Source organism: Citricoccus alkalitolerans (assembly GCF_039528175.1).
GTDB lineage: Bacteria > Actinomycetota > Actinomycetes > Actinomycetales > Micrococcaceae > Citricoccus > Citricoccus alkalitolerans.
Window position 1 is genome coordinate 1284862 of sequence record NZ_BAAALH010000002.1, and the last position, 56409, is coordinate 1341270.

The following is a 56409-nucleotide window of genomic DNA, read 5'->3' on the forward strand; positions in this document are numbered from 1 at the left end:
CCATGGTCACGATTCTACCGGCCGAATCATCGACCGTGACGGACCTCGGGTACGGGCATTCCTGCGGCTAGGGTGGTCCCATGACAACCTGGGAATACCTCATCACGCCGCTGCCCCTCCACACGCCCAAGCAGGTGCTGGACATGCATGGTTCCGAGGGGTGGGAATTAGTCTCCATCGTCACCGGTCCCGAGGGTGGATCCGTGGCCTACCTGAAGCGGCCGAAGCAGTGAACGGGCCGGCTTCCACCGACGCCGTCGCCGCCGGGATCGTCGAGGCACGCCTGGCCGAACTCGGCCTGACCCTTCCGCCGGTGGCGGCCCCCGTGGCCGCCTATGTCCCGGCTGTCATCGAGGGGAACCTGGTGCACACCTCCGGCCAGTTGCCGTTCCAGGGCGGCCAGTTGCCGGCCACCGGCAAGGTCGGCGCCGAGGTGGAGCTGGAGGAAGCCGCCGAGCTGGCGGCTGTCTGCGCGGTCAATGCCCTCGCGGCCGTCAAATCCGTCATCGGGGACCTCGACCGCATCGAACAGGTCGTCAAGGTCGTCGGCTTCGTCTCCTCCGATCCGTCCTTCACGGCCCAGCCCCAGGTCGTCAATGGCGCCTCGGAGCTGCTGGGCCGCGTCTTCGGCGACGCCGGCATCCACGCCCGCTCCGCCGTCGGGGTGGCCGTGCTGCCGCTGGACTCGCCGGTCGAGGTCGAGATGACCGTCCGGTTCCGCTGAGGGCGCCTGCCCCGCGCCGCACCATGGCCTCCTCACCCGCCTCTGCACGGACGACCGCTCCGCGGACCGGGCTGGCCGTCGGCCACGGCCCGGTCCGCCGCCCCGAGCGCGCCCTGGTGCCCCGGCTCTTCGAGTTGCCGGAGGACCAGTACGTGGCCGCTCGCAGCTGGTGGGTGCACGGAGAGCGGCGGCCGCGGGCCGCGCGTCGTGCCTCCTCCGTGGCCGTGGTCCGAGACGGGCTGAACGGGGTGGAGACCCTGCTGCGCTACCGGCCCGGGCCCACTCCGCTGGGATCGGTGGCGTTCCCGGGAGGCTCCCTCGATTCCGCTGACGAGGACGACTGCCCGTGGTTCGGCCCGGCTCCGGCCCAGTGGTCCCGGGTGCTCGGGGTGGACGACCACCGCCTGGCCCGCCGGCACCTGGCCGGGGCGATCCGTGAGCTGTTCGAGGAGACCGGGATCCTGTTGGCCGGGCCGGACGCGCACGCCGTGGTCACGAATCCCGGTGGTGGCGAGTGGATGCAGGCCCGCGTGGCCCTCGACCGTCAGGAGCTCTCCCTCCCTGACCTGGTGAATCGCCGCGGTTTCGGCTTGCGCACCGACTTGCTGCGCGCCGTCGGGCGGTGGCACAGTCCGTATTTCTCCCACCGCCGCTTCGATACCCAGTACTTCGCGGTGGCCGTTCCGCACGGCCAGGACACCTCCCTGATGGAGGGCAAGGGCGTCTGGTCGGCGTGGGTGCCGGCCCGGTGGGTGGTGGCCGGGCGGAACAGCACCGTGCTGGGAGATGCGATCGGCCAGCAGGAGACCGTGGGCCGGACGCTGGGACGCCTGACGGTGCCGGCGGTGGAGCTGCTGCTCGAGCGGATGGCCGCGGCGGGATCCACGGTGGAGTTCCTCATGGACCTCACCATCCGCGGCGGCGTGCCAGAGTTCACGCCGGAGCTGCACGGCAGCCCGGTGGGCGGAGCAGTATCGGATGCGCCGGGGAAAGTAGCCGACGGCGGTGGGTTCAGCCTATCCGTCGACCTGCCGGGCGGCCGGTGGGCCCGCGCCTGACCCTTGGTGGACGCTCGCTGCAGGACCGCTGGAGAACTGCTGGAGTTCTCCGGGCATCAGTTCTCCGGGCTTCAGAAACGACTCGAGGGGCCGCAATGGCGGCCCCTCGAGGTCAGTGGCTCAGCAGAGCTTCAACCGCAGTTCGATTCCGGTTGGGGTGACTAGCGCGAGCGCTGGCGCAGGCGCTGCAGGTCCAGGACCACGACCGCACGGTTCTCCAGACGGATCCATCCGCGCTGGACGAACTCGGCCAAGGCCTTGTTGACGGTCTCGCGGGAGGCGCCAACCAGCTGGGCCAGCTCTTCCTGGGTGAGATCGTGGGCCACGAGCAGGCCGTCGTTGGCCGGACGGCCGAAACGGTCCGCCAGGTCCAGCAGGGCCTTGGCCACACGGCCGGGCACATCGGAGAAGACCAGGTCAGCCAGGGACTCGTTGGTCTTGGACAGGCGCTGGGCCAGGGCCCGCAGCAACTGCATGGAGACCTCAGGGGTGGACTGGATGACCTTCCGCAGATTGTCGTGGCGCAATCCGGCCAGGCGGGCAGCGGACACGGCCGTTGCGGTAGCGGTGCGCGGGGCGGGGTTGAACAGCGCCATCTCGCCGAAGACCTCCCCCGGTCCGAGGATGGCCAGCAGGTTCTCCCGGCCGTCCGGGGCGGTGCGGCCCAGCTTGATCTTGCCGGACATGATGACATACAGCTGATCGCCCTGGTCACCCTCATGGAATGCAGAGGCGCCGCGAGAGAGCTCTACCTCGGTCAGCTCGGAGGTCAGTGCAGAAAAGACCTCGTCATCCAAGTTGGTGAACAGCGGGGCCTTGCGCAGTACCTCGAGATCCATGTGTCCTTCGTCCTCACTGTCGACTGGCATGCCGGACATCTACGACATGCGGGGAGTGTGTGTGATCCATTCTGCCCCATCTGCGGCAATGGTAACGGTAAAGTGGGAGGCTACGCGTATACGGGGGCGGACGCAGGAAGAGAGACTCCTTGTTCTTGGGACTGACCGTGCTGGATTGGGTCCTGATCGTCGTCCTGTTCGTGTTCCTGATGGCCGGCTACCGCCGCGGCTTCCTGGTGACCCTCGGGACCATGGTCGGACTGGTGGCCGGGGCCCTCGCCGCGTTCTTCTCCATCCCGCTGGTCTCCACCTGGATCACCGAACCCGGCTGGCGCATCCTCGCCATCGTGGCCGCTGCGCTGGTCCTGGTGTTGCTCGGCCAGGGGATCGGTGCCGCCCTGGGGCGCGCCATCCGCCTCCGCATGGCGCTGCCGGGACTGCGGACGGTGGACCGGCTCGGCGGTGCCGTGGCCAACACCGCGGTGGCCGCTGCGCTGATCTCCCTCGTGGCCTTCTCCGCGTCCTCCATGGGCCTGGCGCCGGTCACCTCGGCGATCTCCGAATCCCGGGTCATCACCACGATCAACGACGCGGCACCCGAGTCGGCCAAGTCATTGGTCGCCCGCGTGCGTGCCGCCGTCGCCGGGACAGACGTGGTGCCGGTGCTGCCCAAACCCGTGACCACTCAGACCCCGGCGGCCGCGGCATCCACCCCCGCACCAGGACAGGCGCTGCAGGAGGCGCGTGCCTCGGTGGTGCGCGTCTCCGGAACCGCCCTGGTGTGCGGGCAGAACCAGACCGGATCCGGCTTCGCGGTGGCCCCCGACCGGGTGATCACCAACGCACACGTGGTGTCCGGCCTGACCGAGCCCGCGGTCGAGTCCGCGGACGGTCGCGTGCACGCCGGGCGCGTGGTGCACTTCGACGCGGCACGGGACGTGGCCGTCATCGCCGTGGACGGGGCTGACCTGCCGCCCCTGGACGTGGGTGCCGAGCTGGCGGACCAGGAAGCGGGCTACATCATGGGCTATCCCTCGGGCGGGCCCTTCCAGATGGACCCGGCACTGGTGCAGGCCCGCGGTGAGGTGACCGTCAACAACGTCTACGGCGCCGAACCCGGCCTGCTGGACATCTACCAGCTGGAGGCCGATGTCCAGTTGGGAAGCTCCGGGGGTCCGCTGCTGACCGTGGACGGTGACGTGGCGGGAATCGTCTTCGCCCGCGCCACCGGGGACATCAAGGTGGGGTACGCCATCACCGGCGAAGAGGCCGAGCACGCGCTGACGGGGTCCGAGGAGATGGTGGACACGGTGTCCGCCGGCCAGTGCATCCAGGGGAACTGAGCGGGACTACGCCCGGGAACCTTCGGCTGACTAGTGTCAACCGGGGTCCACATCGTGCAAGAACCGCCCGACTGGTCTAACGTGGTCGCCATCACATTTTCGCACCGCACCGCCGACCCCCCGCCGTATCACCCTCAGAACGGCACCGGGCCGAGTGGGTTGGGTTACTGACCGGGAGGACCTCCGTGTCAACGCAGACCGCACTACCTCAGGGTGGCAAGGCGAGCCGCGAGCAATTCGCGACCCGCTGGGCCTTCATCTTCGCCGCCATCGGCTCCGCCGTGGGCCTGGGCAACATCTGGCGCTTCCCCTATGTCGCCTATGAGAACGGCGGCGGCGCCTTCATCGTCCCGTATCTGATCGCGCTGCTGACCGCAGGCATCCCGCTGCTGTTCTTCGATTACGCGATCGGCCACCGCTTCAAGGGCTCTCCGCCCCTGGCCTTCAAGCGGCTGAGCAAGTGGACGGAGTCCATCGGCTGGTGGCAGGTGCTGATCTGCTTCGTGATCGGCGTCTACTACGCGGCCATCATCGCCTACGCCGCGATGTACACGTGGTTCTCCTTCGGGGAACGCTGGGGGGAGGACCCGGAGGTCTTCTTCTTCGGCGAGTATCTGCAGGTGCCGGAGGGAGTGGCGCCCACCCTCGAGTTCGTCCCCGCGGTCTTCTGGCCGATGCTCGCGGTCTGGTTGATCCTGCTCGTGGTCCTCGGCGCCGGTGTCAAGAAGGGCATCGCGATGGCCTCGCTCATCGGCATCCCCGTGCTGGCCACCATGTTCATCATCCTGGTGATCGTGGCCCTGTTCCTCCCCGGTGCCCCTGAGGGCCTGAACGCGCTGTTCACCCCAAACTGGTCCGTGCTCACCGATCCGCAGGTGTGGATCGCCGCCTATGGCCAGATCTTCTTCTCCCTGTCCGTGGGCTTCGGCATCATGATCACCTATTCCTCGTACCTCAAGCGCCGCACCAACCTGACCGGTTCCGGGCTGATGGTCGGGTTCTCGAACTCGAGCTTCGAGGTGCTGGCCGGCATCGGCGTGTTCTCCGCTCTCGGGTTCATGGCCCAGGCCAACGGTGTGGCCGTCGCGGATGTGGTCACCAATGGCATCGGACTGGCGTTCATCGCCTTCCCGACGATCATCTCCCAGGCGCCCGCCGGGGCGCTGATCGGGGTGCTGTTCTTCGGTTCCCTGGTGTTCGCCGGTTTCACCTCGCTGATCTCCATCCTCGAAGTGGTGGTCTCCGCGGTCAAGGACAAGCTGGGCTGGAGCCGTGTGACCACGGTGACCGTCGTGGTGGGCGTTGCCGGGATCATCTCGCTGCTGCTGTTCAGCACGACGTCCGGTATCAACGTCCTGGACGTGACCGACGCCTTCGCCAACAGCTTCGGCATCGTCGGTGCGGCCCTGGTGGCGGTCGTGACGGTCTCGTGGGTGCTCCGCCGGCTGGACCGCATGGTCAGCCATCTCAACGCCGTCTCCTCGTTCCGCGTGGGCTGGATCTACAAGGCTCTCGTGGCCGTGGTCCTGCCGATCGTGCTGGCCTACATCTGGATCTCCGATGTGGTGCTCAAGGCCACCGAGGGCTACGGGGACCTCCCAGCCTGGTTCGTGGGCACCTTCGGCTGGGGCATGTCGATCGCGCTGGTCGTGGTGGCCGTCCTGTTGTCTCTGCTGCCCTGGTCCCAGAAGTCGGCCCTGCACAGCGAGCTGAATGACAACCTCGGCCCTGAGTCCGTCATCGGGGACGAGGGGCTGGTGGGGGCCACCACCGGAGACCGGACAGTGCGAGGAGGCCACGGCGGCCAGAGCGGCCAAGGCCGTCATGCCGACGCCCCCTCCCGCCCCCAGCATGCGGGCAGCGCTGAGCGACCGCACAGCCCGACCCATCCCGAGCACCCCGAGAAGGGAGTCTGACATGGACCCGATTGCCATCGTGTTCCTGATCATCGCCATCGTGGTGGTGTGGGGCGGCATGGCCGCTTCGCTCATCCACCTGTTGAAGAACCCGGACCATCTCTCCGGTGACGAGCCTGCGGTCGACCGGAGCTAGTCCGCGCAGCCACGTCCCGCTGTGTGGCTGTCTGCAGGACAGGACGGCTGGACACAGCAATGGTGCCGAGCCACCAGTGATGAACACTGTGGCCCGGCACCATTGCTGTGTCCGGAGCTGTTCCCTGCTGTTGCTTCTACTTCCGCAGTGACTCCGCGATCTGCTGCATGATCGTGGGATCGGACAGGGTGGACGCATCGCCCGGATCGCGGCCCTCGGCCACGTCCTTGAGCAGGCGGCGCATGATCTTGCCGGAGCGGGTCTTGGGCAGCTCCGGCACCACCAGGATGTGCTTGGGCTTCGCGATGGCCCCGATCTCGGAGGCCACGTGGGCCCGCAGGTCGGCCTCGGTCTGGACCGGATCGACCGCTCCGTCCGCCTGAGATTCCTCGGTGAGGATCACGAATGCCACCACCGCTTGGCCGGTCGTGGCATCGGTGGCGCCGACCACGGCTGACTCCGCCACGATCGGGTGGGACACCAGGGCAGACTCGATCTCCGAGGTGGAGAGGCGGTGGCCGGAGATGTTCATGACGTCATCCACACGGCCGGTGACCCAGACGTCCCCGTCCTCGTCCCGGCGGGCGCCGTCCCCGGCGAAGTACATGCCCTCGAACCGGGACCAGTAGGTCTCCTTGAAGCGCTCGGGGTCGCCCCAGATGCCGCGCAGCATGGCCGGCCACGGATCCCGGATCACCAGGAACCCGGCACCGGCGCCCTCGAAGGACCGGCCGGTCTCGTCCACCACGTCCACGGTGATCCCCGGGACGGGGGTCTGCGCCGAGCCGGGCTTGGTGGCCGTGACCCCGGGCAGGGGTGAGATCATGTGGGCGCCGGTCTCGGTCTGCCACCAGGTGTCCACGATCGGGGCCGGGTGTTCCTTGCGGGCACCCGGGGTGACGGAGCCGTCGTCGTCCTTCGTCCCCGCGCCGGCGTTGCCGCCGATAACGTCCCGGTACCACATCCAGGCCTCGGGGTTGATGGCCTCCCCGACGGATCCGAGCACGCGGATCGAGGACAGGTCGAAGGTGTCCGGCACCTGCCGGCCCCACTTCATGCACGTGCGGATCGCGGTGGGGGCGGTGTACATGATGCTGATGCCGTACTTGGCCACGATCTCCCACCAGCGGCCGTTGTGCGGGAAGTCGGGGGTGCCCTCGTAGATCACCTGGGTGGCACCGTTGATGAGGGGCGCGTAGGCGACGTAGGAGTGCCCGGTGACCCAGCCGACGTCGGCGGTGCACCAATACACGTCCGTCTCGGGATGGAGATCGAAGGTGTCCCGGTGGGTGACGGCGGTCTGCACCAGGTATCCGCCCGTGGTGTGCAGGATGCCCTTCGGCTTGCCGGTGGTGCCGGAGGTGTAGAGGATGTACAGCGGGTGCTCGGAGTCGTGCCAGACCAGCTCGTGCTCGTCTGACTGCTCGCCCAGCGCGTCGTGCCACCACAGGTCCCGGTCTGCCGTCCACTCCACGTCCTGCTCGTTGCGCCGGACCACGAGGACATGGGCCACGGAATGGCCGGGCTCGGCCAGCGCGGCATCCACCGCCGGCTTGAGCATGGAGGGCTTGCCGCGCCGCCAGGAGCCGTCCGCGGTGACCACGAGCTTGGCCTCGGCATCGTCGATGCGCGAGCGCAGGGCATCGGCGGAGAAGCCACCGAAGACCACGGAATGGACCGCACCGATCCGGGCGCAGGCCAGCATGGTGATGACGGTCTCGGTGATCATCGGCATGTACACGGCCACGCGGTCGCCCTTGGTGACGCCGAGCGACTCGAAGGCATTGGCGGCCCGCCGGACCTCGGCAGCGAGTTCGGCGTAGGTCCAGGAGCGCGAGTCGCCGGGCTCGCCCTCGAAGTGGATGGCCACGCGGTCGCCCAGCCCGGCCTCCACATGGCGGTCCAGGGCGTTGTAGGCGGCATTGGTGGTGCCGCCGACGAACCACTTCGCGAACGGGGCGTCCGACCAGTCGAGCACCTCGGTGAAGTCCTGGTCCCAGTCCAGTACCTCACGTGCTTGGTGGGCCCAGTAGCCCAGCCGGTCCGCGGCGGCCTCCTCATAGCGCGCCGCCCCGGCCACGGCCTGCGCGGCGAACTCCGCCGAGGGCGGGAAGCTCCGGTGCTCGTGGGAGAGGGTGTCCATGGTGCCGCCGCCGTCGGCGGTTGCGGAGGCCGATTCGTTGGACGCTGTTGTGCTCATGCGTACTCCTTTGTGGCGCGGTCGATGAGGACCACCGTAAGAGCCTGGGGTGTAAGCAGGGTCACAGGTGGCTTCGTCTTCAGCCTAACGCCACAGTCGAGGGTGTGAAGCCGCGCACGTCAACTTGGGGGGACAGCGCCGGGTGCGACTGGTTGAATGGTGCGGAGACCATCCATCGGGGAACCGGCGAGCATCGTCCGGTCTGGATCAATCGCTGGGGAGTCGCCCGCTCCGGGTGGCACAGGAGGAACGACATGACCATCGCACCGGATTCAACCGCTACCGCACAGGCCGGTGGTCCCGGCTCTGGGCTGAGGCTGTCCAGCTGGGATGTCGGCTTCCTCGCCTCGGTCCTCGCGGTCCTCGCCGGGTCCATCGTCCCCCTGGCCACCTCGCGGTGGGGCCTGAACCTGTGGGGCAGCACCAACCTGTTCTTCCTCGGCATCGGCGTCCTGATGCCCCTCGTCGCGGCCGGCTTCATCCTGGCCCGCGCAGCCTCCGCGGGGACGTCCACCGGCGACGCCGGCCCTCGCCTCGGCTCGCTCAGCACCGAACAGTTCGCGCACGTCACGGCCTGGCTGGCGCTCTCCTACTTCTTCATCACCTTCGTCACCACCCTGGACCCCGTCCTGCTCATCGGCTTGGCCGGAGCCTTCGGGCTGGTGGCCACCTCACCGATGCGCTCCCTCATCGCCCCGCTCTTCGCCGGATCATCCGGAGCCGCCCGACCCACGGCATCCAGTGGCCCCGCGCGGGAGGCCCATGAGGAGCACCGGTCCTCGCCGGAGCCCACTGCGTCCCCTGAGTCCAGCTCGGGCGGCCCTTCACGGTCCGTGGCCGAGATCGAGGACGAGCTCGGGATGACCCGCGTTCGCCCGCGGCCCACGGCCGAGGCTGAGGCCTCGGCGACCGCCGCGTTCGGAGCACCGGCGGTCGACTCGGGAACCGCGGACCCGTCCCCTGGACCCGGTGGAGCGGACGAGGCGACGGCGACCTCTGCGCCATCAGGGCCGTCGGAACCGTTCCAGCCGTCTCCCTCGTCACCGGGGCCGGAAGTTCGGCACACGGCACCGATCGATCCGTTGGAATCCGGACCGGCAGCTCCGCGGGGCACGGAACCAGCCGAGTATGAGGCGTTCTGGTTCGCCGTGGGAACGCGACGGACGGCCATGAACCCTGAGGACGGCAGCCCGGCCTTCGGACTCGAACCCGGCGGCTGGATCCTGGCCCTCGAGGACCGTGGCCATGAGTTCCTCGTACAGAACACGGACGGCCGCACCGGCGTGCTGGAGGACCTCACGGACATCGAGCGCGCGTGACGGCCAAGCACTCCGCTCCGGCCGGCGTCGCCAGCGCCGGGGAAAGCACCCTCGCCCTGAAACGCCGCGCCCGGAAGATCAACCGCGTGCTGGCCGAGGCCTATCCCTATGCGGTCGCCGAGCTCGATTTCACCAACGCCTTCGAGCTGCTCGTGGCCACGGTGCTCTCGGCGCAGACCACGGATGTGCGGGTCAACGCGACCACTCCCGGGCTGTTTGCTCGTTTCCCGGACGCCGAGGCCATGTCCCACGCCGACGAGCGCGAGCTGCAGGACATCGTGCGGCCCCTGGGTTTCTATCGGAACAAGGCCACCGCCATCCAGGGCCTCTCCCGGGCCCTGGTCGAACGCCACGGCGGCGAGGTTCCCGGCACGGTGGACGAACTCGTGAGACTGCCCGGGGTCGGGCGCAAGACGGCTTTCGTGGTCCTGGGCAATGCCTTCGGGATTCCCGGGCTCACGGTGGACACCCACTTCGGGCGCCTGGCCCGGCGGCTCGGATTCACGGTGCAGGAGGACCCGGTCAAGGTCGAGTACGAGGTCGCCGAACTCTTCGAGCCGCGCGACTGGACCATGCTCTCCCATCGTCTGGTGTTCCACGGTCGCCGCGTCTGCCACGCCAAGCGTCCCGCCTGCGGGGCCTGCCCCGTCGCCCGCTGGTGCCCCTCCTTCGGGATCGGGGAGACGAATCCGGACGCGGCGGCGTCGTTGCTGAAGTACGAGCTGGCGCCGGGCCGGGAGGAGTTGCTGGCCAAGATGCTTGCCGGCGCCACCCGCGCCGAGCTGCGGGCCGAGGGCTACGGCCTGGGGGCATGATGCAGATCGACGGGGCGCTCGCGGACCTGCGGTCCCTCGTGGAGCGCTACGGGACCTTGGACCCGGGCCTGGCGGCGAGGCGGCCGTCTGCCCCGGACTCATCCCGGATTCCCGACGACGGCCGGGGCTGGGACTTCGGCCTCACCGTGGCGCCCCCGGACTCGGCCGAGGAGCCCTCGGACTCCGCCGTGCTGGTGTTGTTCGGGGCCCTGGACGGCCAGCCGGCACACTTCCACGGCACTGCTGTACCGGAGGACCTGGACCTTCTGCTCACCCAGCGGTCCTTCGCCCTGCGCCACCACCCCGGCCAGGTCGCCTTCCCGGGAGGTCGCCGGGACCCCGGGGACGTGGACTTCAGCGACTGCGCCCTGCGGGAGGCCGAGGAGGAGACGGGCCTGGACCGGAACGGCGTGCGGGTCATCGGCACGTTGCCGCCGGCCCCGCTCACGGTCTCGAACTTCCGGGTGCATCCCGTCCTGGGCTGGTGGGACCGGCCCTCCGAGGTCTTCGTGGTGGACGAGGGAGAAGCAGCCCGTGTGTTCCGGGTGCCCGTGGCCGACCTGGTGGACCCCGCCAACCGCATCACCACGTCCCTGTCCCGGGGAGCGGCGCGCGTCAACCGGCGTTTCAGAAGCCCGGCCTTCCTGGTCTCCGGCACCCTCGTGTGGGGCTTCACGGCCATCCTGATCGACCGGATCCTCGATCTGCTGGGGTGGACCCAGGACTGGGACCGCGGCCGAATCGTGGACATCACCGATTGGGACGCGTCCATGCCGGTGCCCCGCGCTGACCTGTCGGACGCCAGATCCTCCACAGACGACTGAACCCAGGCAGGTCCTCCACAACTGCCGGACTGTGAGGGGCATACCGGGGGGCCAGACGGACAGGCTGGGAACATGGCCGTCCGAGCATCCTCACCGTTGACCGTCCTGTTCGTTTCTCCACCGGATCGGGACGGACGGGTCCCGCATGGTCTGGTGGGCAGCACCCCACTCCTGTCCGAACTGCTGTGCACCGAGGTGGCCGCCTGTGCTGCCGCAGTCGGACACCGGCTGCGCGTCGTGCCACGCCCCGAGTGGATGGCCGCCGCGCACGGCCAACGGGCTGCCCCGCAGCCCCCGGCCCTCGTCCTCTGGGGACTCGCCCCGGGGGAGACGGACGGCCCGGAGACGCCGCCGGGATCAGACGGAGGACAGGAACGGCCGGAACCGCCGATCGTGGCCGTCACCCTGGACGGGTCGTCCGCGCCTCCGGATGCCCTCTGCCTGCCCTCCCGGTCTCAGCAGCTCTGTCGCCTCCTGGCGCGGACCCGTCCGGCGAACTCCGAGCCACCCACCCGGGGGCGCGCGGCGGTGGTGGTCCACGATGGTCCGGGCGCGGACGGGGACGAGCACTGGCCCGGGCTTTCCTGGGCCCTGGCACTGCTGCTGGGCGGCCCCGGTCGTGGCCTGCTCGTGGATGCCCAAGGTCCTCAGGGGAGTCTGAGTGCACGGCTTCGTGCCCTGGCCCCTCCTGTGGATCGATGCGTGAGTTGGGACGGGATGCAGGAACTGCCGGTTCCCGGACCCGCCCTGGCCTCACACCTGCCCGGGGCCGGTGGCGTGCGGTGGTGGGGCTGGACCTCATCGGAGTCCGCTGACGGCCCTTGGAGGGGCGAGGACTGGGTCCAGGTGGCCGTGGAGACGTTCCCCTGGACGGTCGTCGACGTCGGCAAGGACCAGGACCTGGCCCGTGACCGGGCCGAACGCGGGATGGCCCTGCTGGTGTGCACAGATCGCGGACCGGCGGCCGGCCGGCAGCTTCCGGCCGACGTGCTATTGCAGGTCACGCCACGCCAGCGGCCATCACGCGCCTCAGGGCACCGGGACGTCCGTCGAGGAACAGTCCTGGCGAGGGAACCCATCGGCTCTGTGCGGGTCGAAGCACGGGATTGGGACGGTACGTCGCTGGCCTCCTGGAGTCGGTCGAGTCGGCGCGGTTCCGCCCGAAGGCTGGCCGCGCAGGTCGACCTACGGCTGGACCGAGCCGGGACCCTGGAATCCGGCCGGCCCGTGGCCGGACGGGCACTGCGATGAGCCGCGGATGGTCGCCGGAACCACCATCCGGAGCAGGTCGGCGCCTTGCCGGAACCTCAGCGGGACGGCAACGGGCCCGCCGGTGGCTCGCCGGCCGCCTCGCAGACCCCGCCCGTCACCAGGACCGCAGTACTCGTCGGCCCGAGACCGTGCCGCCGGAGCTGGCAGCCGAGGCTGTCCGCCGGCACTTGCCGGTGACCACCCCGCAGGAGGCATCCGCCCAGATGACGGCGCTGACGGACGATCTCACCGGGCTGGGCCCACTCGCTGGCCCAGCACGGGCATCCGGCGTCACGGATGTCCTGGTGGACGGCTCCGGAACCATCTGGACAGACGGCCTGGACGGCCTCCGGGACACGGGCCGGTGCCTGCCGGCCGACGACGCCCGCCGGTTGGCCGTCCGGTTGCTGGCCCAGGGTGGCCGGCGGCTCGACGAGGGCCAACCGTTCGGTGACGCACAGGTCACCGGTGCCCGGGTGCACGCCATCCTGCCGCCGCTGGCCTCGGGCGGAACCCAGATCAGTGTCCGGTTGGCCGCACCGGAACCACCGCGTCTGGAGGACCTGGCCCGGCGCTGGCCCCACGGGACGCGGTGGCTGGCCGCCGTGCGGCAACTGCTGCACACTCGCGCCAACCTGCTCATCAGCGGGGCCACGGGTTCCGGGAAGACCACCCTGCTCTCCGCGGTGCTCTCGGAGGTCCCCGGGGACGAACGGATCATCACCGTGGAGGACACCCGTGAGCTGCGCCCGCGCCACGGCCATGTGGTCTCGTTGCAGGCCCGTTCCGGCAACTCCGAGGGCGCCGGCTCCGTCGAGTTGTCCGAACTCGTCCGGCAGGCACTTCGGATGCGGCCCGATCGACTCGTCGTGGGAGAGTGCCGTGGGGCGGAGGTCGCGGACTTCCTCGCCGCCATGAACACCGGCCACCGGGGCGCCGCCGGAACACTGCACGCCAACTCCGCCTCAGATGTCCCGGCCCGACTGCAGGCAATGGGCGCACTGGCCGGCCTGGGGTCGGAGGCCCTCGCGCTGCAAGCCTCCAGTGCGGTGGGTGCGGTCCTTCACCTGGAACGAACCGATGCCGGACGGCATCCCGTGGAGCTGGCCGTCGTGGACCGGGACGCCGCCCGGACTGGCACACTGCGCGTCATCCCGGCGCTCTCCCTGGTCGGAACGGCCCTGACCGCCGGGCCCGGCCAGGGGATGCTGGACGGTCTGTCCGCTGCCGAGGTGCATCGAGACCCGGGGTTGCGGCGGAGCGGGGGCCGGCATGCGATCGGGACCTGAACGACGAAGCCGGTGGTGGTCCCGGTGGCTGCAGTGGATCCCGGGGCACGCACGGCGCCGGCGTGAGCACGAGACCGAGGAATTCGTCGCCCTGCTCCGCCGGGCGGCCGCCCTGTTGCAGGCCGGCCGTCGCCCGGAGCGGGTCTGGGCGGAACTCTCGGGGCTTTACGAGCGGTGCCAGGGCGGGCCACAGGAGTTAGGCACGCCGCGTCGGCCATCCAGTCGGGCGGGATGCTGCCTGCACCACGTCCTGGTCTCGGCTGACCTGGAGAACATGCTCGGCGGCGAGCCGTTCGCTGCCGTGGAGGCACTGGGGCAGGGCCGCCACTGGCGCCAGCTGGATGGATGCCTGGCGGTCTCCCACCACGCCGGGATTCCGCTGGCCGGGCTGCTCGAGCGTCTGGCCGACGCCCTGGAGGAGGGTCAGGACGCCCAACAGGCGCGGGACGCGGCAGCAGCCGGCCCGCGCTCCACAGCACAACTGCTGGGCTTCCTGCCGCTCGCCGGGATCGCGATGACGGCCCTGGTCGGGGGGCCGCCCACCGAGTTGCTGGCCGGCACCCTCGGCTGGCTCGTGATCGGCACCGGAGTGGGATTGGCCGTGATCGGTCATCTCTGGACCCGCGCACTGATCCGCCGGTCGGAGGAGACCACATGACCACGAGCAGGACCGTCCGGCCCGGCGCCTCGGCAGCACCGGACACCTTGGACGCCGCCTTGGCAATGGACCTGGTGGCGGGACTGCTGGAGACGGGGCAGAGTCTCGTCTCCGGTCTCGACCTTCTGGGCACCCATGTTCCCGGGGCGGCGCCGGTCCGGCGGGTGGCCGCCCTGCTGCGCGCCGGTGTCGACTGGGATGATGCCTGGTCGGCCCATGAGCCCGAAGCCAGCGACCCCGACCTGCAGGAACTGGCCGGCGAGCTCCGCTTCGCCCACCTCACCGGAGCGCCCACGGCTGCCCTGTTGCGTTCTACAGCGTCGACGCTCCGCCGCAACCGGAAACGCCGGGCCGAGCAACGGGCCGCAGAACTGGGCACCCGGCTGGTCCTGCCACTGGGGCTCTGCCAGTTACCCTCATTCCTCTGCCTGGGTGTGGTCCCGCTCGTCCTGGCTCTGCTGCCGTGAAGCCCGCCTCGATGCCCGCCCGGACGCCTTCACGCGGGGTCCACCAAGGGACGACCGTCCACCGCTGGAAACCCAGCGCAGTCCTCCACACCGCCCCAACACGCCCCAGCCGTCCAGATCCGCCAGTCTCCGCACCCCACGGAGGAGAACACCGACGGAGGCTGGAAGCAGGCGACCACACCGGCCGCCATCACACCAGAGGAGACGCCATGACCACCACACTGCAGCACGAACACCATGCCCCGCGAACGGCCAGCGGAGTCCACCGGCCGGGAGGTACCGCCAGCACCACCAGCATGACGGACAGCGCCTCCACCGTCCCCGCCGTGCAGGGCCGCCACGGCACGGCCCCGGATTGGGGCGATGAGACCGGTGCACAGACAGCCGAATACGGCATCGTCACGCTCGCCGCGGTCGGGTTTGCCGGCGTCCTGGCCGTCGTCCTCGCCGGGTCCGATGTGCAGGGACTGCTGCTGGACATCGTCAAGAACGCACTCAGCTTCGGCTGAGGACCCTCCACCGGGTACCGGGTTCCGCCGACACCCCTCCCGGCGGGGCCCGGTATCCGGGGCAGACCCGGCCGATCAGGCGTGGATGGAGCCTGCTGAAACCCGCCGACCACCCGCGCTGTTCCCGCCCCTCCCGAGCGAGACCCCAAGACACGAGGAAGCCATGGACCGCCGTCCTCCGACCGAACATCTCCCCTTGACCGGATCTACGGGGCCAGGCCGTTCCGCTGCTCCTGGCCCCACCAGATTTCACGGCCCTCCCGCCGATTCCGCACTCACGCGGCAGCCCGAGCGCCCCTCCGGTCCCGCCGGTACTGCCGGTGCCGAACGGGGGTCGGTCACCGCGGAATACGCGGTCATGCTGCCGGCCGCTGCCCTGGTGCTGGTGGGCGCCCTGCTCGCCGGTGCCGCAACCCTGCAGCAGGTCCGGCTGGAGGAAGCCGCGGCAGCCTCGGTCCGCGAGCTGGCCCGGGGAGAGAACGAGGCCGACGTCCGTTCCACTGCCCGGCGCATGGCCGGTGAGGCGACGGAACTCAGCAGTGACCGGAGCCTCGGCTGGGTGGCTGTGACCGTGGCCCACGCCCCTCCCGGGCCCCTGGCGTGGTGGGACGGGTGGGAACTCGAGGCCACGGCTCACGCGCCGGACCAGTGGGCCGTGCCTCCCACGGGGGCACCATGAACCGGGCGACGGCACGCCGGTCGAACGAACACCACGAACACCACGAACAGGGAGAGCCAAGCGGACAGGACGAACGAGGTGAACAGTGTGAACAGGGCGCCGGCAGTGTCACCGTGCTGGCCACGGTGTTCCTGACCTTGGCGCTGCTGGGAGCCACGGCGGCGTTGGGCACCGCGGCCACGGCGGCGGCACGAGCCTCCGGAGCCGCGGATCTCGCGGCGCTCGCCGCCGCCGACGCCGCCCGTGGACTGGTGCTGGCCGATCCCTGCGTCCTGGCTGCCCAGACGGCCGCTCGCCACGGGGCCACGATCACCGAGTGCGCTGCCGCCTCAGACGGCACCGTGCGCGTGCGCACCCGCTATGAGTCGGCACTGCCGTGGTCCTCCGAAGGGATGGCCAGGGCCGGACCGCCAGCGCCAACGGTGCCGCGATGAGCGGCGGCCCGCAACGATCGTGCCGCCGCGATCCGGACGCCCTGCAAAACGAACGTCAGCAGGGTGGCGGCTCCTTCCTTGTCCAGCGGGTTGTTGCGGTTGCCGCACTTCGGGGACTGCACACAGGACGGGCAGCCCGTGGAGCAACTGCAGGAGAGCACCGTGTCCAGGGTGGCCTGCAGCCAGGTCGCGGCCTCCGTGAAGCCCTGCTCGGCGAACCCGGCACCGCCAGGGTGACCGTCGTAGACGAACACGGAGGGCTGACCGGTGTCCGGGTGCAGGGCCATGGATACCCCGCCGATGTCCCAGCGGTCGTTCGAGGCCACGATGGGCAGCAGCCCGATCATCGCGTGTTCGGCGGCGTGCAGAGACCCGGGGAGCCGGTCCATCGTCAGGCCGGCGGCCACGAGCACCTCCGAGGGGCAGTGGAACCAGACGGCCGTGGTGAAGAGGTCCCGGGCGGGCAGCTCCAGGGGCTCCTCGCCGAGGATCTCACCGGAGACGAGGGCCTTGCGCTGGTAGGACACCACCTGGGTGGTGACCTTCACCGGTCCCGTGCACCACTGCAGGTCACCGGCGTCCACGCGGTGGACGGTGTCCAGGATCTCGATCTCGGTGATGTCCCGGGCCTGCGTGAAGAAATCCGGCCACGCCCGCGTGACCAGGACGGCGTGGGCATCCTCGTCAAGGTCTTCCACCAGGTACGTCCGGTCCTGGTGGACGTACACGGCACCGGGGTGGGCCTGGTAGTGGGTTTGCGGGGAACCCATGGAGCCCAGCAGGGCGCCGGTCTCGGTCTCGATGATGTTCACCGGTCCGCCGCCGTCATCCCGCAGGGACACCAATCCGGCGGCATGCTCGGGGTGGGTCCAGAACCAGCCGGCCGGACGGCGCCTCAGGTAGCCCTCCTCGGCGAGCTGTTCCACGAGTCCGCGGACTTCCTCCGGGTCTCCGAAGTCACCGAGTCCGCCCGGGACCAGCGGGAACTCGGCGGCCGCGGCGCACAGGTGCGGGGCGAGGATGTGCGGATTGGTCGGGTCCGTGACCGAGTCCTCCACGGCCAGTTCGAAAACGGCTTCCGGGTGGTGCACCACGTAGGTATCCAGGGGATCGTCCCCGGCCACATAGAGCGCCACCGATTCCTGCCCCGACCGTCCGGCGCGTCCCACCTGCTGGAAGAACGACGCGCGGGTGCCCGGCCAGCCGGCCACCAGCACTGCGTCGAGTCCGGCGATGTCGATGCCCAGCTCCAACGCCGGCGTGGAGGCGACGCCCAGCAACCGGCCGGTGCGCAGGGCCGTCTCCACCTCGCGGCGCTCCTCGGGCAGGTAGCCGGCTCGGTAGGCCGCCACCCGGGGCGGCAAGGACGGGTCCACCTCCGCGAGCTCACGTTTGGCGGCGGAGGCCATCGCCTCGGCTCCGCGGCGGGAGCGGATGAAGGCAATGGTCCGGGTGCCGGTGACGGCCAGGTCGGCCATCATCCCGGCCCCCTCGGCCGTGGCCGAACGGCGCACGGGTGCGCCGTTCTCGCCGCGCCGGTCTGTGAGCTCCGGTTCCCAGAAGCCGACCGTGACGGCCCCGTGGGGGGAGGCGTCCTCGGTCACGGCCACCGCGTCTGCCCCGATCAGGCGCGAGAAGGACCCGGCCGGGTCGGCACTGGTGGCCGAGGCCCCGATGAAGACCGGTCCCGGGATGCCCGGGACCTCGGTCCCATCCTGGCGCCCAGACCGGTAGTGTGCGCAGACCCGGGCCAGCCGACGCAGCAGCACCGCCACATGGGAGCCGAAGACCCCGCGGTACACGTGGGCCTCGTCCACTATCACGAAACGAAGCCTCCGGAAGAACCGGGACCAGCGTTCGTGGTGCGGCAGGATTCCGACGTGCAACATGTCCGGGTTCGTCAGCAGCACGTTCGCGTGTTCGCGCGCCCACTTTCGGTCGGCGATGTCCGTGTCCCCGTCGTAGGGGGCCGGCCGCAGCCAGGTCGCGCCGTCCCGGGCCAGGGCGCGCCAGGCGTTGAGCTGGTCGGCCGCGAGCGCCTTCGTGGGGGACAGGTAGAGCACAGTCCCGGTGGGGTCGTCGTGCAGGGCGGTCCCGGCGGCGAGCTGGTAGCCGAGGGATTTGCCCGACGCCGTTCCCGTCGCCAGCACCACGTTGGTCCCGGCGGCCGCGAGGCCAGCCGCTTCGGCCTGATGCTTCCAGGGCTCCAGTGCCCCGGAGCCCCCGAGTGCGTGGATGAGGTCATCCGGGGTGCCCTCCGGCCAGGGCACAGTGATGGCCCGCCGTTCGGGCAGGTGCCGGACGTGGAGCAATTGAGGCGGGATGGAGCGGCGGCCAAGCGTGCGGCTCAGGGCCTCCGCGTCCCGGGGGTCATCCGTGCGTGGTCCACCGGCTGGCTGCCCGGCCCTGTCCCCGTGGCCGTACCGGGGGTGTTCCCGGCGGGGGTCCACTCAGCCGGCGTCCGAGTGGGACGGATTCTCGGTATCGTCCTCCAGCGCGCCGTAGACGGTGACGTCGGCGAGCTCGGTCCAGCCGAGGTGGCCGTAGAGGGCCTGTCCGTCGGCACTGGCCACGAGCAGGCCTTCCTCGACGTCGTGCTCCAGGGCCAGCGAGGCGAGGTAGCGCATCACCAGCGAACCGAGGCCCTGCCGGCGGAAGTCTGGGGAAGTCCAGATGCGGTCGAACACGGCGTAGCCGTCCACGGCGGCCACCCGTCCGCGGGCCGCCACGGCGCCCTCGCCCTGGGGATGCTCATCCGTGCTGGTGATGGTCACCAGGAACCAGTCCGGATTCTTGCGCTCCACGGAGGCCTCGAACTCCTCTGGCACGATGGGGGCCTCGACGTCCTGGCCTCCCATGTCCGACACCATGAGCTTCTCACCGGTGGAGAGCGCCTTGAGGGGGACGCTGGCCGGCACGGTGGGCGGCGGACCGACCACGGTCAGCAGTCGACCGGGATGGTTCTGGACCTCGGCGGACACGGCCTTGAGGGCGGTCTCGTCCGGGTGGGCCAGGACGTACTCCCAGTCCTGTCCGTCACCGGCCTGGACTCCACTGCGCAGGGATGCGTGGACCACGCCGTCATGTTGCACGTCGTAGTTCCGGCAGCGGGACCAGCCGGTCACCCAGGTGCTGACCAGCGCGTCATTCAAGGCAGAAGTCATGGGACGAGACTAGCCCGAGCCGGAGGGTGCCCGCACGCGTCGGACCAACATCCGGGTCAAATCGTCACGTGTCCGTATCCTGCGGCTCCCGTGCACGGCACTGTCCCCGGACGGACCTCGTGGGTGGGAGCGTCCCGGACTACCCTTGATGCGGTGAGCCAGTCCAAGATCGCACTGTATTACCGCTTCGCCCCGTTGGCCGATCCGGAGGCCGTACGCCTCTGGCAGCACGCCTTGGCCTCGCGCTGGGAGCTGACCGGGCGCATCATCGTGTCCCCGCACGGGATCAACGGCACCGTGGGCGGACCCCTGGACGCCGTGAAACAGTACGTCAAGACCACCCGAACGTACGGTCCGTTCGCCGGTCTGGACGTCAAGTGGTCCGACGGCTCTGAAAAGGACTTCCCGCGGCTGTCCGTCAAGGTGCGGCCTGAGCTGGTGGCCTTCGACGCCGAGGACGAGATCGTCGTGACCGAGCACGGCGTGCAGGACACCGGCGTGCACCTGACGCCCGAGGACCTGCACCGGCTGGTCGAGCAAAAGGAGTCCGCCGGGACCCCCGTGGTGTTCTTCGACGGGCGCAACGCCGTGGAGGCGAAGATCGGCCGATTTGCCGGGGCCGTGGTGCCGGATACCGTCACCACCCGGGACTTCATCTCCGAACTGGATTCGGGCGTCTATGACCACCTCAAGGACCAGCCCGTGGTCACCTACTGCACCGGCGGGGTCCGCTGTGAGGTTCTGACGGCACTGATGCACCACCGCGGCTTCGGGGAGGTCTACCAACTGGACGGCGGGATCGTGAAGTACGGGGAGGTCTATGGTGACTCAGGCCTTTGGGAGGGATCCCTGGCCGTCTTCGACCAGCGCATGCGGGTCCAGTTCTCAGACCAGTCCGCGACGATCGGCAAGTGCACACTCTGTGCTGGTCCCACCTCGCAGCTGCGGAACTGCTCCGATCCGTCCTGCCAGACCCTGGACACCGTGTGCGATGCCTGCTCTCTCGCCGTCCCTGACCGCACTTGCGCGGTGTGCCGGTGAGACGCCAGGTTGCCGGACTGGCCCTCGCGGGGCTGCTGCTGACCGGTTGTGGGGCACCTGACCCGGCGGATACCCCTCCCCAGTCCGAGGATCAGCTCCGGGCGATGCTCCTGACCATGGACGAGTATGGGTTGGAGGGAGCCGGCGGCCCGGGGGAGCAGATCGACCCGAGCCTGATCGCGACCGTGGTCGACGACCCCTCCCAGGCTGAGGGCGCCTGCGCCGACGCACTGCAGGCCCTGCAATCCGCCTCGTTTGAGACCACCGCCGGTGCGGCCGAGGCCGTCAGTGTGGTGGAGGGCTACGAAGACGCCTATCTGCCTCCCGTCCTGTCCGCCGCACTGTTCGCCCGTGAGGACGGAGACGGGCCGGAACCGGGACCGCTCTACACCGCGGTGGGCCGGGACTGCGAGGGCGCGGAACTGCGCCAGGGTGAAGCCACTGTCACCGTGGCGCCCCTGCCCGGGGACCGGGACGGCCTGATGGCACACAGCAGCGGAGACGAGTTGCTCGGGGACGCCAGCGTGACCATCGCGGTGGAGACCGTGGGCCATCACCACGTCATGGTCAGTGGCATCCTCGTTGACCCGGAGACCGTGGTGGCGGCCTTCGACCGGCAGGTCGAGAAACTCCGGCAAGGACTCCTCGCGGCAGCACCGTGAGGCAGCGCGGCGAGGGGCGCAGCAGTGATGCGAGTGCGGCCCCGGCCACGCACCACAATGGAGTCATGACCGATCCGCGTCCCAGTACCGCCAGCACCGAGCAGCCCTTCAACCAAGCGATGGTCGACCCGCCGCGGTGGGACCGGGCTCCCGCCACCGTCCCCGCCACCGTGCCCGTCGCCGACGCCGCAGTCGCTGCCCTGGCCGTCGATCTGCGCGCCCTGCCCTACACCACGGAGGCGGTCGGGGATCTGCTGGGGGAGATGGCCATCGCCGCGCTGGAGCGCGAGCAGGCCGAGCCGGCTCGCCGCCGCCTCGCCCAGGTGCTGCACGACGCCGGCGCGCCCGGCTCCGAGCGCGCGCTCGCCGCCATCGTCTCCTGCTGGATGCTCGGCGACCCGGTGCCGACCGCCACGCTGGACGCCGCCCTGCCGACGCTGACGGCCGCCGGTGCCGCAGAGCTCAACCTGGGCTGGCTCCGGGATGATGACTTCCGCCCGGTAGTCGACCTCTCGCCCTACTCGACGGATGACCTCGGGGACGTCTGGGTGGCCAGCGACCAGACCGCCCTGCAGACCCGGACCACCTTGCCTTCCTGGCACGTACTCGGCATCGGCCGGGCGTCGATGACCTTGGCGGGCAACGTGATCCGCCGGCCGGTGGACCAGGCACTCGACCTCGGCGCCGGCTGCGGCATCCAGACGCTGCACCTGCTGACCCATGCCGACCACGTCACCGCCACGGACCTCTCCGTCCGGGCGCTCGAGTTCACAGCCTTCAACCTGGCCCTCAATGCCGAGGCACTCGGCCTGGACCTGAGTCTGACAGACGTTCCGGAGCGGGACGGTCCGCCGCAGGGCAACCGCGGACGCTTCCCCCTCACGCTCGGCGGGCGCGTGACCCTGTTGCAGGGGGACCTGCTGGAGCCGGTGGCCGGCCACCGCTTCGACCTGGTCGTCTCCAACCCGCCGTACGTCATCACTCCCCGCTCGGGCTCGGAGCCGGACCGGTTCACGGGGGAGGTCGGTGACGGAATCAGCACCTACCGGGACGGCGGCCGCCCCGGAGACCGGTTGCTGGCCGAGCTCGTCGCCACGCTGCCGGAGCACCTCGAGCCCGGCGGCATGGCGCAGATGCTCGGCAACTGGGAGATCCACGGCCGCCCGGACGGTGCCTGGGACGGCACCACGGACGGCAACTCAGGTGACACCACGGATAGAGCCACGGACGGCGTCACGGAGGGCGCATCGGACCGCGTGGCCGGGGCCGCCAGCCCCCAGCTGCCCGGATGGGAGGTGCGCCCCCGCTCCTGGGTGCCCTCCGGCGTCGACGCCTGGTTCATCCAGCGTGATCTCCTGGACCCGGCCGGCTACGCCGAGACCTGGTTGCAGGACTCCTCCGAGCAGCTCGACCCGGCGAGGTATACAGCGGGGTACCGGCGTTACCTGGAGGACTTCGGAGAACGGGGAGTGGCTGCCGTCGGGTTCGGGTACGTGTGGTTGCGCCGGCCGGCCGCACCGCGGGCCGGCCGGATCCGCACGGAAGTCCTCGAGTCCGAGCTGCAGCAGCCGTTGGGCCCGGCCTGGGGCGAGGCGGTGGACCGCTGGGACCTGGTAACCGGAGACGCCGAAGGCACCGGGGGCCTGACGGCGCTGAGGGGGCTGCATGTCACGGTCCCCGGGGATGTCACCGAGGAACGCCACCAGCGCTTCGGCTCCGACCACCCGGAGATCATCCTGGCTCGTCAGGGCGGCGGTTTCCGGCGTACGGCGCATGTGGACACCGCCACCGCCGGGTTTCTGTCCGCAGCGGACGGCGAGTTCTCAGTGGGGCAGCTGACCGGTGCGGTGGCCGGACTTCTGGACCTGGACGAGAAGGGGGAGCGGGCCCTGGTCACTGCCGTGGCGGAGCTGCTGACGGACGGATTCCTGACCGTTACCGCACCGATACCGTCCGGAATGTGAACGAGGACACGCTAAATCTGAAAGAACTGCCTAGAATCTTGGTCCATGACTGAACTAGACACCGCTCCGACCCCCGGAGGCGGAACGGTGCCGGCCGCCCGACGGCCGGTGGTCATCTCGGATCCCCAGGCCATCCGGGCCCTGGCCCACGAGGCACGGCTGGAGGCACTGGAGGAGCTCTACGCCTCGCAGTCCACCCGGACCGCGACCGAATTGGCCTCCCGGTGCGGCCTGACCCCCTCCGCCATGAGTTACCACCTGCGAGCCCTGGAGAAATACGGCTTCGTGGAACGCTCGCCCTCGGAGGGGGACGGCCGTGAGCGGCGCTGGAAGGCGGCTGGCTACTCGCTGCTCGTCGACTCCCTGAACCACACCCCAGCATCCAAGCAGGCGTTCATCGATGTCCAACTGAACACCTTCCGGGACCGGATCATGAAGGAGGTGGCCCGCCGCGAGACCGAGGACAAGCTCCTGCGCCAGGCGGCGGAGGAGGCCGTGGCCACCGCCCAGGACGCCAACGCCCCCCTGGACGGACGGGACATCGGCGCCCACGAGCCCGGCCGGCGCCGGTCCCCGGTGCTGTCCACCGGCATGGTGTTCGTCAACGCCGAGCAGCGCGCCGAGTTCCAGCGCCGCCTCGCCGCGCTGATCGACGAGTTCGAAGAGCTCAACCCCGCCTCCGAGCGCTCGGTGGATGCCGAACGCGTGTATTACCTCGTCTCAGTTCTGGCAGACTCGGCCCCGGAAACCCCCGGTCACACCTGATCGGGAGTCCGGGGCGCGCCGACGGTCGAGAACCGGGGGCGCGGTGCCGTTACATTAGTAGGGCACCGGGCGGTCCGCCTGGAAGTCACAGGCGGCCATCCACTGGGCCAGCCGGGCCCGGCGGACCTGTCCCCGCCCGGCGACGAAAAGGAGCCCGAGTGTCTGAGAAGACGTCCAAGAAGACCACCTCCTCCGGTGACGGAACGAAATTGGTCATCGTGGAGTCCCCCGCCAAGTCCAAGTCCATCGCCAAGTACCTCGGCGAAGGGTGGGTGGTGGACGCATCGGCGGGTCATATCCGGGATCTTCCGCAGCCGTCGGACCTGCCCGCGGACATGAAGAAGGGCCCCTACGGCAAGTTCGCCGTGGACACTGCCAACGGCTTCGATCCGTATTACGTGGTCTACCCGGACAAGCGGAAGCGCGTCGCCGACCTCAAGCGGCTGCTCAAGGACGCCTCCGCCCTCTACCTCGCCACGGACGCCGACCGCGAGGGCGAGGCGATCGCATGGCACCTGCTGCAGGAGCTCAAGCCGAAGGTCCCCGTGTACCGGATGGCGTTCACCGAGATCACCAAGGAGGGCATCACCCGCGGTCTCGAGAACGTCCGCGAGATCGACGCGGACCTGGTGGACGCCCAGGAGACCCGGCGCATCCTCGACCGGCTCTTCGGCTACGAGATCTCCCCGGTGCTGTGGCGCAAGGTCCGTCAGGGCCTGTCCGCGGGCCGTGTGCAGTCCGTCGCCACGCGTCTGGTCGTCGAACGCGAGCGCGAGCGCATGGCGTTCGTGCCGGCGTCGTACTGGGACCTGGACGGTACCTTCACCGCCAACGAGGGCAAGGGCTCCGGCGAGTCCTTCACCGCGCGCCTGAACTCGGTGGACGGCCAGCGTGTGGCCACCGGACGGGACTTCGATGACCGGGGCCAGCTCAAGAAGTCCGCCGCCGGCAAGGTCGCCACCCTCACCGAGGCCACGGCCACCGCCCTGGCCGCGGGCCTGCAGGGAGCCACCTTCACCGTGGACTCGGTCGAGGACAAGCCCTACACGCGCCGGCCGGCCGCCCCGTTCACGACCTCCACGCTCCAGCAGGACGCCTCGCGCAAGCTGCGGTTCTCCTCACGCGTGACCATGCAGGTGGCGCAGCGGCTGTACGAGAACGGATACATCACCTATATGCGTACCGACTCGGTGATGCTCTCGGACGAGGCCATCATGGCGGCGCGCCGGCAGGCCACCGAGCTCTACGGACCGGACTCCATCCCGCAGGCCAAGCGGATCTACAAGGCGAAGAACGACTCGGCGCAGGAGGCCCACGAGGCCATCCGCCCCGCCGGTGACTCCTTCCGCACCCCCGGGCAGGTCTCCGGTGCCCTTCGGGGCGAAGAGTTCCGCCTCTATGAGCTGATCTGGAAGCGCACCATCGCCTCCCAGATGGCCGACGCCAAGGGTTACACCGCCACCATCAGGCTCAGCGGTACCGCGCTCGAGACCCCTTCCTCCGCCGAGATGGCCGGCCGGCTCGCCGGCTTCAGCGCCTCGGGCACCGTCATCACCTTCCCCGGTTTCCTCGCCGCCTACGAGGAGGGGCGCGACGCCGGCTCCGAACCCGCCGAGGGCGCCTCCGGTTCCCCAGGGGGCACTGGCGGCTCGGACAGCAAGGACAAGCGCCTGCCCGAGGTGGCCTCGGGGGAGTCCCTCACCGGGACGGACGTCATCGCCTCCGGCCATGAGACGTCCCCGCCGCCGCGGTACACGGAAGCCTCGATCGTGGCCGAGCTGGAGAAGCGGGAGATCGGCCGCCCCTCGACCTTCGCCCCGACCATCTCCACCATCATGGACCGCGGGTATGTCACCAAGCGCGGCAGTGCCCTGGTCCCATCCTGGACGGCCTTCAGCGTGATACGGCTGCTCGAGGAGCACTTCGGCAAGTACGTCGACTACGACTTCACCGCCCGTATGGAGGACGACCTGGACCGGATCGCCGCCGGCGAGGTCCAGCGTGAGGCGTGGCTGCAGCACTTCTACTTCGGTGCCGAGTCCACTGCCGAAGGCCTCAAGGCCGTGGTGGACAACCTCGGTGACATCGATGCCCGTGCCGTGAACTCCATCCCGGTGGCCGAGGGAATCACGCTGCGCGTGGGCAAGTTCGGTCCCTACCTGGAGAAGGACATCCCGGAGGGCTCCCCGGAGGGCACCGACCCCGAACGCGCCAACGTCCCCGAGGACCTGCCACCGGACGAGCTGACCGCGGAGAAAGCCGAGGAGCTCTTCGCGACCGCCGGTCCGTCCGAGCGCGAACTCGGGACCGACCCGGAGACCGGGCGCATCATCATGGCCCGGGACGGCCGCTTCGGTCCCTACGTGACCGAGGTCATCCACGAGATGAACGAGGAGGAGCTGGCGGCCTGGATGGAGGCCCAGCCCACCGAGTACTACAAGAACGGCAAGCCCAAGCCGAAGAAGAAGCCGGCCAAGGAGAAGCCGCGCACCGGCTCCCTGTTCAAGTCGATGTCCATCGAGACCGTCACCCTCGAGGACGCCCTGAAGCTGATGAGCCTGCCCCGAGTGCTCGGCCAGGACGCTGAAGGCGTGGACATCACCGTTCAGAACGGCCGCTTCGGTCCGTACCTGAAGAAGGGCTCGGACTCGCGGTCCCTCGAGTCCGAGGAGCAAATCTTCACCATCACGCTGGAGGAGGCCCTGGCCATCTACGCCCAACCCAAGCAGCGCGGGCGCGGGGCAGCGAAGCCGCCGCTGGCCGAATTCGGTGAGGATCCGACGTCGGGCAAGAAGGTGGTGGTCAAGGATGGGCGCTTCGGTCCCTACGTCACGGACGGGGAGACGAACATCACCGTGCCGCGGGACATGGACCCGGAGGCCCTGACGGCCGAGCAGGCCTATGGGCTGCTGGCGGACAAGCGTGCCAAGGGGCCGGCGAAGAAGCCGGCCCGCAAGCCGGCGGCGCGCTCGAAGTCCACGTCCGGTGCCGCCAAGTCGTCCAAGAAGTAGCGGAAGAAGAAGGCAGACACCATGCGCCTGGGTGTGCTGGACATCGGGTCGAACACCGTCCACCTGTTGCTGGTGGATGCGCATCCCGGCGCGCGTCCCTCGGCGTTCGCCGACCACAAACGGTCCCTGTCCCTGCTCGACCACCAGGACGAGGGCGGACGTATCAAGGACTCCGGCCAGGATGCGCTGGTGACCTTCATCCGGGAGGCGGTCGCCTTCGCGGTGGCGAACGGTGCCGAGGACATGATCGCGTTCTGCACCTCCGCCATCCGGGAGTCCGGCAACGGCGCGGCGGTGCTGGATCGGGTCACCCGGGAGACCTCGGTGCACCTCACCGAGCTCTCCGGCGACCAGGAGGCCGCGATGACGTACTTCGCGGTGCGCCGCTGGCAGGGCTGGGACGTCGGTTCGATCCTGAACTTCGACATCGGTGGCGGATCCTTCGAGATCGCCTACGGCACGGATGAGCTCCCCAGCTACGCCGTGTCCATCCCGCTGGGCGCCGGCCGGTTGACCCGGGACTGGCTGCCCGCGGACCCGCCCACGCCGAAGTCCACCAAGAAACTGCGCAAACACATCAAGGCTGTGATCGCCGAGGCGGCCGAGGGATTCCCGTTGCTGACGGCGCCCGTGCTGGTGACCGGCACCTCGAAGACCTTCCGTTCCCTCGCCCGCATCACCGGCGCCGCTCCCTTGGCCGCCGGACCGTTCGTCAAACGACACCTGCGGCGGGAGGACCTCACCCTGTGGGTCAACCGGATGGCCGCGATGACAGCCAGGGACCGGGCCGGGTTGCCCGGTGTATCCGAGGTACGGGCGGCCCAGATGCTCGCCGGCGGCATGGTGGCGGAGGCCGCGATGGACGCGTTCGGCGTCACCCAGGTGGAGATCTGCCCCTGGGCCCTGCGCGAGGGACTGATCATGCGCCGGCTGGACGCCCTGATCCAGGAGGGCATCCTGGGACGGGAGACCACCCCGGGCGTCGGGAACGTCTACCTCAACCCGGACCCGATGCTGCCCGGCTTCTCCGTGGGGGTGACCAGTGACTGGACCGGCTGAGATCCCGGTGACCCTATCCTCGTCCTCCGTGTTCCCGCTGGGCACGCAGGACGTGTTCGCGATGGCCGAGGACCTCGGCTACGACGGGGTGGAGGTCATGGTCACGCACAACGCGTGGTCCCAGGACCCCGTGAAGCTGAACCGGCTGTCAGAGAAGCACGGCATGCCGATCCACTCGATCCACGCGCCGACGCTGCTGTTCACCCAGCAGGTGTGGGGTTCGGCCTGGAACAAACTGGCCAAGAGCGCGGACCTCGCCCGTGAGGTCGGAGCCGAGGTGGTGGTGGCCCACCCGCCGTTCCGGTGGCAGGGCAACTACGCCTCCGGCTTCGCCGAGGGCATCCGGGAGATCATGGACGCCACCGGCGTGCTGATCTGTGTGGAGAACATGTACCCGTGGCGGGCCGGTGGACGCGAGGCCAAGATGTACCTGCCGCACTGGGACCCGGTGCCGGAGGACTACGACTACGTCATCTGGGACTTCTCCCACGCCGCCATCGCCCAGGAGAACTCGCTCGACGCGATCCGCTCCCTCGGCGAAAGGCTACGCCATGTCCACCTCACGGACGGCACCGCCAACGGCAAGGACGAGCACATGCTCCCCGGTGACGGGGATCAGCCCGTGGCCGAGTGCATCGAGTACCTCGGGGCAACCGGCTGGGACGGCGCCGTGTGCGTGGAGGTCGGCACCCGCAAGACGAAGTACGCCGGGGAGCGCGAGGAGATGCTCATCTACTCGCTCGAGTTCGCCCGCCACCACCTCGCCGCCGGGGCGGCCCGCTCCGCCTCCGGCCGAGATCCAGAAGATCAAGACACCGTTGAAAGGTCCCCCCTTCCATGAACATCTCCCTGCTCGGACTCGGGAACATGAACGGCGCCATCCTGGCTGGAATGCTCGCCGCCGGAACGGACGCCGCCTCGGTGTCCGCGACCGGCCACTCCGCCGAGCGGGCCCAGGAGAACCAGGAGCGCTACGGGGTCACCGTGGCCGCCACCGAGTCCGATCCCGAGGCGAACCGCACCGCGGCCGCCGGGGCCGACATCGTGGTCCTGGGGGTCAAACCGAAGGACATCCTCGCCCTGTGCCGGGAGATCTCGGGGGCTTTGCGCCCCGGGACCGTGGTGGTCTCCGTGGCCGCCGGGATCCCGCTGGCGGCCATGGAGGCGAACCTGGCCGCGGGGCAGCCGGTGGTGCGGACCATGCCGAACACGCCCCTTACGGTGGGCATGGGTGTGGTCGGGCTGGCCGGCGGGACCGCAGCGACCGAGCACCACGTGGACCTGGCCGCCGGGCTCTTCCGCGGCTCCGGTTCGGTGTACCAGGTCGAGGAGTCCCAGCTCGACGCCGTGGCCGCCGTCTCCGGGTCCGGGCCCGCCTACGCCTTCCTGCTGGCCGAGCTGATGGCCGCCGGGGGAGCGGACATGGGCCTGGACGAGGAGCTGGCCAAGCACCTGGCTCGCGCCACCGTCGCCGGGGCCGGCCGGATGCTCGCCGAGCCGGAGGTGGACCCCGCGGCGCTGCGCCGGGCGGTGACCAGCCCCCACGGCACCACGGAGGCCGCGATCAACTCGTTCTTGGACTCCGGACTCGCCGACCTGATCGCCCAGGGGATGCGGGCCTCCGCCGCCCGCGGTCAGGCCATGAGCCGCGAATACGGGTCCTGAGTCTCAGGGGCGGGAGGCGAAGCGCTCCAGCAGATCCGTGTGCCCGGAGACGATGAGGGTGTCCCGCGGCCCGACCTTGGTGTCCGGTTGCGCGTAGGTGAAGTCCTCGCCCGGCGTCTTCACACCCACGATCGTCACGCCGTACTTCGCGCGGATATCCGACTCAGCCAGGGTGAAGCCCACGGCCTCCGCCGGCGGGTACATCTTGACGATCGCGAAATCGTCGTCGAACTCGATGAAGTCCAGCATGCGCCCGCCCACCAGGTGGGCGGCCCGGACGCCGGCATCGTGCTCCGGGAAGATCACATGGTGCGCTCCGATCCGGCGCAGGATCTTGCCGTGGGCCGGGGTGATGGCCTTGACCCAGATGTGCTCGACGCCCAGGTCAACCAGGTTCACCGTGATGAGCACGGAGGACTCGATCGAGGTGCCCACGCCCACCACGGCGGTGGCGAACTCCTGGGCGCCGAGCTGACGCAATGCCTGGAGGTCGGTGGCGTCGGCCTCCACCACGTGGGTCAGCGTACCGGCCCATTTCTGCACCAGGGCCGCGTCACGCTCGATCGCCATGACCTCGCGGCCCTGGGCCACCAACTGCTCGCCGACGGCGGCGCCGAAGCGGCCCAGACCGATCAGCAGCACCGGGGCGTGCGGATCCGGACGGTTCTCAGCCAATGATCGGCCTTTCCTCGGGGTACCGGAACAGGATGCGGCGCTGACGCAGGGCCAGCGCGGACGCGAAGGTGATCGTACCAACACGGCCGGCGAACATCAGGACCGTCAGCACGTACTTGCCTGCCGGCGGAAGCTCGGCCGTCAGTCCTGTCGTCAATCCGCAAGTGCCGAACGCGCTGAGCACCTCGAACAGCGGGCGCTGCAGGGACTCGCCGCTGATGGCCACCAGGGCCATGGTGCCGACCAGAATGAGGGTGGCGCCCAGGGCGAGGACGGAGATGGCTACACGGACTGATCCCGGGGTGATGGTGCGACCGTGGGCGGTGACCTCCCGGTCGCCGCGGGCCTCGGCCACGATGGCCAGGAACATCACCGCCAGGGTGGTGACTTTGATGCCGCCGGCCGTGGACGCCGAGCCGCCGCCCACGAACATGAGGGCGTCCGTCAGCAGCAGGGTCTCGGGCGACTGCTCGTTGATGTCATAGACGGCGAAGCCCCCGGACCGGGACATCACCGAGCCGAACAGCGAGTACTGGAGGCGCTCGGCCACGCCGAACTGGCCGAGTGTGGCCTGGTTGGACCACTCGAAGATCCCGATCAGCAAGGCCCCGCCAAGCACCAGGGTGGTGGTGGTGGTGACGGTCAACTTGGTGTGCAGGTTCCACCGGGACCACCGCCAGCGCTGCTGCATCAGCACCATGACCACCGGGAAGCCCAGGGCGCCGGCAAAGACCCCGGCCATGAGGGTCCAGATGATCCACGGGTCGTGCATGAACGATTCCAGCCCGTCCGCGTGGAGGGTGAAGCCGGCGTTGTTGAACGCTGAGACCGAGTAGAAGATCCCATTCCACAGGCCTTCACCCCACGAGTCGGTGTGCACCATGAACCGGGGTACGAGCACCACCGCCAGGACCGCCTCGAAGAAGAACGTGGTGCCGACCACCACGCGCAACAAGGCCCCAACCTCCCCGATCCTGCCGGTGGTCATACCCTCCTGCGTGATCAGCTTGGACCGCACGCCCAGGCGTTTGGACACGGCCAGTGTCAGCAGCGCGGCCATGGAGAGGATTCCCAGTCCGCCGATCTGCATGGCCACGAGGATGACCAGCTGTCCGGCGAAGCTCCAGTGCTCCGCCGTGTTCACCGGCGTCAACCCCGTGACGGAGACCGCGGAGGTCGCCACGAACAGGGCGTCGTGGAAGGCCGTGAAGCGCCCCGTCTTCGAGGCGAAGGGCAGGGACAGCAGAGCGGTGAACACCAGGATGACGACGGCAAAGGCCAGCAGTGCGGCTCGTGCCGGTGACGCTCCGGCCACCGTGGAGACGAACAGCCGCAGGCGCTCGAGCATCTCGCGGAGTCCGGACCGGTCCGGACCGCCGGCCGGGGGGCCGACCCGGGAGGACAGGGCCCTGCTCAGAGCGGAGGGCGGGCGGGGCGGGCGTCCGCCCGACGGCGTCGGGATCCGGCCCGCGGTCCTTCGGCGGGCCTGGAACCGGGGCAGGGAGCGGGGACGGGGGATGCGCTGGTGCCGGGTCATGCGCCGGTGATCACGTCCCTTTCCGTTCCGCCCCAAGTCACGAACGATCCCATCATCCACCATCCGGCGCGGGAATCGGCCCATGACGTCATCACCTGCCAGTGGTGACGCCGGAAGCATAGTCTGTGTGGTGATGACCAACACACCCAACGACGCGACCGGCACCGTTTCTGGTCCCGAACTGAGCGCGGTGTCCAGTTCCGCACCCAGGGCGGCACCCGTCCCCGACCCTGCCGGCGGCCCCTCGGCGGCGACGGCCGTCGTCTGGGACGAGTCGCTGTTGCGCTACAAGTTCAGCACCGCCCATCCCATGGCCCCGGTGCGCCTCGACCTGACCCACCGGCTGTCCCAGGACTTCGGCCTGTTCGACCGACCCGGGGTGCGCCTCATCAAGCCCGAGGTGGCCCCTGACGAGGTCTTGGCCTCAGTCCATGACCCCGAGTACATCCGTGCTGTCCGTGCCGTCAGCACGGGCGCAGTGGACGAAGACCTGGAGCGGGGGCTGGGAACTGACGACAATCCGGTGTTCCCGCACATCCACGAGGCCTCAGCCCGGATCCTGGGCGGCTCCGTGGCGGCGGCCGAGGCCATCTGGGCGGGGGAGGTCCGGCACGCCGTGAACTTCGCTGGGGGGCTCCACCACGCCGGCCGAGGCAAGGCGAGCGGATTCTGTATCTACAACGACTGCGCCGCGGCCATCCAGCGGCTGCTCGACCGGGGTGCCGAGCGAGTCGCGTACGTGGACCTGGACGCCCACCACGGGGACGGCGTCGAGTCCATCTTCTGGAACGACCCGCGCGTGCTGACCGTCTCCGTCCACGAGACCGGCATCTCCCTGTTCCCGGGGAGCGGCTTTGCGAACGACTCCGGGGGGCCTGAGTCACTCGGATACGCCGTCAATGTGGCGCTCCCACCGGGTACTGGTGACGCGGGCTACCTGCGGGCCACGCACGCCGTGGTCCCGCAGCTGCTCCGGGCCTTCGGCCCGCAGGTGCTGGTCACCCAGCATGGTTGCGACGGTCACGGCGGGGACCCCCTGACGAATCTGCGGATGTCCGTGGAGGGTCAACGACAATTGGCTCTGGACGCCTCCGATTGGGCCCGTGACTTCGCCGGGGACCGATGGCTGGCCACCGGGGGCGGTGGTTACAGCCCCTTCTCCGTGGTCCCGCGAACCTGGACGCATCTGGTGGCTGCGGCCACCGGACAGCCTCTGCGGACCAGCACCGTCATCCCGCAGGCATGGCGCGACTACGCCGCACAGGCCGCCGGGCTGGGGCCGGGCGAGGAGATGGCGGGGATCCCGGACACCATGTCAGACGGAGTAGATGTCTGGTGGCGCTCCTGGGAGGTCGGTTACGATCCCTCCGATCCCGTGGACCAGACCATCATGGCGACGCGGAAGGAGATCTTCCCCTATCATGGGCTGGATCCCTGGTTCGACTGACACGCCGTTGTATGCTCTGTAGGTGGGCCTGTGGTGACACGAGTGCACCGTGTGCTCGATAGGATGTCTGAGAATGCCACGCCTGGCCCGGCAGTTGTACTGTGCCGCCAGATCGAGACAGTTCGAAGCAAGGCAGTGGAAATGGGGAACGCAAGTGGTTGATGCCGGTAACTTCGCCGACACGCGCTTCATGACGGTCACTGAAGTGGCTGAGATGATGCGCGTGTCCCGTATGACCGTCTACCGGATGATCCATGCCGGCGAGCTCCCCGCTGTGCGTTTCGGCCGTTCCTACCGGGTGCCGGAGTCCGCCGTCGAGCAGATCCTGCAGACCGGTGCCACGGACCACCGGGCGACCGGGACGGATGGCCGCAGTGCCTGACCTCGCCTGACACACCTGATGTCTGCCGGCCCCTGTGCCGGCATATTGGCCGGGCTGATGCCGGCCGATGTTCCCAGTTCGTTGTCACGCCCGAGTGCAGGGTAAGGTGTTAGGGAACGTTTTTGACCAAAGATGTACGGATCTTCAACAGGCGTCTGTTGCGGATTCACCAACCACACAAGAGGTTTCCCTATGGGTTCAGTGATCAAGAAGCGCCGCAAGCGGATGTCCAAGAAGAAGCACCGCAAGCAGCTGCGCAAGACTCGTCACCAGCGCCGCAATAAGAAGTAGGCGCGTCGCCGCGAGGTTCGCTGCATCCGGGGCCGTCCCGCCGCAAGGCAGGACGGCCCCGGAGCTGTTTAAGCCGCTCGGAGCCGTTGACCCTCCGCCGGGCCTACGATGGAGCCGATGACTGACATGCAGCCCCCGCCGCCACCCCCTTCCTTCCCCAGTCCCGTCCCCGCCGTCGAACTCCTCGTCAAGGACGGCTGTCACCTGTGCGAGGACGCCCTGGCCGTGGTGGACGAGGTCTGTGGGCGGCTCGGGGTGGACTGGAAGGCCGTGGACATCGCCAGGCGTCCGGATCTTGCCGAGCGGCATGCCGAGGAGATCCCCGTCCTGATGGTGGACGGCGTGCAGCGGGACTTCTGGCGCATCGACCCGGCCCGCCTGGAGCGGATGCTGACCGCGGACCGGCCATGAGTGGGGACGGAACCGCCGACGGTGGCGGTCACGGCTCAAGTCACGGCAGCGGTCACGGCACCGGTCACGGCCGGGGGCCGGGCTCCGGTCTGTCCCGGCCCACCGTGTCCCGGTTGCCCGGCTACCTGCGCGCTCTGGCCGCATTGGCCCGGGCCGGGACCGTCCGGGTGTCCTCCACCGACCTGGCCCGGCATACCGGCGTCAGCCCGGCGGTGTTGCGCCGGGATCTGTCCAGCCTGGGCCAGTTGGGCCGCCGCGGGGTCGGCTATCCCGTGGCAGCGCTCCAACAAGCCATCAGCCGCGCCCTGGGCCTGGTGGAGGACCAACCCGTGGTCTTAGTGGGTGCCGGGCATCTCGGCTCGGCCCTCGCCGGCTATACCGGCTTCGGGGAGCGGGGAATGCGCGTGTGCGCCGTGCTCGATGCCGACCCCGGCCTGGCCGGGCAACGGCGCGGTTCCGTGGTGGTCCGCCCGCTGGAGGAGTTGGAGGGAAGCGTCGCCGAGTCCGAGGCGAGGCTGGCGATCATGGCGGTCCCGGCCGGCGTCGCGCAGTCCGTGGCCGACCGCCTGGTGGCGGCGGGAATCCGGGGATTGCTGAACTTCGCCCCCGTGGACCTGGTGGTGCCCCGCGGGGTGACGGTGCGTGCCGTGGACCTGTCCACCGAACTGCAGATCCTGGCCTTCCACCAGGCCGAGTTGCGGCAGTAGCGGCGCCAGTTGCCAGTTGGGAGGGGTAACCGGGACGTGCGCGAGGACTAGCGGCGCATGGCCTTCTCCCACGCCTTGGCGCGGAGATACTCGCTGGAGGGGCGCAGGTAGGCGAAGACGATGCCGGCAACGCCCAGGGCCACGTAGATGAGGCCGGGGCCGAAGGCGGAGGTCAGGGAGAGCACGGCGAAGATCGTGCCGAAGATCCGGGCCACGTTGGAACCGCGCCGGATGCCGGTGGCGATCAGCCAGTACAGCACCACCAGGAGCGCCGTGAACACCACGGCGAAGATGCGCACCGACTCCAGGAACGACCCCATCTCGATCGACAGACCAGCCGCATCCATCTGTTCCTGGTAGAGGTCCAGCATCTCCGGGGTCAGTCCCATGTTGGGTGAGAACAGGGAGAAGAGCTCGATGACCAGGAACGCGAGGCCGGCCGCGAGGATCAGCCAGTAGGACCGGTCGATCGTGCTCGGCCTGGTGATCGGACCGAGCTGCTGCGGAACGCCCTGGCCCGGGTAGCCGTACTCCGGGCCCGGTTGGTTGACCGAGGGCTGCCCGTAGGGGGAGTAGCCGTTCGGGGGCTGTCCGTAGGGAGCCTGGCCGTAGGCGTTCTGCCCCTGAGGTGTTTGCCCCTGAGGAGGTTGACCATACGGAGACTGGCCCTGCGGCGGCTGGCCATAGGGCGGGGCCGGTTGCTGTCCTTGCTGTGCCTGCCGCTCCTGCCGCTCCTGCTGGGCCTGGCTCAGCTGGGCCTGGTGCTCGGCCTGCTGCTCCGGAGTCAGGCGGATGCCGTACTGGGGACGATCGTCCCGGGGCTGGCCCGGCTTCTGGGGCTCGTCAGGCTGCTCGGGGTGTTCGGGATGTTGCTCGTTCATGGCGGGCCCTTCCTGCGGGACTCTCGGGTCGAATGGTCTTGGGTCAACGCTATCGCCCGATTCTGACAGTATGGACCCATGCCTTCTGCGACTGTGCACCTTGTCCGCCATGGAGAAGTCCACAACCCGGACAGGGTCCTCTACGGTCGTATCCCCGGTTACCACCTCTCGGAACTCGGACACCGGATGGCGGCGGACATCGGCGACTGGTTCGCCGGTGAGGCTCGGGCCTCCGGTCGGACGCCGGCCCTGCTCGTCTCCTCATCGCTGCAGCGCGCCCGGGAGACAGCGGCCCCCATCGCCCAGGCCCTGTCCCTGGAGTCTGGCATCGATGACCGGTTCATCGAGGCCACGAACCACTTCGAGGGCGGGTCTCGGGTGGCCAGGCAGCTCTGGAAGCCTCGCCACTGGCCCTTCCTGCTCAATCCGCTGCGCCCCTCCTGGGGTGAGCCGTACCGATCCCAGGTGAGCCGGATGAGCGAGGGCATCCTTGAGCTGCGTGACCGGGCCGTGGAACTCGGGGGAGAGGGCGCCGAGGCGATCGTCGTCTCGCACCAGCTGCCCATCTGGGTCACCCGGCTCTCGGCCGAGGGCAGGCCGCTGTGGCATGACCCCCGGCAGCGTGAGTGCACCCTGACCTCCGTCACCTCCCTGCACTTCGAACGGGGACAGTCCGCCCCGCGGGTGGAGTACCGGGAGCCCAATGCCGCGCTGCTGGCCCAGGCCTCCAGCCTGCCGGGCGCCTGACGCGCTCCACACCACCGCGCCCCCGAGCCACCAGCCAACCCAGCCACGCACGCCACCCCGGCCGGCCCGGCTGTCCCGGCCAGTGAAGCGATCTGCCACATCGAGAGGACATCGCCCCCTGGGGACCTCAACGGGCAAGGTCTCGTGGATGTGGCAGAACGTGGATGTGGATGTGGCAGAAGCGAAATCACCGTTCGTCCCGGCGGATTCCGCCCGGGTCTACTACAGGCGGTAGAATCCAACGGACGCCCAATCCCCACTGGAGTATCCGAGCTGCCATGACCGTTCCACATCAGCACCGACCAGCCCACGGCTCCGGTCCCCGATCCGCGACCGGCCCAAGCCGGCGGAACGTGCTGGCCGGACTTGCCGGGTTGGCAGCATTGCCGCTGCTGGCGGCCTGCTCCACCGAGGACCCGCTGGCCGCCCAGGCCGGGAACGCCGACGGCAAGAACTACATCGCCGGTGACGGATCCGTTCTGGAGGTCGCCGCCGAGGACCGCGGCGAACCCGTGCAGTTCACATCCACTGCCTTCTCCGGTGAATCCGTCAGTTCTGCGGACTGGCTCGGGGAACCCGTGGTGCTGAACTTCTGGTATGCGGCGTGTGCCCCGTGCCGCGTGGAGGCCCCGGACCTGCAGTCCCTGCACGAGGAGTGGGAGCCGCAGGGTGTGCGGTTCGTAGGCGTGAACGTGCGGGACACCGCTGGCACCGCAGAAGCCTTCGAGCGGAACTTCGGGATCACCTACCCCTCCCTGGAGGACCGCGGCGGCCAGGTGCTGCTGGCCATGACGGACTATGTGCCGCCGCAGGCCGTACCCACCACGATCGTCCTGGATCGCCAGGGCCGTGTCTCGGCCCGCATCCTCGGGGTCGCGGAGCGGTCCACCCTCAAGACGCTGATCGCCACCATTGTCGATGAACCGGCCGATCCTGCCGACGAGCAGGCCTGAGCCGCCCGATGCTGCAGGCCCCCATCGCCACCGCCACTGTCAACAATCCCTTCGCCGAGATCGTCATGGACGGCTCGATGCTGTTGGCCATGCCCATCGCGCTGCTGGCCGGTCTCGTCTCCTTCCTCTCGCCGTGTGTGCTGCCGCTCGTACCGGGCTACCTGGGATATGTGACCGGACTGACCGGGGCGGATCTGCAGGATCAGAAGCGGGGACGGATGCTCCTCGGCATCGCGCTGTTCGTCCTGGGTTTCTCCGTGGTGTTCGTGCTCGTGGGGATCGTGTTCTCCCAGGTCACCATCTGGCTGCAGGGGGACGGCGAATGGCTGACCCGCGTGCTCGGCGTGGTGGTGATGGTCCTGGGCGTGGTGTTCATGGGCGGACTCGACCGGTTGCAGCAGGACCGCCGCCTGCACGTCCAGCCCAAGGCCGGGCTGTGGGGTGCCCCGGTGCTCGGTGTGACGTTCGGCTTGGGTTGGGCCCCCTGCATCGGCCCGACCATGGCCGCCGTCCTCGCCATGTCCACCGCCGGGTCCACCAATCCGGCTAAGGGCGCGTTGCTGGCGTTCATCTACTGCCTGGGGCTGGGCCTGCCGTTCCTGCTCATCGCCCTCGGCCTGCGCCGCGGCATGGGTGCCATGGCCTTCTTCCGCAGGCACCGGGTGGCCGTGATGCGCTTCGGCGGCGGGCTGCTGATCGTGCTCGGCGCGCTGATGGTGTCCGGGCTGTGGAACTCCTGGGTCGTCCAGTTGCAGACCTGGTTCGCCAACGAAGTGAGGCTGCCGATTTGAGTCAAGAAGACAACGTGCGGGCCGCCCGGGCCGAGGAGGCCCAGTCAGGCCGGACGAACCGTCAGCGCGAGGACGTGGCCGTCCCCGCACTGGGCTTCAAGGAGTCACTGCGTTTCGCCTGGCGGCAGTTGACCTCCATGCGCACCGCGCTGATGCTCCTGCTGCTGCTGGCCGTGGCCGCCGTGCCCGGATCCCTGTTCCCCCAGCGCCCGGCCGGTCCGGAGATCGTCAACCAGTACCTCGAGGACCATCCCGTCCAGGGCGAATGGCTGGACCGTTTCCAGATGTTCGACGTCTACTCGTCCGTCTGGTTCTCCGCCATCTACATCCTGCTGTTCGTCTCCCTGATCGGCTGCGTGGTGCCGCGCGCCGCGAAGCACGCCAAGGACTTGCGCTCCGCCCCGCCGCGGACCCCACGCCGGCTGAGCCGCCTGCCCGAGTACGGCAAGGTGGTCCTCGAGCCCACCGGTCCGTCCCCGCGGGACGCGGTGTCCCAGGCCACGCGGATCCTGAAGAAACGCGGCTACCGCACGGACGTCCGAGAGGAGCCCGACGGCGGCGCTTCCGTGGGTGCCGAGCGCGGCTATGTGCGAGAGATCGGCAACATCTTCTTCCACCTGTCTCTCATCGGCGTGCTGGCCTTCATGGCCGTCGGCGGTCTGCTGAGCTACTCGGGGCAGAAGATCATCGTGGAGGGGGAGGGCTTCGCCAACACCCTCGTGGCCTATGACTCCTTCACCCCCGGCAGCGCCTTCTCCGAGGACCGGTTGGAGCCGTTCTCGATGACCCTCGACGGATTCGAGGCGGTGTTCGACCGCGAGTCGGAGACCCACTATGGCCAGCCCCTGGATTTCACCGCGCACATGACCGTCCAGGAGGGGACCGGCGGAGAGGCGACGCAGCAGGATCTGAAGGTCAACCACCCGTTCGACATCGGCGGCACCCGCGTCTACCTCGTCGGCAATGGCTACGCACCGGAGGTCACCGTCCGGGACGGCAACGGGGACATCGCGTTCCAGGGACCCGTCGTCGCGCAGGTCCAGGACCAGCTCTACACCTCGCTGATGGTCATCAAGGCCCCGGATGCACAGCCGGAACAGCTGGGCTTCGTCGGGTTCTTCCTGCCGACGGCCTACACCGGGGAGGACGGCGTGGCCGTCTCGATCGACCCGGAACTGTACGAGCCCGAGCTGAACCTGAACTCGTACTACGGTGACCTCGGTCTGGACGACGGCGAGTCACAGAACGTGTACGTGCTGGACACGGACCACCTCACCGAGCTGAACAACCGGGACCTCGAGTCCGGTGGCATCACGTTGAGCCCGGGGGAGTCCTACGATCTGCCGGAGGGCAAAGGCTCCATCAGCTTCGACGGCGTCCAGCGCTACGTCGGCCTGGACATCCACCACGATCCGGGCAAGTGGGGCGTCGGCTTCTTCGCCGTCCTGGCCCTGGTGTCCCTGGGTGTGAGCCTGTTCGTGCGTCGCCGCCGCGTGTGGGTCCGTAGCGCTACCGGCCCGGACGGGTCCACCATGGTGGAGTACGGCTTGCTCGCCCGCGGCGAGGACTTCGGGCTGCGCGAGGAGAACGTCTCCCTGCGCCGCCAGTTCGAGAAGGCCTGGCCCGTGGTCGCCCCGGAGGGCGAACCCGGCGAGACCGGCCCGATCACCCATCGTCAGACAACGTCATCCACCGCCGGGCCCACCGGCGCCACAGAGAACCGACCGGAGTAACCCATGCAGTCCATCAATCTGCAGCTGGCCAGCTACAGCGACCTGTTCATGCTGATCGCTGCGCTGGTCTACGCCGCGGCCTTCATCGTGTTCGCCATCGACATGGCGACCTCGTCCAAGACCATTCGCACCCTCGAGGCCGAACTGGCCGCCGAGTCCGGCGCGTCCGGTGACGCCCCCGCAGCGGCACTGCAGCGCCGCGAGCAGCTGGTGGGGGCCGGCGTCGTGGGCCAGGAGGCGAGCGCCGCGGCCGTCACGGGTCGCGGCGGGACGGGAAAGAAGACCGGCGCCGAGTACACCGATCAGAACCTCGTGGACGATGACATGGCGTACCTGGGAACCACCCGGCGTCCGGCCGCCAATGTGGCCGTCGCCCTGATGGTCATCGGCGTGCTGCTGCACGCCTTCGCCGTGATCGCCCGCGGGGTGGCCGCCTACCGGGTGCCGTGGGGCAACATGTACGAGTTCTGCACCACCGGCGCGCTGCTGGTCGCCGCGGTCTACCTGCTGTTCCTCATCCGCAAGGACCTGCGCTTCCTGGGCACCTTCGTCTCCGGACTGGTCGTGGTCATGATGTGCGCGGCCACCATGGGCTTCCCGACCCCGATCGCCCACCTGCAGCCGGCCCTGCAGTCCCCGTGGATCGTCATCCACGTCTCCGTGGCCGTGCTCGCGTCCGCTCTGTTCGGCCTGACCTGCGCGATGAGCGTGCTGCAGCTGCTCCAGCACCGCCGCGAGGCCCGACTGAGGACCGGGGGCGAGGGCAAGCCAGCGTTCATGCGTCTGGTGCCGTCCGCCTTCAGCCTCGAGAACTGGTCCTACCGCATCAACGCGGTGGGTTTCGTGATGTGGACCTTCACCCTGATCGCCGGTGCCATCTGGGCTGAGGCCGCCTGGGGCCGCTACTGGGGCTGGGACACCAAAGAGGTGTGGACCTTCGTCATCTGGGTGGTCTACGCCGGCTACCTGCATGCCCGGGCGACCCGCGGCTGGACCGGGGACCGGGCCGCCTGGCTATCGATCATCGGCTTCGCCTGCCTGGTCTTCAACTTCACCATCGTCAACACGTACTTCCCGGGCCTGCACTCCTACGCCGGCATCCCGGAATAGTCACCCTCGCAGAGTCAGGGGCGCGGAGAGGACGAATCGTCGGACGGATCCGGCAGGGGCTTCGGCTCGCCGTTGGTGAACTTCGAGGTGTCCTCGCCGGGGTACAGCTCATCACCGGAGCCGTACATCGGGTCCAACGTGGACCGCGTCAGCGTGTGGCCCTCGGGCATCTCCAGGCACGGTGAATGGATCGCCAAGGACAGGCTCGCCCTCCCGCCGCCCGTCTGGTGAGTCACCACCAGGGTCAGGTCCTCCTTGGTGGCCCCGTAGAGACGGTCGCCGTTGGGGCCCGATCCCTCTTGGGGAGACCACCCCAACCGTTCGGCATCCCGGGCGATGTCCTCGGCGATGGCCGTGGCCTCCGACGGCGGAACATCGCTGGCCGAGGAGCTGCCGATCCACTTGGTCTCGCGCACGGCCTCCTCCAGGTCAGCGGTTCCCAGGCAGCTCTTCTCACCCAGGCTGCCGATGCTGTCCCACCCGGCAGCACGCACCAGTGACGGCAGGTCCTCCTCGATCAACCGACCATGGGTGGCAGACCGCTGTTCTGTGTCAGCCGTTTCCTCGGCGTCCGGACTCATACATCCTCCCAACATCAGTGCCGTGGAAACTGCCACGGCGGCGGTACCGACTCGGAATCGGCGGGTGCGATGCGGCATACGGCCTTCTCAGTTCGTCAGCGTCTCCACGGGGACCTGGGGGATCCCCTCCCTACGGTAGCGGTCCAGGTCTGTTTCCAGCGGGTAGGTGATCACCGGTTGGTAAGAGCCAGGATAGACATGGACGTCCGGTTCCAGATACGGGGCCACGTCCTCTCCATAGACGACTCCCTCGATGTTCTGGGCCGACGTGGAGCCATGCTCGAAGTAGTCGGTGTGCCCACTCATGACGCTGCCGTCCTCCATCAGGCCCGACTCCAAGCGGATGGCATCCATCTGCTTGACGGGGTTGGAACCCTCCCAGAAGGAGCCGCCGTGGAAGCCCCCACCGAGCAACTGTGCTCCCGAGATGGGGTCGTCGTTTGTCTGGATCAGGAATCGGTCGGCATACTCATTGGAGGTGTCCCCGGGGGAGGAGACCTCGTGTCCGGTGCCTGCCGGAGCGACGTAGACGATGTTGGAGGCATCCAGGCCCATGTCCTCTCGCTCCGCCGTTCCGAGCAGTGACCCGCCAGCACTGTGGCCCACGTAAGTCGTCCGCACGTCGCGGGTCCGGTCACTGGACATCTCGAGGTCGGCCGCGAAGTCGAAGGCGGCCAGGCGCGGGGCGCCATCCTCGTTGTAGCGGGACGTGGCGTTGCCTCGGATCAACTCCTGCGGCAGGTCGGTGCCCTGCCAATAGATGGAGACGGTTCCCTCCGGGTCGTCCCCATCCAGGGCGTTGAGAGCGTTGTTGTACCGGTCCACGCTGTCGATGGTCGTGTGAGTGCCCGGGACGAAGGTCACCGCCCGCTCGGTGCTGCCCGAGGGCTCGCCACGCATCGTGGCGATCTGACCGTTGCCCTCCGTTGACACGAACAGGGTCGTGTAGCCCGGCAAGGCTCGCGGATCGTCCGGGTACTGCTCCCGGTCATAGCCGTTCCACGCCTTGTCCAACCCGTCCGAGACAGTCTGGAGGCGCTCCTCCTCGTCCTCCCACTGCCCGCGCTGGTAGGCATTGCCGGGAGCGTGCTGCGGCCTGTTCTCCCGGTGCTCGGCGAGGGTCTCCGCGGTCTGCTCCCGCAGCCCGGCCACCGTGATCTGGTTGGTCCGGCCGCGGGTGGCCAGTGGCACGCCGTTGAGGACGCCGATCACGCCCGGGTAGAGCAGCGCCATCCGTTCCCTCTCGGCTTCGGACAAGCTCAACCATGCCTCCTGGATTCCCTGGATGCCCTCTTCAGTCAGGTGCGCCTCATCGGCCATCGCCGCATCCATGATGGCCTCCGGGGTCCCGGCCGGGGGATCGTCTGCCCAGCGGTGTTCAGCCAGGGCCCTGGCAGCCTCCGGGTTGGCCTCGAGCCAGTCCCGCAGCTCGTCCTCGTCCAGACCCTTGAGGTCCTTCCAGATCACGTCCGGATCGATCTCGCCGAACTTCTCGTCCAGCCCACTCGTCAGCGTGGCCCAGTCCTGAACGCCGGTGTCCGTGTCACGGTGCCCGGTCACTATCGGCAGGCCCTCGGTGGTGCCGACGCTGATGGCCGCCAGTGCCGCGGAGAGGGTCTCCTGTGCTGTCTCCCACTCGGTGGTGAGCGTGGTGGCCCGTTCGTTGAAGGCGAGGATGTCTGACCGGACCTCCTCCACCAGCGTCTCATCGTCCGAGGTCAAAGCGCTGCTGCGGCGGGAGGAAAGCCCGGGTTGGGCCCGGTCCAAGGACTCCCGCTCGGTCTGCAGTGGTTTACCGGTCTCCACGAAGTCGTCGAGGGCATCCTTGGCCGAGGACAGCGCGGAGGCCCAGTCCCCGGCATGGGGGACCAGGTCGTCCAGGGCCGTCCAGACCTGATCCTGGGTCTCGGGATGCTGATAGCCGGACTCCAGTCCCCGCCAAGAGGCCCGGGCGTCGTCCATGGCCTCCTCGAGGTTCTTCGATTCGGCCTTCAGATCACCGGCCATGTCACTCAACGTGGTCCAACTGGCCTCGGCGTCGGGATAGGTCCCCAGGGCAGGCAGGCTCATGGAGTTCCCCTCAGTATTCCGTGTCCGGTGGGGTCACATCGGTGATGGCGTTCACGGCGGACTGCCCCTGATCATGCATGGTGGAGTCGGCCTCCAGGAAGGCGTCCGCGGCATCGGCCACGCAGGAGGCCTGGTGCATCAGGATGTTCGCGATCCACTCGCCGGTATCGGAGCGATCGGCCCAGAATGCGGTGAAGGCTGACTCCGCCACGTCGGCCGTGCCGAAGGCCCCGGACAAGGACTCCCCGGCGTCCTGGGCGCCCCGGGATGCAGTGTCGAGTCTCTGGCCGTCACCGGCCACTCGGACGAGGGCGGCGTGTATCGTCTCGGGTCTGATCTCGTGTCCCACGCACTCCACCTTGCTAGCTGGAGGCTTGCGTGGCTATGGGCAGTTCTCCCCATGGCCAGCGCCGGGTGCTGTGCACCAGAGGTGGGGCATCAGGACTGGTCGGCGCCGCCGTCGGGCTTGGGAGTGTTGGACTCACCGGACTCCGAGGTGCCGTTGTCTTTCGGGTCCCGCTTCTCCCGGGCTTTCAGTTCGGCATCGCGGCGGTCCAGTTCGGCCTGGCGTGCGGCTTGCTTGCGCTGGATGTCGAGCTGGCGCAGGAAAGCCGCGTCGTCGTCCGGGGATTGCGGGCGCGGGGCGCGCGCCGGGCCACCAGTGGTTCCACCGCCGTTCGAGGACCCACGACGCCGGCCCAGGAAGAGCCACAGCAGCGCACCCACCAGCGGGATCAGCACGATGATCAGGATCCACACGGCCTTCGGCATGGCCCGCACCTGGTGGCGCGGGGTCATCAGGCACTCGATCAGCGAGTAGATGATGAGGCCGGCGGCGACGATGCCGAGGGGGATGAGGAAGCGGGGCATGGCTCCAGTCTACGGACCGGTGCCAGCACGGCTAAACCGGCGAACTGCGCGCCGATCATGCGTCGGCTGATCCCGGTAGACTGCCGTGGTGCGAGTTTTCAAGTATGCCGTGATCCGCCTGGCCGTCTTCTTCGTGGTCTGGGGCGCCTGCATGCTGCTCGGCCTCGGATGGATCTTCTCCACGATCGCGGCGGCCGTCATCGCGCTGGCTGCCGGATACCTGTTCTTCAACGACCTGCGCACCGGCGCCGGCAGTGATGTGGCCAGTGCCTGGGAGGGCCGTGGGAAGCGGGAGCAGTTCAAGTCCGAGCAGGCTGATGCGGAGGCCGAGGACTCCTACACCGAGGGCCGGTACTTCGATCCGGGCAGTGACGAGAAGCCCTAGAGCGCCAACCCCGCAGCGACCAGCACCGCGTAGACCAGGCCCAGGATGCCGGTCAGTTTGAGCACCGGGATGAGGTCCCGGCGCTCGGTGGAGCGAACCATGGTGATCGAGGGCCGCACGGCCACGGCAGCCGTGATCGCCACGAGCCACAGCCACGGGTGCTGCCCGGTGAAGAACAACGGCAGCACGATCGCCACGGCCACCATCGCCACATAGGACCAGCGCGCAGGGGTGTCCCCGAGCCGGGCGGCGAGGGTCATCTTGCCGGTCTGGCGGTCTGTGGGGATGTCCCGGACGTTGTTGGCCATGAGCAGGGCGGTGGAGATCAGCCCGCAGCCCACGGCCCCGGCCCACGCCGGGCCGGACACGGCCAGGGCCTGCGTGTAGGTGGTTCCGAGAACGGCCACGAGGCCGAAGAAGATGAAGACGAAGACCTCGCCGAGGCCCCGGTACCCGTAGGGCTTCTGGCCCCCTGTGTAGTACCAGGCGGCCACGATGGCCAGGACCCCGACGACGGTCAGCCACCAGGTGCCCGACCAGGCGATGAGGCCGAGGCCGGCCACAGCGGCGACCCCGAAGCAGGCGAACGCGGCCGTTTTGACGGTGCGCGCCGGAGCCGCGCCGGAACCGGTCAGGCGCAGCGGTCCGACGCGGTCGTCGTCGGTGCCGCGGATACCGTCCGAGTAGTCGTTGGAGTAGTTCACGCCGACCTGCAGGGCCAGGGCCACGAATAGGGCCAGCACCGCCCGGCCCAGGTGGAATCCGTCCAGGGCATGGGCCGCGGCGGAGCCGATGAGTACCGGGGCGATCGCCATCGGCAGGGTGCGCAACCGCGCGCCCTCGATCCACTGGGCGGCTGTAGCCATGGGGTGTGTACCTTCCTGAGGTGCCGGAGCGTGCTGTCACGAGGTCTTAAGGGGTCTTGCACTTTGGGGGCAGAAATCAGTACTCATTTCTGCCCTGAAAACGGTGGGGGTCAGGTGGAGAAGCGGGTGAGGAGGTCCTGACGGTCGGTCTTGCCGTTCGGCAGCAGTGGCAGGGACTCGAGGACCAGCCACTGCTTGGGCACCGCGGCCGGTCCCAGCTGAGCCCGGACCGCCTCCCGGGCGGCGGCCTGATTGAACGGTGCGTGATTCCGGCCCTGCGCCACGGCGGCACACACGCGCTGACCCCATTCGTCGTCCCGGACCGCCCCGACGAAGGCGGCTCGCACACCCGGGAGCGTCTCGAGCACCTGCTGGACCCTCGCCGCCGAGACCTTCACGCCGCCGGTGTTGATGACATCGTCCACGCGGCCGGTCACCGTGAGGCGCTGGCGGCCAGGTGGGCCGGCCACCGTGCCGGTGTCCTCCGTGAGGAACCAGCGGGCGCCGCCGTCCGGGCCGGCGTCGGGGCTGGACCCGGCGCCGAAATGCCTGGCCGTGCGGTCGGCGTCGTCGAAGTAGCCGGCGGCGACCATCGGGCCGGACAGCCGGAGACGGGGGACACCCGGGCGGTCTCCGCCGTCCGCGATTGGGTCGGTGACGAGGTCCGCGGTCACGCCGTCCAGGGGAACGCCGTCATACACGCAGCCGCCGCAGGTCTCACTCATGCCGTACGTCAGGTGGATCCGCAAGCCGGCCTCGGCGGCGGCCTCCCGGACCCGGTCGGGGAGGCGGGCACCGCCGATGAGGATCGCGTCGAAGGTGCGCAGGGCATCCACGGCGGCCCCGGCAAAACCGGCACCAGCGGGACCGACGCCTGCACGGCCTGAGGCGCCAGTGCCGGCGTCGGGCACCAGGAGGCGGGAGAGCATGGTGGGAACGAGGGAGAGGGCGCGGAAGCCCGTTCCGCGTTCCATCCGGTCCACGGCCTCCACGAAGGACTGCGGCGTGAACGGACCGGGGGTCAGCGGGACGGGGGTGGTGCCGGCCGCGATAGAGCGGGAGAGCACGGCCAGCCCGGCCACATAGTGCAGGCCCACGGACAGCAGCCACTGGCCCTCGCCGCCGATCCGGCTGGCGGTCGCCGTGGCCGAGGCGGCCAGGGCTTCGCCCGTGAGCAGGGTCTGCTTGGGGGTCCCAGTGGAGCCGGAAGTCCGCACGACGGCGACCGTCCCCTCGGCACCACCGGCCGCCGGGTCCGCGGCCTCGGGGCGGGGGAGGGCTCGGCCGTCCTCGGTGAACTCGACCGGGGGGCCGGAGCCTTCCAGGGCGGCGGCCAACGCGCGCTGGGCGCGGTCAAGGTCGGTTGAGGTCACGGGCACGGATCGAGTCTAGCCAGTGGCGGGACCGGGGCCGCTCTCGTGGCTCCGGATCAGAAGTGGTGCGGGAACGCCGACCAGTCGGGGTCGCGTTTCTGCAGGAAAGCGTCCCGGCCCTCCACGGCCTCGTCCGTCATGTAGCCCATGCGGGTGGCCTCGCCGGCGAAGACCTGCTGGCCGGCCAAGCCGTCGTCGGCCATGTTGAAGGCGAACTTGAGCATGCGGATGGCCTGCGGGGACTGGCGGTTGATGTCCGCGGCGTACTCGAGGGCCACCTCCTCGAGTCGTTCGTGGTCCACGGCCTCGTTCACCGCGCCCATCTGCACCATCTGCTCGGCGGAGTACTCGCGGGCCAGGAAGAAGATGGCCCGGGCGTTCTTCTGCCCCAGCTGGCGGGCCAGCAGGGCGGAACCGTAACCGGCGTCGAAGGAGCCGACGGTGGCATCGGTCTGCTTGAACCGCCCGTGCTGCCTCGAGGCGATGGTCAGGTCCGCCACCACGTGCAGGGAGTGCCCGCCACCGGCCGCCCAGCCGTTGACGACGGCGATGATCGGCTTGGGCGTGGTCCGCATGAGCCGCTGAACCTCGAGGATGTGCAGGCGGCCGGCGCGGGCCGGGTCCACGGTCTCGGCGGTGTCCCCCTCGGCGTAGCGGTAGCCGTCCCGGCCGCGGATGCGCTGATCGCCGCCGGAGCAGAACGAGTGGCCGCCGTCCTTGGGGGAGGGGCCGTTGCCGGTGAGCAGGATGCAGCCGACGTCCGGCGTCATGCGGGCGTGGTCCAGTGCCCGGTAGAGTTCATCCACGGTGCCGGGACGGAACGCGTTGCGGACCTCCGGGCGGTCGAAGGCGATGCGGACGGTCGGCAGGTCCCGCACGACCGCCCCGGAGGGGTCCCGCTCCACCTGGCGGTGGTAGGTGAGGTCCTCGAAGTCGAATCCGTTCACCACCCGCCAGTGCTGCGGGTCGAAGAGGTCCGACACCTTCTCCGGCAGCTCGTCTGCGGAGGCAGGGGCGGTCTGGGAGGTCTGTGCCTGGGGAGTCTGCTGTCCGTTCACCCGGCCGAGTCTAGCCAGCGCCTCCGCCCTCCTGCTCACTCCGGTTGAGTCTGGACCTTTTCACGCAAAATGGGGGTCACAGCGTGGAAAGTTCCAGACTCAACGTGCCGGGGTGCGGGGTGGGGCCCCCGCCGACCCGCGGATCAGGCGAGCGGCGCACCCACCCGGGCGCCGTCGTCGGGATCCTCGGCAGCCTCATCGGCCTCCGCGTGGTCCACGGCCACACCGCCGGCACCGGTGGCAGCGGCCTCGCGGGCCTCAGCGGCCAGGGAGAGCATCTCGGCCTCCTCCATGGTGCGCTGCTCTGGCTGGCGCCTCTCCTCGAGGGCCGTCTCGGCCGGAGAGCCGGGAACCACGGCGGAACCGATGGACCCGGGCACCTCAGAACCGCGCAGGGAGGCTCCGGCGGTCTCTCGCATGAACCAGACACAGACCAGGCCCACGGCACAGGCGGCCATCATGTAGTACGCCGGGAACTGCACATCTCCCGTGACTCCGATGCCCCATTCGTTCACCAGGGCCGCGGTGCCGCCGAAGATGGAGGTGGAGATGTTGTAGGTGATCGCGAAGCCGGAGAACCGGGCCTGGGTCGGGAACATCGACGGGAACGTCGCGGTGATCGTGGACAACTGCGGGATGTACAGCAGGCCCAGCACTGCGAAGCCGAGGATCGCCAGGCCGAAGTTCATGCCCATCAGCATGAACATCGGGATGGCCAGCAGGATCAGCCCGCCCAGGGAGAAGAACCAGGACGGTTTGCGCCCGTACTTGTCCGAGAGGCCGCCGGCCCACGGCATCAGTGCCATCATGGCGATCTCGCCGATGAGGATGACCATCAGTCCGGCCGCAGCCGGCAGGCCGATCTGCTGCTCCAGGTAGGTCGGCATGTAGGACAACAGCGTGTAGTTGACCACGTTCACCGAGATCACCAGACCGGTCATCACCAGCATCGGCTTCCAGTGCTCGCGGAACAGTGCCGGCAACGACGGCGGCGCGGGGGTCTCGCTCGCCAGGTCGCCCTTCGCGGTGGAGGAGCCGGCGAAAGCGGCCGAAGCGGCCGGTGCGGCCGGAGCGTCAGCCGGGGAGCCGGCGTCGTGCGTGGTGCCGTGGTCCGGCGCGCCGTTCAACTCCTCATAGACCGGGGTGTCGTCCAGCTTGGAGCGCAGGTAGAAGCCGATCAGACCCATGGGGGCGGCCAGCAGGAAGGGCAGGCGCCAGCCCCAGGAGGACATCTGCTCGGGGGAGAGGATGAGTTCCAGTAGCAGCATGATCGCCGTGCCGAGGGCGAAGCCGCCCAGGGTGCCGAACTCCAGGAATGAGCCGAGGAAGCCGCGGCGGCGGTCCGGGGCGTATTCAGACATGTAGGTGGCCGCCCCGCCGTACTCGCCGCCGGTGGAGAACCCCTGGACCATGCGCAGCACGATCAGCAGGACCGGTGCCAGGACACCGACCTGTTCGAAGGTCGGCAGCACGCCGATGAGGAACGTGGCACCGGACATCATCAGGATGGTCAGGGCGAGGATGCCCTTGCGGCCCAACCGGTCACCCAGCGGACCCCAGACGAGGCCGCCGATCGGGCGGACCAGGAAGGAGATCGCGAACGTCGCCAGGGTCAGCAGCATGCCGCCCTCGCCCGGGAAGAAGTGCTGCGTGATGTAGGCCGTGGCCACCGCGTAGACGCCGTAGTCGTACCACTCCGTCGCGTTACCGAGAGCCGAGGCTGCCGTGGCCTTGCGGATGGCGGCGGCCGGGGTCTTCTTCCGCGGTGGGCGGGTCGGCCGGGAGAAGCGGTTGCGCCGCCGGGGCTGTGCGGACTGCACGCCCGTCTGGGGTGAGCCAGAGGGGAGAACTACCGAGGGCTGGGACTCTGTTTCGGACACAGGTGATCTTCCTGGTGCGGTTCACCCCGCCAGGGGTGTTCCAGGGCCGATCGGGCGTGAGGCCCGGTCGTCCCGGGGAGGGTGGACCAGGGGCGCCTGAGTCGAATCCGGTGAGGACGGCCCCGGAATGCTGACTCGGGACCCACCTGGGATTGCAGACAATGGACCGTATCGGAGGCGGTAGGGGTCGGGTCAAATCCGCGTGAGGTGCATCACGATCGGGGCTGAGGGCTGAGGGCTGTAGGCGGCGGAAGTGGCACAGTGGGACGCATGAGCGAGGAATCCACGGGCCCGGTGACCTGGGAGGGGGCGGTCAATGCCCGCCACGTCCTGGGTGGGATCTACCGGATGGGACGGCAGGAATGGCTGACGGATCTCGGGTGGCGGCAATTGCGCCGGGACGGTGTGAGCACGGTGATCGATCTCCGCGGCACTCCCGAGCGCCGGCGCCGCTCCACCGATCCTGAGGTGTCCGATCAGGCCCATGACGGCCTCGAGATCCTGCACCGTCCGGTGGAGGATCACACGCATGACGGTTTCGAGGACTACCTGGCCCCTGCGCTGGCCGATGGCGCACCGTATCCCAATCATCCGCGGTACTACCCGGCCACGCTCCAGTACTTCCCGGACCGCGTAGCCGCCGTGTTCACGGCCATCGCCGCCGCGCCCGGCTCGGTGGTCCTGCATTGCTCGGCCGGGCGGGACCGCACCGGCCTGGTGGTCACCCTGCTGCTGTTGCTTGCCGGCCGTCGGGATCTGGTCGCCTCCCAGTACGACGCCGGCGCTCGCGGCATCAACGAATGGCACCGCATCAGCCCCGTGCCTCATCCCCATGAGCGGCACCTGGATGGGCCGGAGCTGGACGCGTTCCTCTTCGGCCGCATCGAGGCCCTGGAGGAGTTCGCCGCCTCACTGCCAGATGCCGAGGCCGTGGCCGATCTCCTCACCGCCCACGGCCTGACGCCCGGCGAAGTGGAGGCGGTGCGAGTCAAGCTCCGGGAGGGCTGAGGCGATCAGGCGCGGAGCTCGGTGGCCCCCAGTGCCGTCAGCAGGAACGCGTAGTCCCAGGCGCGGTCCTCCCAGGCTCGGTACCTGCCGGAGGCTCCGCCGTGGCCGCCGTCCATCTCGGTTTTGAGCACGATCGGGGCGCCTCCCTCGGTCAGCGGCGTGGCTTGGTCCGAGGTGACGGTGCGGCGTAGATGCTGGACCCACTTGGCCGGCTCCACGTAGAGCACGCGGGTGTCATTCAGGGACGTCACCGCGGCGATCGCCGGGTAGTCCACGGCACGCACGTTCTCGTACGGGGTGTACTCCTGCATGTACCGGTAGACCTCGGGATCGGTGATGGGGTTGCCCCACTCCTCCCACTCCAGGGCCGACAGTGGCAGGTCCGGGTCCAGGATGGAGGTCAGCGCGTCCACGAACGGCACCTGGGCCACGCAGGCCCGGTACAGCTCGGGGGCCAGGTTCAGCACGCCGCCCATGAGCAGTCCGCCGGCGGATCCGCCCATCGCCGCGATCCGGTCCGGGTCCACCCAACCGGACTGCGCCACGAAGCGGGTGGCGTCCACGAAGTCGGTGAACGAGTTCTTCTTGTGCAGCTTCTTGCCGTGGTCATACCAGCCGCGGCCCAGCTCGCCCCCGCCGCGCACGTGAGCCACCACGTAGACCACGCCCCGGTCCAGCAGGGACAGCCGTGCCGCGGTGAATCCGGGGTCCATGGACATCTCGTAGCTGCCGTAGCCGTAGACCACGCATGGGTTCGAGCCGTCCCACTCGGTGTCCTGGCGGCGGATCACGGTCAGCGGGATGGAGACGCGACGGTCGGTCGACTCGGCCGGGGCCCACCACCGCTCCACGAGGTACTGCTCCGGGTCATAATCCGGGACCTCGACCTGCCGGCGCAGATGCAGCTCGCCGCCGCCCACATCGCCGCCGCCCACCTCATAGTCCAGGACCTGCGTGGGCGTGACCCAGGAGGAGTATCCCAACCGGAGGAACGGCGAATCGAAGGGAGCCCCCGCCAGTTCGCAGGAATACAGTTCCTCGCCGAAGTCCGGCTCCACCGGCGCCGACTGCAACTCGGTACCCAGTCCAGCCAGTGACATCACCAGGGTGCGCGGAGTCGTCTCGCGCCGCACGGCCAGGGCCAGGTGCGTGGCCGTGACGGCGGCGCCGTCCACCTTCATGGTGTCTGAATGCCCGACGACGGTGCGCCAGAACCGCGGATCCGTCACCGTGTCCCGGGCGGCCAGGGACACCATGTTGTTCGGGGCCGGCGTGGGGCCGTGCTCCTCGTCCTCGCTGGAGAAGTCCTTGTTGTGGACGATCACGTAGTACCGGCCGGCACCGTCCTGACCGCCGGTGGTGTCCAGGGTGACGGGGTCCACGTCGTGCAGTAGCCCGAGGTCCCGGGAGACCAGCATCCGCAGCTCGCCCAACGGCTCGTCGGGGGAGTCGGGCAGGTCCAGGGCGAGCGTCTCGGCGATCTCCGAGTTGCCCACGGAGACCAGCAACTCGGTGCGGTCCGCGGAGAGTCCGAAGCCGGACCACATGCCGGGATCGTCCTCCTGGAACAACAGCTGGTCCTGCTCCACCGGGGCGCCGAGGGTGTGGGCGAGGATCCGGTAGGGGCGCCAGGAGTCGTCAGGGACGGTGTAGAACACCCGGCTGCCGGTGGCATCGAACACCAGCCCGTAGGACACGTTGGGGATCTCGTCCGCCAGGTCCGTACCCGTGCGCAGGTCCCGGACGCGCAGGGTGAAGCGCTCGTCCCCGGCGTGATCCACGGCGTAGGCCATCAGGTTCCCGTCCCGGGAGACGGCGATCCCGCCCAAGGAGAAGAAGGGCTGGCCCTCGGCCTCGGCGTTGCCATCCAGGATGACCTGTTCGCCGGCCACGGGCACGCCGGGCTCGATCACCGGCGGGGTCCAGTCGGCCAGCCGGTCACCGGTGTCGGTGGCCTGGACGCGGCAGTGGGTGGGGTACTGCTGGCCCTCCTCGGTGCGAACGAAGTACCACCAGCCGTCCTTGCGGGAGGGCACGGAGAGGTCGGTCTCCACGGTGTGTGCCTTGATCTCCCCGAAGATCGCGGCACGCAACGGTTCCTGGTCCGCCGTCACGGATGCCGTGTACGCGTTCTCGGCGTTGAGGTGAGAGATGACCTCGTCGGACTCCTTGTCCCGCAGCCAGTCGAAGTCGTCGGTGAACGTGTGCCCGTGGTGTGTGCGGGCCACAGGCCGCGCTTCGGCCACCGGGGGCTGGGAGCCGCCGGCCGGCGTCGTGGTATCCGTGCTGGTCTGCTGGAAGCTCGCGGAAGTCATACAGGCCATTCAACAGCACGGACCGCCGGCCCCGGGCGTGGGGGGCGGCGGTCCGCTCTCGGCTGAGGCGCTCTGGCAGCGGGGCCTACTTCGGGGCCATGCGGATGGCGCCGTCCAGGCGAATGGTCTCCCCGTTGAGCATCCGGTTCTGCATGATGTGCAGGGCCAGGTCAGCGTATTCCTCCGGTTGGCCGAGGCGGGACGGGAACGGGACCTGCTGGCCCAGCGATTCCTGCGCGGCCTCGGGGAGCCCTGCCATCATGGGTGTCCAGAAGATGCCCGGGGCGATCGTCATGACGCGGATGCCGTGGCGGGCCAGTTCACGGGCGATCGGCAGGGTCATGGCGGCCACGCCGCCCTTGGACGCCGAGTATGCGGCCTGGCCGATCTGGCCGTCGAAGGCCGCCACGGAGGCGGTGTTGATGATGATCCCGCGCTCACCGTCCTCCCCAGGCGCATTCTCTGCCATCGCCTCGGACGCCAGGCGGATCACGTTGAACGTGCCGACGAGGTTGATCTGCACGGTCCGCGCGAAGGACTCCAGCTCGTGCGGCCCCTGCCTGCCGAGCACCTTCTCCGCGGTGGCGATACCGGCACAGTTCACGACCCCGGCCAGCGGCCCGCCCTGCTGGCCTGCCACCTCCACGGCATGTGCCACCTGTGCCGGGTCCGTCACGTCGGTCTCGACGAGGACGGCCCCTGAAGGCGGCATGCCCTTGAGATCCGCGGCCACCACGTGGGCGCCACGGGCCAGCAGGGCCCGGGCGGTGGCGGCGCCGAGGCCCGAGGCCCCACCGGTGACGAGGAACGTGCGGTCGGTGAACTCCATGGTGCTCCTGGGTTTCGGTTAACTGATCTTAACGATTCAGACCGTACCGCAGGGCAGCCGTGGGACGCGTCACACGCCCAGCAGCCCGCGGAAGACGCCCATGCCGAAGTAGACGACGAAGGCCGCCGCCACCACCCACAACAGCGGATGGACGTCCTTGGCCCGGCCCTGCGCCGTGCGGATGACGGCGTAGGCGATCATGCCGGCGCCGATGCCGTTGGCGATCGAATAGGTGAACGGCATCAGGATGAAGGTGAGGAAGGCGGGCAGGGCGGCGCCCCAGTCCGCCCAGTCGATCTGGACCACCTGGGTGGCCATCATGAAACCGACCACCACGAGGGCCGGGGCCACGGCCTCGAACGGCACCAGGTAGATCAGTGGTGTCAGGAACATCGCCAACAGGAACAGCACGCCGGTGACCACGGAGGCGAAGCCGGTGCGGGCGCCCTCGCCGATGCCGGTGCCGGACTCCACGAAGATCTGGTTGGCGGAGCCGGAGGCGCCACCGCCGCCGGACACGGCCAGGGCATCCACCATGAGGACCCGGTTGAGGTGTGGGATGTCCCCGTCCTTCGTGACATTGCCGGCCTCCCGGGCCAGGCCCACGGAGGTGCCCATGGCGTCGAAGAACACGGACAGCAGGATGGCGAAGACCAGCAGGAGGGCCATGAGCGGGCCGACCTGGGTGAAGGCGCCGAGGAGGTCGGCCTGGCCCACGAGGGAGAGGTCCGGCGCGGCCCATTCGGGGAAGGACGGTGCCACGAGTGACCATCCGGTGGGGTTGGCGTTGCCCGCCTCGTCCACGGACGGACCGATGTGGAAGACCGCCTCCAAGATGTTGGCCAGCACCGTGGCCACCACGATCCCGATGAGGATGGCGCCGCGGGTCTTGCGGACCACAAGCACGGCGGTCACCAGCAGGCCGACGACGAACACCAGGACCGGCCAGCCCTCCAGTTCCCCGCCCGTCCCCAGCCCGACCGGCACGGTGGTCCCGGCGGCATCCGGCACCCGGCGGATGAAGCCCGAGTTGACCAGGCCGATCAGCGCGATGAACAGGCCGATGCCCACCACGATCGCGGTCTTCAGGGCGTCCGGGACGGCATTGAACACGGCCTGCCGGAAGCCGGTGGCCACGAGGAGGACCATGACCAGCCCGGCGATCACCACCAGGCCCATGACGGCGGGCCAGGTGATCCCGGTGGTGGTGGCCACCGTGATGGCCACGAGCGCGTTGACGCCCAGGCCGGCTGCCAGGGCGAACGGGTGGCGGGCCCACACGCCCATGGCGATGGTGGAGAGGCCGGCCACGAGGGCGGTCACCGCGGCCACTCGGGCGATGCCCAGGGTGTCCCCGTTGGCGTCAGGGCCGGAGAGGACCAGTGGGTTGAGCACGATGATGTAGCTCATCGCCAGGAACGTGGCGAGTCCGCCGCGGATCTCCTGGGCCACCGTCGAGCCGCGTCTGGAGATCAGGAAGAACCGGTCCAGGGCGTTCTTCGGTCCCGGGGTGTCCACGGCGTTCACGGTGTCCAGTGTGACGGCGGAGGAGGGCGACTCTGGCGAAGGCATGGAGGACATGTTAGCGGCGACGGGCCGGTGCCGAGGCGGGCAGGGAGGCCCCCGGGCCGGTCTTGTGCGGGAGATCACAGGTGGCGGGTTCGCTGGCCGGACGTCACGAAAAGGGCACGGTCCCACTGATTGCCACCAATATTGT

Annotated in this window: 55 protein-coding genes (1 of these 55 only partly in view); 36 read left to right on the forward strand and 19 right to left on the reverse strand. The window is 69.4% G+C overall.

The genetic code is table 11. The features are described 5' to 3' along the window. On the reverse strand, window positions 1-4 hold the 5' portion of the coding sequence (locus ABD134_RS11690) for a transglycosylase domain-containing protein (protein ID WP_344229646.1). The gene continues 2204 nt to the left of window position 1, outside the view; 4 of the gene's 2208 nt are visible here — the first part of the coding sequence; its start codon is at window positions 2-4; the stop codon falls past the left edge of the window. A gap of 76 nt (window positions 5-80) precedes the next feature. On the opposite strand from ABD134_RS11690, the gene sp36 reads away from it, so the two are divergent. The 3 genes from sp36 to ABD134_RS11705 are packed head-to-tail and all read left to right on the forward strand — an operon-like array spanning window position 81 to window position 1782. Further along, window positions 81-233, forward strand: coding sequence for a Sp36 family protein (sp36, locus tag ABD134_RS11695; RefSeq protein WP_188805902.1), 153 nt, complete (start codon window positions 81-83; stop codon window positions 231-233). Continuing rightward, the gene (locus ABD134_RS11700; RefSeq protein WP_344229651.1) at window positions 230-724 is read left to right on the forward strand and encodes a RidA family protein; all 495 of its coding nucleotides are present in this window, start codon (window positions 230-232) and stop codon (window positions 722-724) included. Before sp36 ends, ABD134_RS11700 begins: the two co-directional genes overlap by 4 nt. Before the next feature lie 23 nt (window positions 725-747). After that, window positions 748-1782, forward strand: a complete 1035-nt coding sequence (locus tag ABD134_RS11705; protein ID WP_344229653.1) for an NUDIX hydrolase — start codon at window positions 748-750, stop codon at window positions 1780-1782. Between the two features lie 161 nt (window positions 1783-1943). On the opposite strand, the gene ABD134_RS11710 is transcribed toward ABD134_RS11705, so the two are convergent. After that, window positions 1944-2621: a Crp/Fnr family transcriptional regulator gene (locus tag ABD134_RS11710; RefSeq protein ID WP_115933361.1), complete on the reverse strand. Its 678-nt coding sequence runs from the start codon at window positions 2619-2621 to the stop codon at window positions 1944-1946. 149 nt (window positions 2622-2770) lie between these two features. On the opposite strand from ABD134_RS11710, the gene ABD134_RS11715 reads away from it, so the two are divergent. The 3 genes from ABD134_RS11715 to ABD134_RS11725 all read left to right on the forward strand — a co-directional run bounded on the left by ABD134_RS11715 (window position 2771) and on the right by ABD134_RS11725 (window position 6016). Beyond that, the gene (locus tag ABD134_RS11715; protein WP_344229656.1) at window positions 2771-3964 is read left to right on the forward strand and encodes a MarP family serine protease; all 1194 of its coding nucleotides are present in this window, start codon (window positions 2771-2773) and stop codon (window positions 3962-3964) included. 185 nt (window positions 3965-4149) lie between these two features. Further along, entirely contained in the window at window positions 4150-5880 is a 1731-nt protein-coding gene (locus tag ABD134_RS11720) for a sodium-dependent transporter (RefSeq protein ID WP_344229658.1), read from the forward strand. 1 nt (window position 5881) lies between these two features. Beyond that, window positions 5882-6016, forward strand: coding sequence for a methionine/alanine import family NSS transporter small subunit (locus tag ABD134_RS11725; protein ID WP_344229660.1), 135 nt, complete (start codon window positions 5882-5884; stop codon window positions 6014-6016). Window positions 6017-6152: 136 nt separating this feature from the next. Here ABD134_RS11725 and ABD134_RS11730 read toward each other — a convergent pair whose 3' ends face one another. After that, window positions 6153-8159: an acetate--CoA ligase gene (locus ABD134_RS11730; protein WP_344230878.1), complete on the reverse strand. Its 2007-nt coding sequence runs from the start codon at window positions 8157-8159 to the stop codon at window positions 6153-6155. A 311-nt stretch (window positions 8160-8470) separates the two neighbouring features. Here ABD134_RS11730 and ABD134_RS11735 point away from each other — a divergent pair, with 311 nt between their 5' ends. From ABD134_RS11735 to ABD134_RS11780, 10 genes are all read left to right on the forward strand, one after another. After that, window positions 8471-9535, forward strand: coding sequence for a hypothetical protein (locus ABD134_RS11735; RefSeq protein ID WP_344229662.1), 1065 nt, complete (start codon window positions 8471-8473; stop codon window positions 9533-9535). Then, window positions 9532-10350 carry an endonuclease III gene (gene nth / locus ABD134_RS11740; protein WP_344229664.1) on the forward strand — a complete coding sequence of 273 codons (819 nt, stop codon included), beginning with the start codon at window positions 9532-9534 and terminating at the stop codon, window positions 10348-10350. The genes ABD134_RS11735 and nth overlap by 4 nt, the downstream gene beginning before the upstream one ends. Continuing rightward, window positions 10347-11174: an NUDIX hydrolase gene (locus ABD134_RS11745; protein WP_344229666.1), complete on the forward strand. Its 828-nt coding sequence runs from the start codon at window positions 10347-10349 to the stop codon at window positions 11172-11174. The genes nth and ABD134_RS11745 overlap by 4 nt, the downstream gene beginning before the upstream one ends. A gap of 153 nt (window positions 11175-11327) precedes the next feature. Further along, the gene (locus tag ABD134_RS11750) at window positions 11328-12425 is read left to right on the forward strand and encodes a hypothetical protein (protein ID WP_344229668.1); all 1098 of its coding nucleotides are present in this window, start codon (window positions 11328-11330) and stop codon (window positions 12423-12425) included. Further along, complete coding sequence (locus ABD134_RS11755) at window positions 12422-13714, forward strand: TadA family conjugal transfer-associated ATPase (RefSeq protein ID WP_344229669.1); 1293 nt, start codon at window positions 12422-12424, stop codon at window positions 13712-13714. The genes ABD134_RS11750 and ABD134_RS11755 overlap by 4 nt, the downstream gene beginning before the upstream one ends. After that, window positions 13698-14372, forward strand: coding sequence for a type II secretion system F family protein (locus tag ABD134_RS11760; RefSeq protein ID WP_344229671.1), 675 nt, complete (start codon window positions 13698-13700; stop codon window positions 14370-14372). Before ABD134_RS11755 ends, ABD134_RS11760 begins: the two co-directional genes overlap by 17 nt. Further along, window positions 14369-14839 (forward strand): type II secretion system F family protein, encoded by a 471-nt coding sequence (locus ABD134_RS11765; protein WP_344229673.1) that lies wholly within the window; start codon window positions 14369-14371, stop codon window positions 14837-14839. The genes ABD134_RS11760 and ABD134_RS11765 overlap by 4 nt, the downstream gene beginning before the upstream one ends. 209 nt (window positions 14840-15048) lie before the next feature. Next, window positions 15049-15348, forward strand: a complete 300-nt coding sequence (locus tag ABD134_RS11770) for a DUF4244 domain-containing protein (RefSeq protein WP_344229675.1) — start codon at window positions 15049-15051, stop codon at window positions 15346-15348. Between the two features lie 163 nt (window positions 15349-15511). Next, window positions 15512-16027, forward strand: coding sequence for a TadE family type IV pilus minor pilin (locus tag ABD134_RS11775; protein ID WP_344229677.1), 516 nt, complete (start codon window positions 15512-15514; stop codon window positions 16025-16027). After that, window positions 16024-16461: an Rv3654c family TadE-like protein gene (locus ABD134_RS11780; RefSeq protein ID WP_344229679.1), complete on the forward strand. Its 438-nt coding sequence runs from the start codon at window positions 16024-16026 to the stop codon at window positions 16459-16461. The genes ABD134_RS11775 and ABD134_RS11780 overlap by 4 nt, the downstream gene beginning before the upstream one ends. Here the strand turns inward: ABD134_RS11780 and ABD134_RS11785 are convergent. Together ABD134_RS11785 and ABD134_RS11790 are read right to left on the reverse strand one after the other, a co-directional pair. Then, on the reverse strand, window positions 16386-18812 hold the full coding sequence (locus ABD134_RS11785) for a DEAD/DEAH box helicase (RefSeq protein WP_378108307.1): 2427 nt from the start codon (window positions 18810-18812) through the stop codon (window positions 16386-16388). The two genes, ABD134_RS11780 and ABD134_RS11785, sit on opposite strands and share 76 nt — an antisense overlap. 99 nt (window positions 18813-18911) lie before the next feature. Then, window positions 18912-19625 carry a GNAT family N-acetyltransferase gene (locus ABD134_RS11790; protein WP_344229683.1) on the reverse strand — a complete coding sequence of 238 codons (714 nt, stop codon included), beginning with the start codon at window positions 19623-19625 and terminating at the stop codon, window positions 18912-18914. A gap of 153 nt (window positions 19626-19778) precedes the next feature. Between ABD134_RS11790 and trhO the strand changes: the two genes are divergently transcribed. From trhO to proC, 8 genes are all read left to right on the forward strand, one after another. Then, on the forward strand, window positions 19779-20666 hold the full coding sequence (gene trhO / locus ABD134_RS11795; protein WP_344229685.1) for an oxygen-dependent tRNA uridine(34) hydroxylase TrhO: 888 nt from the start codon (window positions 19779-19781) through the stop codon (window positions 20664-20666). Next, a complete protein-coding gene (locus ABD134_RS11800; protein ID WP_344229687.1) occupies window positions 20663-21328 on the forward strand; it encodes a hypothetical protein in 666 nt (221 codons plus the stop codon). Before trhO ends, ABD134_RS11800 begins: the two co-directional genes overlap by 4 nt. Before the next feature lie 65 nt (window positions 21329-21393). Beyond that, entirely contained in the window at window positions 21394-23292 is a 1899-nt protein-coding gene (locus tag ABD134_RS11805) for a DUF7059 domain-containing protein (protein ID WP_344229689.1), read from the forward strand. Window positions 23293-23337: 45 nt separating this feature from the next. After that, a complete protein-coding gene (locus ABD134_RS11810; RefSeq protein ID WP_344229691.1) occupies window positions 23338-24057 on the forward strand; it encodes an ArsR/SmtB family transcription factor in 720 nt (239 codons plus the stop codon). A 158-nt stretch (window positions 24058-24215) separates the two neighbouring features. Then, entirely contained in the window at window positions 24216-27068 is a 2853-nt protein-coding gene (topA, locus tag ABD134_RS11815) for a type I DNA topoisomerase (RefSeq protein WP_344229693.1), read from the forward strand. A 21-nt stretch (window positions 27069-27089) separates the two neighbouring features. After that, a complete protein-coding gene (locus ABD134_RS11820; RefSeq protein ID WP_344229695.1) occupies window positions 27090-28127 on the forward strand; it encodes a Ppx/GppA family phosphatase in 1038 nt (345 codons plus the stop codon). Window positions 28128-28134: 7 nt separating this feature from the next. Next, a complete protein-coding gene (locus tag ABD134_RS11825) occupies window positions 28135-28968 on the forward strand; it encodes a sugar phosphate isomerase/epimerase family protein (RefSeq protein WP_344229697.1) in 834 nt (277 codons plus the stop codon). After that, the gene (proC, locus tag ABD134_RS11830) at window positions 28965-29792 is read left to right on the forward strand and encodes a pyrroline-5-carboxylate reductase (protein WP_344229699.1); all 828 of its coding nucleotides are present in this window, start codon (window positions 28965-28967) and stop codon (window positions 29790-29792) included. Before ABD134_RS11825 ends, proC begins: the two co-directional genes overlap by 4 nt. Before the next feature lie 3 nt (window positions 29793-29795). Here proC and ABD134_RS11835 read toward each other — a convergent pair whose 3' ends face one another. Beyond that, the gene (locus ABD134_RS11835; RefSeq protein ID WP_344229701.1) at window positions 29796-30467 is read right to left on the reverse strand and encodes a potassium channel family protein; all 672 of its coding nucleotides are present in this window, start codon (window positions 30465-30467) and stop codon (window positions 29796-29798) included. Beyond that, window positions 30460-32004 carry a TrkH family potassium uptake protein gene (locus ABD134_RS11840; protein WP_378108203.1) on the reverse strand — a complete coding sequence of 515 codons (1545 nt, stop codon included), beginning with the start codon at window positions 32002-32004 and terminating at the stop codon, window positions 30460-30462. The genes ABD134_RS11835 and ABD134_RS11840 overlap by 8 nt, the downstream gene beginning before the upstream one ends. A gap of 310 nt (window positions 32005-32314) precedes the next feature. On the opposite strand from ABD134_RS11840, the gene ABD134_RS11845 reads away from it, so the two are divergent. The 5 genes from ABD134_RS11845 to ABD134_RS11865 all read left to right on the forward strand — a co-directional run bounded on the left by ABD134_RS11845 (window position 32315) and on the right by ABD134_RS11865 (window position 35242). Beyond that, entirely contained in the window at window positions 32315-33451 is a 1137-nt protein-coding gene (locus ABD134_RS11845; protein WP_344230882.1) for an acetoin utilization protein AcuC, read from the forward strand. A 190-nt stretch (window positions 33452-33641) separates the two neighbouring features. Beyond that, window positions 33642-33833 (forward strand): helix-turn-helix domain-containing protein, encoded by a 192-nt coding sequence (locus ABD134_RS11850; protein WP_245952212.1) that lies wholly within the window; start codon window positions 33642-33644, stop codon window positions 33831-33833. Window positions 33834-34025: 192 nt separating this feature from the next. Beyond that, window positions 34026-34124: a 30S ribosomal protein bS22 gene (locus ABD134_RS11855; protein WP_009882927.1), complete on the forward strand. Its 99-nt coding sequence runs from the start codon at window positions 34026-34028 to the stop codon at window positions 34122-34124. Window positions 34125-34250: 126 nt separating this feature from the next. Beyond that, window positions 34251-34535 carry a glutaredoxin family protein gene (locus ABD134_RS11860; protein ID WP_378108306.1) on the forward strand — a complete coding sequence of 95 codons (285 nt, stop codon included), beginning with the start codon at window positions 34251-34253 and terminating at the stop codon, window positions 34533-34535. After that, window positions 34532-35242: a redox-sensing transcriptional repressor Rex gene (locus ABD134_RS11865; RefSeq protein ID WP_344229706.1), complete on the forward strand. Its 711-nt coding sequence runs from the start codon at window positions 34532-34534 to the stop codon at window positions 35240-35242. The genes ABD134_RS11860 and ABD134_RS11865 overlap by 4 nt, the downstream gene beginning before the upstream one ends. Before the next feature lie 47 nt (window positions 35243-35289). Here ABD134_RS11865 and ABD134_RS11870 read toward each other — a convergent pair whose 3' ends face one another. Further along, entirely contained in the window at window positions 35290-36123 is an 834-nt protein-coding gene (locus ABD134_RS11870) for an MATE family efflux transporter (protein WP_344229708.1), read from the reverse strand. Window positions 36124-36201: 78 nt separating this feature from the next. Here ABD134_RS11870 and ABD134_RS11875 point away from each other — a divergent pair, with 78 nt between their 5' ends. From ABD134_RS11875 to ccsB, 5 genes are all read left to right on the forward strand, one after another. Continuing rightward, window positions 36202-36870 carry a histidine phosphatase family protein gene (locus ABD134_RS11875; RefSeq protein ID WP_344229710.1) on the forward strand — a complete coding sequence of 223 codons (669 nt, stop codon included), beginning with the start codon at window positions 36202-36204 and terminating at the stop codon, window positions 36868-36870. A 278-nt stretch (window positions 36871-37148) separates the two neighbouring features. Beyond that, window positions 37149-37823: a TlpA family protein disulfide reductase gene (locus ABD134_RS11880; RefSeq protein WP_344229712.1), complete on the forward strand. Its 675-nt coding sequence runs from the start codon at window positions 37149-37151 to the stop codon at window positions 37821-37823. A gap of 8 nt (window positions 37824-37831) precedes the next feature. After that, window positions 37832-38614 (forward strand): cytochrome c biogenesis CcdA family protein, encoded by a 783-nt coding sequence (locus ABD134_RS11885; protein WP_344229714.1) that lies wholly within the window; start codon window positions 37832-37834, stop codon window positions 38612-38614. Continuing rightward, a complete protein-coding gene (resB, locus tag ABD134_RS11890) occupies window positions 38611-40347 on the forward strand; it encodes a cytochrome c biogenesis protein ResB (RefSeq protein ID WP_378108201.1) in 1737 nt (578 codons plus the stop codon). Before ABD134_RS11885 ends, resB begins: the two co-directional genes overlap by 4 nt. Before the next feature lie 3 nt (window positions 40348-40350). Continuing rightward, the gene (ccsB, locus tag ABD134_RS11895; RefSeq protein WP_344229716.1) at window positions 40351-41457 is read left to right on the forward strand and encodes a c-type cytochrome biogenesis protein CcsB; all 1107 of its coding nucleotides are present in this window, start codon (window positions 40351-40353) and stop codon (window positions 41455-41457) included. A 14-nt stretch (window positions 41458-41471) separates the two neighbouring features. Here ccsB and ABD134_RS11900 read toward each other — a convergent pair whose 3' ends face one another. The 4 genes from ABD134_RS11900 to ABD134_RS11915 form a co-directional block, all read right to left on the reverse strand. After that, window positions 41472-42038 carry a hypothetical protein gene (locus ABD134_RS11900; protein WP_344229718.1) on the reverse strand — a complete coding sequence of 189 codons (567 nt, stop codon included), beginning with the start codon at window positions 42036-42038 and terminating at the stop codon, window positions 41472-41474. 87 nt (window positions 42039-42125) lie between these two features. Next, window positions 42126-44108: an alpha/beta hydrolase gene (locus tag ABD134_RS11905; RefSeq protein ID WP_344229719.1), complete on the reverse strand. Its 1983-nt coding sequence runs from the start codon at window positions 44106-44108 to the stop codon at window positions 42126-42128. Between the two features lie 10 nt (window positions 44109-44118). Beyond that, a complete protein-coding gene (locus ABD134_RS11910) occupies window positions 44119-44457 on the reverse strand; it encodes a hypothetical protein (RefSeq protein WP_344229721.1) in 339 nt (112 codons plus the stop codon). Window positions 44458-44546: 89 nt separating this feature from the next. After that, entirely contained in the window at window positions 44547-44978 is a 432-nt protein-coding gene (locus tag ABD134_RS11915; RefSeq protein WP_344229723.1) for a PLD nuclease N-terminal domain-containing protein, read from the reverse strand. 85 nt (window positions 44979-45063) lie between these two features. On the opposite strand from ABD134_RS11915, the gene ABD134_RS11920 reads away from it, so the two are divergent. Continuing rightward, window positions 45064-45363, forward strand: a complete 300-nt coding sequence (locus tag ABD134_RS11920) for a DUF4229 domain-containing protein (RefSeq protein WP_344229724.1) — start codon at window positions 45064-45066, stop codon at window positions 45361-45363. Here the strand turns inward: ABD134_RS11920 and ABD134_RS11925 are convergent. The 4 genes from ABD134_RS11925 to ABD134_RS11940 form a co-directional block, all read right to left on the reverse strand. After that, window positions 45360-46229 carry a 1,4-dihydroxy-2-naphthoate polyprenyltransferase gene (locus tag ABD134_RS11925; protein WP_344229725.1) on the reverse strand — a complete coding sequence of 290 codons (870 nt, stop codon included), beginning with the start codon at window positions 46227-46229 and terminating at the stop codon, window positions 45360-45362. The two genes, ABD134_RS11920 and ABD134_RS11925, sit on opposite strands and share 4 nt — an antisense overlap. Window positions 46230-46339: 110 nt before the next feature. Further along, entirely contained in the window at window positions 46340-47608 is a 1269-nt protein-coding gene (locus tag ABD134_RS11930; RefSeq protein WP_344229727.1) for an AMP-binding protein, read from the reverse strand. 50 nt (window positions 47609-47658) lie between these two features. Continuing rightward, window positions 47659-48597, reverse strand: coding sequence for a 1,4-dihydroxy-2-naphthoyl-CoA synthase (locus tag ABD134_RS11935; protein WP_378108304.1), 939 nt, complete (start codon window positions 48595-48597; stop codon window positions 47659-47661). A gap of 206 nt (window positions 48598-48803) precedes the next feature. Beyond that, complete coding sequence (locus ABD134_RS11940; protein ID WP_378108200.1) at window positions 48804-50540, reverse strand: MFS transporter; 1737 nt, start codon at window positions 50538-50540, stop codon at window positions 48804-48806. Between the two features lie 270 nt (window positions 50541-50810). On the opposite strand from ABD134_RS11940, the gene ABD134_RS11945 reads away from it, so the two are divergent. Next, window positions 50811-51548, forward strand: coding sequence for a tyrosine-protein phosphatase (locus ABD134_RS11945; RefSeq protein ID WP_344229731.1), 738 nt, complete (start codon window positions 50811-50813; stop codon window positions 51546-51548). A gap of 5 nt (window positions 51549-51553) precedes the next feature. Here the strand turns inward: ABD134_RS11945 and ABD134_RS11950 are convergent, their stop codons facing one another. The 3 genes from ABD134_RS11950 to ABD134_RS11960 all read right to left on the reverse strand — a co-directional run bounded on the left by ABD134_RS11950 (window position 51554) and on the right by ABD134_RS11960 (window position 56264). Beyond that, entirely contained in the window at window positions 51554-53863 is a 2310-nt protein-coding gene (locus ABD134_RS11950; RefSeq protein WP_344229732.1) for a S9 family peptidase, read from the reverse strand. 85 nt (window positions 53864-53948) lie between these two features. Then, window positions 53949-54692 carry an SDR family NAD(P)-dependent oxidoreductase gene (locus ABD134_RS11955; RefSeq protein WP_344229733.1) on the reverse strand — a complete coding sequence of 248 codons (744 nt, stop codon included), beginning with the start codon at window positions 54690-54692 and terminating at the stop codon, window positions 53949-53951. Between the two features lie 69 nt (window positions 54693-54761). After that, complete coding sequence (locus ABD134_RS11960; RefSeq protein WP_344229735.1) at window positions 54762-56264, reverse strand: NCS2 family permease; 1503 nt, start codon at window positions 56262-56264, stop codon at window positions 54762-54764. Window positions 56265-56409 lie beyond the last annotated feature (145 nt).

Excerpts from the sequence above, each read along its gene's own strand:
- ABD134_RS11710 (WP_115933361.1), bottom strand. The coding sequence starts at position 2,621 with ATGGATCTCGAGGTACTGCGCAAGGCCCCGCTGTTCACCAACTTGGAT.
- ABD134_RS11770 (WP_344229675.1), top strand. The coding sequence starts at position 15,049 with ATGACCACCACACTGCAGCACGAACACCATGCCCCGCGAACGGCCAGC.
- ABD134_RS11925 (WP_344229725.1), bottom strand. The coding sequence starts at position 46,229 with ATGGCTACAGCCGCCCAGTGGATCGAGGGCGCGCGGTTGCGCACCCTG.
- ABD134_RS11865 (WP_344229706.1), top strand. The coding sequence starts at position 34,532 with ATGAGTGGGGACGGAACCGCCGACGGTGGCGGTCACGGCTCAAGTCAC.
- ABD134_RS11755 (WP_344229669.1), top strand. The coding sequence starts at position 12,422 with ATGAGCCGCGGATGGTCGCCGGAACCACCATCCGGAGCAGGTCGGCGC.
- ABD134_RS11760 (WP_344229671.1), top strand. The coding sequence starts at position 13,698 with ATGCGATCGGGACCTGAACGACGAAGCCGGTGGTGGTCCCGGTGGCTG.
- ABD134_RS11880 (WP_344229712.1), top strand. The coding sequence starts at position 37,149 with ATGACCGTTCCACATCAGCACCGACCAGCCCACGGCTCCGGTCCCCGA.
- ABD134_RS11775 (WP_344229677.1), top strand. The coding sequence starts at position 15,512 with ATGGACCGCCGTCCTCCGACCGAACATCTCCCCTTGACCGGATCTACG.
- ABD134_RS11950 (WP_344229732.1), bottom strand. The coding sequence starts at position 53,863 with ATGACTTCCGCGAGCTTCCAGCAGACCAGCACGGATACCACGACGCCG.
- ABD134_RS11780 (WP_344229679.1), top strand. The coding sequence starts at position 16,024 with ATGAACCGGGCGACGGCACGCCGGTCGAACGAACACCACGAACACCAC.
- ccsB (WP_344229716.1), top strand. The coding sequence starts at position 40,351 with ATGCAGTCCATCAATCTGCAGCTGGCCAGCTACAGCGACCTGTTCATG.
- ABD134_RS11915 (WP_344229723.1), bottom strand. The coding sequence starts at position 44,978 with ATGCCCCGCTTCCTCATCCCCCTCGGCATCGTCGCCGCCGGCCTCATC.
- ABD134_RS11885 (WP_344229714.1), top strand. The coding sequence starts at position 37,832 with ATGCTGCAGGCCCCCATCGCCACCGCCACTGTCAACAATCCCTTCGCC.
- proC (WP_344229699.1), top strand. The coding sequence starts at position 28,965 with ATGAACATCTCCCTGCTCGGACTCGGGAACATGAACGGCGCCATCCTG.
- ABD134_RS11875 (WP_344229710.1), top strand. The coding sequence starts at position 36,202 with ATGCCTTCTGCGACTGTGCACCTTGTCCGCCATGGAGAAGTCCACAAC.
- ABD134_RS11860 (WP_378108306.1), top strand. The coding sequence starts at position 34,251 with ATGCAGCCCCCGCCGCCACCCCCTTCCTTCCCCAGTCCCGTCCCCGCC.
- ABD134_RS11955 (WP_344229733.1), bottom strand. The coding sequence starts at position 54,692 with ATGGAGTTCACCGACCGCACGTTCCTCGTCACCGGTGGGGCCTCGGGC.
- ABD134_RS11900 (WP_344229718.1), bottom strand. The coding sequence starts at position 42,038 with ATGAGTCCGGACGCCGAGGAAACGGCTGACACAGAACAGCGGTCTGCC.
- ABD134_RS11905 (WP_344229719.1), bottom strand. The coding sequence starts at position 44,108 with ATGAGCCTGCCTGCCCTGGGGACCTATCCCGACGCCGAGGCCAGTTGG.
- ABD134_RS11870 (WP_344229708.1), bottom strand. The coding sequence starts at position 36,123 with ATGAACGAGCAACATCCCGAACACCCCGAGCAGCCTGACGAGCCCCAG.
- ABD134_RS11790 (WP_344229683.1), bottom strand. The coding sequence starts at position 19,625 with ATGACTTCTGCCTTGAATGACGCGCTGGTCAGCACCTGGGTGACCGGC.
- ABD134_RS11745 (WP_344229666.1), top strand. The coding sequence starts at position 10,347 with ATGATGCAGATCGACGGGGCGCTCGCGGACCTGCGGTCCCTCGTGGAG.
- ABD134_RS11705 (WP_344229653.1), top strand. The coding sequence starts at position 748 with ATGGCCTCCTCACCCGCCTCTGCACGGACGACCGCTCCGCGGACCGGG.
- ABD134_RS11945 (WP_344229731.1), top strand. The coding sequence starts at position 50,811 with ATGAGCGAGGAATCCACGGGCCCGGTGACCTGGGAGGGGGCGGTCAAT.
- ABD134_RS11810 (WP_344229691.1), top strand. The coding sequence starts at position 23,338 with ATGACTGAACTAGACACCGCTCCGACCCCCGGAGGCGGAACGGTGCCG.
- ABD134_RS11845 (WP_344230882.1), top strand. The coding sequence starts at position 32,315 with ATGGCCCCGGTGCGCCTCGACCTGACCCACCGGCTGTCCCAGGACTTC.
- ABD134_RS11820 (WP_344229695.1), top strand. The coding sequence starts at position 27,090 with ATGCGCCTGGGTGTGCTGGACATCGGGTCGAACACCGTCCACCTGTTG.
- ABD134_RS11855 (WP_009882927.1), top strand. The coding sequence starts at position 34,026 with ATGGGTTCAGTGATCAAGAAGCGCCGCAAGCGGATGTCCAAGAAGAAG.
- sp36 (WP_188805902.1), top strand. The coding sequence starts at position 81 with ATGACAACCTGGGAATACCTCATCACGCCGCTGCCCCTCCACACGCCC.
- ABD134_RS11960 (WP_344229735.1), bottom strand. The coding sequence starts at position 56,264 with ATGCCTTCGCCAGAGTCGCCCTCCTCCGCCGTCACACTGGACACCGTG.
- ABD134_RS11730 (WP_344230878.1), bottom strand. The coding sequence starts at position 8,159 with ATGGACACCCTCTCCCACGAGCACCGGAGCTTCCCGCCCTCGGCGGAG.
- ABD134_RS11805 (WP_344229689.1), top strand. The coding sequence starts at position 21,394 with ATGACCGATCCGCGTCCCAGTACCGCCAGCACCGAGCAGCCCTTCAAC.
- ABD134_RS11850 (WP_245952212.1), top strand. The coding sequence starts at position 33,642 with ATGACGGTCACTGAAGTGGCTGAGATGATGCGCGTGTCCCGTATGACC.
- ABD134_RS11765 (WP_344229673.1), top strand. The coding sequence starts at position 14,369 with ATGACCACGAGCAGGACCGTCCGGCCCGGCGCCTCGGCAGCACCGGAC.
- ABD134_RS11735 (WP_344229662.1), top strand. The coding sequence starts at position 8,471 with ATGACCATCGCACCGGATTCAACCGCTACCGCACAGGCCGGTGGTCCC.
- ABD134_RS11840 (WP_378108203.1), bottom strand. The coding sequence starts at position 32,004 with ATGACCCGGCACCAGCGCATCCCCCGTCCCCGCTCCCTGCCCCGGTTC.
- ABD134_RS11725 (WP_344229660.1), top strand. The coding sequence starts at position 5,882 with ATGGACCCGATTGCCATCGTGTTCCTGATCATCGCCATCGTGGTGGTG.